General features: G+C 69.8%; 49 protein-coding genes (2 of these 49 only partly in view). 24 read left to right on the top strand and 25 right to left on the bottom strand.

Annotated features, from left to right (window positions below):
• Window positions 1-1,119 carry the 5' portion of a sialate O-acetylesterase gene (locus VIL76_RS17010; protein WP_332046226.1) on the bottom strand. Its footprint begins 66 nt before the window's first position, so only the first 1,119 of its 1,185 coding nucleotides appear in the window; it begins with the start codon at window positions 1,117-1,119; its stop codon lies beyond the left edge, outside the window.
• Here VIL76_RS17010 and tldD point away from each other — a divergent pair.
• From tldD to VIL76_RS16995, 3 genes are all read left to right on the top strand, one after another.
• Entirely contained in the window at window positions 1,108-2,538 is a 1,431-nt protein-coding gene (tldD, locus tag VIL76_RS17005) for a metalloprotease TldD (RefSeq protein ID WP_332046225.1), read from the top strand. The genes VIL76_RS17010 and tldD overlap by 12 nt on opposite strands.
• A gap of 146 nt (window positions 2,539-2,684) precedes the next feature.
• A complete protein-coding gene (locus VIL76_RS17000) occupies window positions 2,685-4,706 on the top strand; it encodes a TonB-dependent receptor plug domain-containing protein (protein WP_332046224.1) in 2,022 nt (673 codons plus the stop codon).
• A complete protein-coding gene (locus tag VIL76_RS16995) occupies window positions 4,706-6,709 on the top strand; it encodes a TonB-dependent receptor plug domain-containing protein (protein ID WP_332046223.1) in 2,004 nt (667 codons plus the stop codon). Before VIL76_RS17000 ends, VIL76_RS16995 begins: the two co-directional genes overlap by 1 nt.
• Before the next feature lie 48 nt (window positions 6,710-6,757).
• Here VIL76_RS16995 and VIL76_RS16990 read toward each other — a convergent pair whose 3' ends face one another.
• Complete coding sequence (locus tag VIL76_RS16990) at window positions 6,758-8,605, bottom strand: peptide MFS transporter (protein ID WP_332046222.1); 1,848 nt, start codon at window positions 8,603-8,605, stop codon at window positions 6,758-6,760.
• A gap of 199 nt (window positions 8,606-8,804) precedes the next feature.
• On the opposite strand from VIL76_RS16990, the gene VIL76_RS16985 reads away from it, so the two are divergent.
• Entirely contained in the window at window positions 8,805-9,332 is a 528-nt protein-coding gene (locus tag VIL76_RS16985; protein WP_332046221.1) for a DUF427 domain-containing protein, read from the top strand.
• A 6-nt stretch (window positions 9,333-9,338) separates the two neighbouring features.
• Here the strand turns inward: VIL76_RS16985 and VIL76_RS16980 are convergent, their stop codons facing one another.
• Both VIL76_RS16980 and VIL76_RS16975 read right to left on the bottom strand, forming a co-directional pair.
• Window positions 9,339-10,694 (bottom strand): glutamate--cysteine ligase, encoded by a 1,356-nt coding sequence (locus VIL76_RS16980; RefSeq protein WP_332046220.1) that lies wholly within the window; start codon window positions 10,692-10,694, stop codon window positions 9,339-9,341.
• A gap of 103 nt (window positions 10,695-10,797) precedes the next feature.
• Window positions 10,798-11,520: a 16S rRNA (uracil(1498)-N(3))-methyltransferase gene (locus VIL76_RS16975; RefSeq protein ID WP_332046219.1), complete on the bottom strand. Its 723-nt coding sequence runs from the start codon at window positions 11,518-11,520 to the stop codon at window positions 10,798-10,800.
• Window positions 11,521-11,602: 82 nt separating this feature from the next.
• On the opposite strand from VIL76_RS16975, the gene VIL76_RS16970 reads away from it, so the two are divergent.
• Window positions 11,603-12,805, top strand: a complete 1,203-nt coding sequence (locus VIL76_RS16970; RefSeq protein ID WP_332046218.1) for a winged helix-turn-helix domain-containing protein — start codon at window positions 11,603-11,605, stop codon at window positions 12,803-12,805.
• On the opposite strand, the gene VIL76_RS16965 is transcribed toward VIL76_RS16970, so the two are convergent.
• The gene (locus VIL76_RS16965; RefSeq protein ID WP_332046217.1) at window positions 12,802-14,589 is read right to left on the bottom strand and encodes an ABC transporter ATP-binding protein; all 1,788 of its coding nucleotides are present in this window, start codon (window positions 14,587-14,589) and stop codon (window positions 12,802-12,804) included. The two genes, VIL76_RS16970 and VIL76_RS16965, sit on opposite strands and share 4 nt — an antisense overlap.
• A gap of 368 nt (window positions 14,590-14,957) precedes the next feature.
• A complete protein-coding gene (locus VIL76_RS16960) occupies window positions 14,958-16,976 on the bottom strand; it encodes a M13 family metallopeptidase (protein WP_332046216.1) in 2,019 nt (672 codons plus the stop codon).
• A gap of 110 nt (window positions 16,977-17,086) precedes the next feature.
• On the opposite strand from VIL76_RS16960, the gene ubiA reads away from it, so the two are divergent.
• The 4 genes from ubiA to VIL76_RS16940 all read left to right on the top strand — a co-directional run bounded on the left by ubiA (window position 17,087) and on the right by VIL76_RS16940 (window position 20,453).
• Entirely contained in the window at window positions 17,087-18,022 is a 936-nt protein-coding gene (gene ubiA, locus VIL76_RS16955) for a 4-hydroxybenzoate octaprenyltransferase (RefSeq protein WP_332046215.1), read from the top strand.
• 308 nt (window positions 18,023-18,330) lie between these two features.
• The gene (locus tag VIL76_RS16950; RefSeq protein ID WP_332046214.1) at window positions 18,331-19,272 is read left to right on the top strand and encodes a fatty acid desaturase family protein; all 942 of its coding nucleotides are present in this window, start codon (window positions 18,331-18,333) and stop codon (window positions 19,270-19,272) included.
• 127 nt (window positions 19,273-19,399) lie between these two features.
• Window positions 19,400-20,065 (top strand): methyltransferase, encoded by a 666-nt coding sequence (locus VIL76_RS16945; RefSeq protein ID WP_332046213.1) that lies wholly within the window; start codon window positions 19,400-19,402, stop codon window positions 20,063-20,065.
• Window positions 20,066-20,111: 46 nt separating this feature from the next.
• A complete protein-coding gene (locus VIL76_RS16940) occupies window positions 20,112-20,453 on the top strand; it encodes a VOC family protein (protein ID WP_332046212.1) in 342 nt (113 codons plus the stop codon).
• A gap of 155 nt (window positions 20,454-20,608) precedes the next feature.
• Here the strand turns inward: VIL76_RS16940 and VIL76_RS16935 are convergent, their stop codons facing one another.
• The 3 genes from VIL76_RS16935 to VIL76_RS16925 all read right to left on the bottom strand — a co-directional run bounded on the left by VIL76_RS16935 (window position 20,609) and on the right by VIL76_RS16925 (window position 24,448).
• Window positions 20,609-22,135, bottom strand: coding sequence for a UbiD family decarboxylase (locus VIL76_RS16935; RefSeq protein ID WP_332046211.1), 1,527 nt, complete (start codon window positions 22,133-22,135; stop codon window positions 20,609-20,611).
• Between the two features lie 189 nt (window positions 22,136-22,324).
• Window positions 22,325-22,669, bottom strand: a complete 345-nt coding sequence (locus VIL76_RS16930) for an MmcQ/YjbR family DNA-binding protein (RefSeq protein ID WP_332046210.1) — start codon at window positions 22,667-22,669, stop codon at window positions 22,325-22,327.
• Between the two features lie 12 nt (window positions 22,670-22,681).
• Window positions 22,682-24,448, bottom strand: coding sequence for a gamma-glutamyltransferase family protein (locus VIL76_RS16925; protein ID WP_332046209.1), 1,767 nt, complete (start codon window positions 24,446-24,448; stop codon window positions 22,682-22,684).
• Between the two features lie 64 nt (window positions 24,449-24,512).
• Here VIL76_RS16925 and VIL76_RS16920 point away from each other — a divergent pair, with 64 nt between their 5' ends.
• Genes VIL76_RS16920 through VIL76_RS16905 form a run of 4 tightly spaced genes read left to right on the top strand, consistent with a single transcriptional unit; the run spans window position 24,513 to window position 27,343 of the window.
• A complete protein-coding gene (locus VIL76_RS16920) occupies window positions 24,513-24,914 on the top strand; it encodes an MAPEG family protein (protein WP_332046208.1) in 402 nt (133 codons plus the stop codon).
• Window positions 24,915-24,951: 37 nt separating this feature from the next.
• Complete coding sequence (locus VIL76_RS16915; protein WP_332046207.1) at window positions 24,952-26,283, top strand: TldD/PmbA family protein; 1,332 nt, start codon at window positions 24,952-24,954, stop codon at window positions 26,281-26,283.
• Window positions 26,280-27,074: a 3'(2'),5'-bisphosphate nucleotidase CysQ gene (locus tag VIL76_RS16910; protein ID WP_332046206.1), complete on the top strand. Its 795-nt coding sequence runs from the start codon at window positions 26,280-26,282 to the stop codon at window positions 27,072-27,074. Before VIL76_RS16915 ends, VIL76_RS16910 begins: the two co-directional genes overlap by 4 nt.
• A gap of 20 nt (window positions 27,075-27,094) precedes the next feature.
• Window positions 27,095-27,343 carry a DUF4170 domain-containing protein gene (locus VIL76_RS16905; protein WP_332046205.1) on the top strand — a complete coding sequence of 83 codons (249 nt, stop codon included), beginning with the start codon at window positions 27,095-27,097 and terminating at the stop codon, window positions 27,341-27,343.
• Window positions 27,344-27,350: 7 nt separating this feature from the next.
• On the opposite strand, the gene VIL76_RS16900 is transcribed toward VIL76_RS16905, so the two are convergent.
• Together VIL76_RS16900 and VIL76_RS16895 are read right to left on the bottom strand one after the other, a co-directional pair.
• The gene (locus tag VIL76_RS16900; protein WP_332046204.1) at window positions 27,351-27,581 is read right to left on the bottom strand and encodes a hypothetical protein; all 231 of its coding nucleotides are present in this window, start codon (window positions 27,579-27,581) and stop codon (window positions 27,351-27,353) included.
• 55 nt (window positions 27,582-27,636) lie between these two features.
• Entirely contained in the window at window positions 27,637-28,320 is a 684-nt protein-coding gene (locus VIL76_RS16895; RefSeq protein ID WP_332046203.1) for a fused DSP-PTPase phosphatase/NAD kinase-like protein, read from the bottom strand.
• A gap of 95 nt (window positions 28,321-28,415) precedes the next feature.
• Between VIL76_RS16895 and VIL76_RS16890 the strand changes: the two genes are divergently transcribed.
• Genes VIL76_RS16890 through lpxK form a run of 5 tightly spaced genes read left to right on the top strand, consistent with a single transcriptional unit; the run spans window position 28,416 to window position 34,175 of the window.
• Window positions 28,416-30,188: an ABC transporter ATP-binding protein gene (locus VIL76_RS16890; RefSeq protein WP_332046202.1), complete on the top strand. Its 1,773-nt coding sequence runs from the start codon at window positions 28,416-28,418 to the stop codon at window positions 30,186-30,188.
• Entirely contained in the window at window positions 30,185-30,892 is a 708-nt protein-coding gene (locus tag VIL76_RS16885) for a lysophospholipid acyltransferase family protein (protein WP_332046201.1), read from the top strand. Before VIL76_RS16890 ends, VIL76_RS16885 begins: the two co-directional genes overlap by 4 nt.
• 33 nt (window positions 30,893-30,925) lie before the next feature.
• Window positions 30,926-31,867: a cation diffusion facilitator family transporter gene (locus tag VIL76_RS16880; protein ID WP_332046200.1), complete on the top strand. Its 942-nt coding sequence runs from the start codon at window positions 30,926-30,928 to the stop codon at window positions 31,865-31,867.
• Window positions 31,864-33,117: a 3-deoxy-D-manno-octulosonic acid transferase gene (locus VIL76_RS16875; protein ID WP_332046199.1), complete on the top strand. Its 1,254-nt coding sequence runs from the start codon at window positions 31,864-31,866 to the stop codon at window positions 33,115-33,117. The genes VIL76_RS16880 and VIL76_RS16875 overlap by 4 nt, the downstream gene beginning before the upstream one ends.
• Window positions 33,114-34,175, top strand: coding sequence for a tetraacyldisaccharide 4'-kinase (lpxK, locus tag VIL76_RS16870; protein WP_332046198.1), 1,062 nt, complete (start codon window positions 33,114-33,116; stop codon window positions 34,173-34,175). Before VIL76_RS16875 ends, lpxK begins: the two co-directional genes overlap by 4 nt.
• On the opposite strand, the gene VIL76_RS16865 is transcribed toward lpxK, so the two are convergent.
• Both VIL76_RS16865 and purD read right to left on the bottom strand, forming a co-directional pair.
• Window positions 34,117-35,202, bottom strand: a complete 1,086-nt coding sequence (locus VIL76_RS16865) for a phosphotransferase family protein (protein ID WP_332046197.1) — start codon at window positions 35,200-35,202, stop codon at window positions 34,117-34,119. The two genes, lpxK and VIL76_RS16865, sit on opposite strands and share 59 nt — an antisense overlap.
• Window positions 35,203-35,241: 39 nt before the next feature.
• Window positions 35,242-36,513, bottom strand: coding sequence for a phosphoribosylamine--glycine ligase (purD, locus tag VIL76_RS16860; RefSeq protein WP_332046196.1), 1,272 nt, complete (start codon window positions 36,511-36,513; stop codon window positions 35,242-35,244).
• Window positions 36,514-36,622: 109 nt separating this feature from the next.
• Between purD and VIL76_RS16855 the strand changes: the two genes are divergently transcribed.
• From VIL76_RS16855 to VIL76_RS16840, 4 genes are all read left to right on the top strand, one after another.
• Window positions 36,623-37,327 carry a sensor histidine kinase gene (locus tag VIL76_RS16855; protein ID WP_332046195.1) on the top strand — a complete coding sequence of 235 codons (705 nt, stop codon included), beginning with the start codon at window positions 36,623-36,625 and terminating at the stop codon, window positions 37,325-37,327.
• A 1-nt stretch (window position 37,328) separates the two neighbouring features.
• Window positions 37,329-37,793, top strand: a complete 465-nt coding sequence (locus VIL76_RS16850; RefSeq protein ID WP_332046194.1) for a response regulator — start codon at window positions 37,329-37,331, stop codon at window positions 37,791-37,793.
• Between the two features lie 2 nt (window positions 37,794-37,795).
• Entirely contained in the window at window positions 37,796-38,059 is a 264-nt protein-coding gene (locus tag VIL76_RS16845) for a SemiSWEET transporter (protein ID WP_332046193.1), read from the top strand.
• Between the two features lie 88 nt (window positions 38,060-38,147).
• Window positions 38,148-40,463: a tetratricopeptide repeat protein gene (locus tag VIL76_RS16840; protein ID WP_332046192.1), complete on the top strand. Its 2,316-nt coding sequence runs from the start codon at window positions 38,148-38,150 to the stop codon at window positions 40,461-40,463.
• On the opposite strand, the gene VIL76_RS16835 is transcribed toward VIL76_RS16840, so the two are convergent.
• From VIL76_RS16835 to rfbF, 7 genes are read right to left on the bottom strand one after another with little or no spacing between them, the layout of a single operon-like run.
• A complete protein-coding gene (locus VIL76_RS16835) occupies window positions 40,460-41,110 on the bottom strand; it encodes a hypothetical protein (RefSeq protein WP_332046191.1) in 651 nt (216 codons plus the stop codon). The genes VIL76_RS16840 and VIL76_RS16835 overlap by 4 nt on opposite strands.
• Window positions 41,107-41,916, bottom strand: a complete 810-nt coding sequence (locus VIL76_RS16830) for an NAD(P)-dependent oxidoreductase (RefSeq protein ID WP_332046190.1) — start codon at window positions 41,914-41,916, stop codon at window positions 41,107-41,109. Before VIL76_RS16830 ends, VIL76_RS16835 begins: the two co-directional genes overlap by 4 nt.
• A gap of 4 nt (window positions 41,917-41,920) precedes the next feature.
• Complete coding sequence (locus VIL76_RS16825) at window positions 41,921-42,985, bottom strand: FkbM family methyltransferase (RefSeq protein ID WP_332046189.1); 1,065 nt, start codon at window positions 42,983-42,985, stop codon at window positions 41,921-41,923.
• A gap of 54 nt (window positions 42,986-43,039) precedes the next feature.
• Window positions 43,040-43,570 (bottom strand): dTDP-4-dehydrorhamnose 3,5-epimerase, encoded by a 531-nt coding sequence (gene rfbC / locus VIL76_RS16820; RefSeq protein WP_332046188.1) that lies wholly within the window; start codon window positions 43,568-43,570, stop codon window positions 43,040-43,042.
• On the bottom strand, window positions 43,570-44,808 hold the full coding sequence (locus VIL76_RS16815) for a class I SAM-dependent methyltransferase (RefSeq protein ID WP_332046187.1): 1,239 nt from the start codon (window positions 44,806-44,808) through the stop codon (window positions 43,570-43,572). Before VIL76_RS16815 ends, rfbC begins: the two co-directional genes overlap by 1 nt.
• Window positions 44,805-45,866, bottom strand: a complete 1,062-nt coding sequence (gene rfbG, locus VIL76_RS16810) for a CDP-glucose 4,6-dehydratase (RefSeq protein WP_332046186.1) — start codon at window positions 45,864-45,866, stop codon at window positions 44,805-44,807. Before rfbG ends, VIL76_RS16815 begins: the two co-directional genes overlap by 4 nt.
• Entirely contained in the window at window positions 45,854-46,621 is a 768-nt protein-coding gene (gene rfbF / locus VIL76_RS16805; protein ID WP_332046185.1) for a glucose-1-phosphate cytidylyltransferase, read from the bottom strand. The genes rfbG and rfbF overlap by 13 nt, the downstream gene beginning before the upstream one ends.
• 150 nt (window positions 46,622-46,771) lie before the next feature.
• Between rfbF and VIL76_RS16800 the strand changes: the two genes are divergently transcribed.
• Together VIL76_RS16800 and VIL76_RS16795 are read left to right on the top strand one after the other, a co-directional pair.
• Window positions 46,772-48,427 (top strand): hypothetical protein, encoded by a 1,656-nt coding sequence (locus tag VIL76_RS16800; protein WP_332046184.1) that lies wholly within the window; start codon window positions 46,772-46,774, stop codon window positions 48,425-48,427.
• Window positions 48,427-49,164, top strand: a complete 738-nt coding sequence (locus VIL76_RS16795; protein ID WP_332046183.1) for a sulfotransferase domain-containing protein — start codon at window positions 48,427-48,429, stop codon at window positions 49,162-49,164. The genes VIL76_RS16800 and VIL76_RS16795 overlap by 1 nt, the downstream gene beginning before the upstream one ends.
• Here the strand turns inward: VIL76_RS16795 and VIL76_RS16790 are convergent.
• The 5 genes from VIL76_RS16790 to VIL76_RS16770 all read right to left on the bottom strand — a co-directional run.
• Window positions 49,161-50,063 (bottom strand): TylF/MycF/NovP-related O-methyltransferase, encoded by a 903-nt coding sequence (locus VIL76_RS16790; RefSeq protein WP_332046182.1) that lies wholly within the window; start codon window positions 50,061-50,063, stop codon window positions 49,161-49,163. The two genes, VIL76_RS16795 and VIL76_RS16790, sit on opposite strands and share 4 nt — an antisense overlap.
• Window positions 50,064-50,274: 211 nt before the next feature.
• Entirely contained in the window at window positions 50,275-51,933 is a 1,659-nt protein-coding gene (locus VIL76_RS16785; protein WP_332046181.1) for a glycosyltransferase family 4 protein, read from the bottom strand.
• Window positions 51,934-52,031: 98 nt separating this feature from the next.
• Window positions 52,032-53,705, bottom strand: coding sequence for a calcium-binding protein (locus VIL76_RS16780; protein ID WP_332046180.1), 1,674 nt, complete (start codon window positions 53,703-53,705; stop codon window positions 52,032-52,034).
• Between the two features lie 213 nt (window positions 53,706-53,918).
• Window positions 53,919-55,292: an HlyD family type I secretion periplasmic adaptor subunit gene (locus tag VIL76_RS16775; RefSeq protein ID WP_332046179.1), complete on the bottom strand. Its 1,374-nt coding sequence runs from the start codon at window positions 55,290-55,292 to the stop codon at window positions 53,919-53,921.
• A protein-coding gene (locus tag VIL76_RS16770) for a type I secretion system permease/ATPase (RefSeq protein WP_332046178.1) crosses the window boundary here: on the bottom strand, window positions 55,289-56,279 show its 3' portion. The gene runs 737 nt beyond the window's last position; only the last 991 of its 1,728 coding nucleotides appear in the window; the start codon falls outside the window, past its right edge; it ends in the stop codon at window positions 55,289-55,291. The genes VIL76_RS16775 and VIL76_RS16770 overlap by 4 nt, the downstream gene beginning before the upstream one ends.

The following is a 56,279-nucleotide window of genomic DNA, read 5'->3' as shown; positions in this document are numbered from 1 at the left end:
GCCGACTTTAAGCGAAGGCGCGCACGCGCTCTTGCGAGCGCCGCCCGGCCCTTCAGCGCGCGTGCATACGCGCATCCCCCCAGCTTGCCAAGCGGTTGCGGCCGCAGGGGCCCAGCTTCCCTGCGGATGAGGTGAAAACCCCGGAAAACGAAGGCTCTCCGCCACCTTCAGCGGGGCCGTTCCGGCGACTCGCGTTCGAAGATTCGGCGCCCTGCTACCGGCCGCCGGTGCGCCCGCGCCGGGCCAGCCGGAACCAGCGGCCCTCGCCCCGCGCCGCGAGCGTTCGGCAACGAACAGGCGCCCGAACGCCTGGCCCATCTCCAGATGCGCCGCGGCGCTGTAGTGCAGGCTGTCCGCCTGCAGCAGGAAGTGGGTCGTCTCGACCGAAGCCGCGTGCGGGTCGGCGGCGTCGGCCAGAGCCTGGGCGCGACTCACCGCCTGGGCGTGCGCCAGGGGCTCGCCCACGCGCGCGAAGAAGATCGGTCCTTCGGGATCGGCCATCCAGCGGGTGCGGATCGCGGCGAACCAGTCCGTCACGTTGCGGCCGTAGGCGTCGGCCCAGGCGGCCTGGGTGGCGTCCTGCTCGCCCTGGACGATGAACACGGCGTCGACGGCGCCCACCCCGGCGGCGGCCCGGGCCGCGGCGACTTCGGCCGCGGTGGCGTCGAACATCTCGCCCGTGGAGCTGGGCGACCAGTCGATCCGCTGCGGGTCGGCGGCGAGGCCCGTGGAGCCCTTGGCGGACTTGACGATGTAGAGCGGCTCCTTCGGGTTCGCCTGGCGGAAGGCGCGGGCGAAGGCCACCTCGGCGGCCCAGGCGGCCGGCGTATTGGCCGTTCCGGTGTTCACTCCCGGCTGCATGACCTCGAACGCCTGCGCCCGCGAACTCCATATGAGGGTCAGGGGATCTGGCTTGCCGTACTCGCCGGGCAGGGTGGAGCCGTCCATGCCGAAGCCGAGCGCATTGGACTGGCCGGCGAAGATCACGAAGGCGGCGAGCTTGCCTTCGAAGCTGTAGCTGCGGACGCGCGACCACGCGCCCCGCGCGAGCCGTGCGAGGCCGTCTGCGGGGTGACGCGCCGGGCGCGCCTCCCTATGTTCGCTGGCATGAACGCCCACGCCCCCGCCCCCTCGATCCTCGACGCCCACGGAGTTGATCCGATTCGTGCACGCGAGGTTCTCGCCGACGCCTTAACGGGCGCCGACGACGGCGAGCTATTCGTGGAGCGCAGCGAAAGCGAGTCCTTCCTCTTCGACGATGGCCGCCTGAAGTCCGCCGCCTATGACGCCACCGAGGGGTTCGGCTTGCGGGTAGTTGCTGGAGAAACAGCCGGTTACGCCCACGCCAGCGAGATCTCGGATGCGGCGATCCGCCGCGCCGCCGATTCAGCGGCCCTGGCCAAGCGCGGCTACTCCGGCGAAGCGGCCGAGGGCCCCCGGCCCACCAACGCCAGGCTCTACGGCGAGGACGATCCGCTCGCCTCGCCCGCCTTCGCCGACAAGGTGAAGCTGCTGCAGGAGATCGACGCCTGGGCCCGCGCCCGCGACCCGCGCATCGTGCAGGTGATGGCCTCCCTGGCCGGCGAGCGCCGCACGGTGGAGATCCTGCGGGCCGACGGCCGGCTGATCCGCGACGTGCGTCCCCTGTGCCGCATCAATGTCCAGGTCACCGTCGAGAAGGATGGCCGCCGCGAGAACGGCTACACCGGCTCCGGCGGCCGCGCCGGCTTCGAAACCTGGATCACCCAAGAGAACTGGCAGTCCGCCGTCGACGAGGCCCTGCGCCAGGCCCTGGTCAACCTCGAGGCCGTCCCCTGCCCCGCCGGCGAGATGGACGTGGTCTTAGGCCCCGGCTGGAATGGCGTCCTGCTGCACGAGGCGGTGGGCCACGGGCTGGAAGGCGACTTCAACCGCAAGGGCACCTCGGCCTTCTCGGGCCGGGTCGGGGAGCGGGTGGCCGCGCCGGGCGTCACGGTCTTCGACGACGGCACCATCGCCGGCCGCCGCGGCTCGCTCACCGTCGACGACGAGGGCACGCCCACCGAGCGCACCATCCTGATCGAGGACGGCATCCTGGTGGGCTACATGCACGACCGGATGAGCGCCCGGCTGATGGGCCTGGCCCCCACCGGCAATGCGCGCCGCCAGTCCTACGCCCACATGCCCATGCCGCGGATGACCAACACCGCGATGATGGGCGGCGACTCCAACCGTGAGGAGATGATCGCCTCGACCAAGCGCGGCCTCTACTGCGCCAACTTCGGCGGCGGCCAAGTGGACATCACCAACGGCAAGTTCGTGTTCCAGTGCACCGAGGCCTACCTGATCGAGGACGGCAGGGTGACCACGCCGGTGAAGGGCGCGACCCTGATCGGCGACGGGCCCTCGGCGCTCACGCGGGTGACCATGATCGGCGACGACTTCGGCTTCGATCCCGGCATCGGCGTCTGCGGCAAGTCCGGCCAGAGCGTGCCGGTCGGCGTCGGCCAGCCATCGCTGAAGATCACCGGGCTCACCGTCGGCGGCACGAACCTCTAGTTGACGTTTGTAAAATAGTAGGGGCAAACTCCTCCAGCGCCGGGTGATCGCCGGAAAACATTTCGGCGATTTAATCCACCTTACGGGCAATTAATTGGCCTGAAACCCGAGGCGCAGTTCACCTGCGGCGGCTTGGGAGAGAGTTCATGCTCATAGTCCACCTCCTGGCGCAGGCCGCTGCCGCGGCTGCGCCGGAAGCCGCCGCTGCGCCGACGCAGGGGGTGATCAGTTACCCGCCGTCCTATTTCGCGGCCCAGCAGCCGTCGAACGCGTCGGACATGGTGGCCCGGCTGCCCGGCTTCTCGCTGGACACCGGCGACTCGGTCCGCGGCTTCGAAGGCGCGGCCGGCAACGTCCTGATCGACGGCCAACGGCCCTCCTCCAAGACCGACAACCTCGAAGAGATCCTGCGCCGCATCCCCGCGGGCCAGGTGGAACGGATCGACGTGATCCGCGGCGGCGCTCCCGGCATCGACATGCAGGGCAAGACGGTGCTCGCGAACGTCATCCGCAAGAAAAGCGGGGGCACACGCCTGCTCACCGCGATGTCGCAGAACCACACCAACGACGGCCGCACCATGCAGGCCTTCCGCCTGGAAGCGAACGGCGACCTGCCCGGCGGCCGAAAGTGGGAAATCGGCACCTTCGCAGGCAAGGGCCTCGACGACGGCGTCGGCGAGGGCGCCGGCGTGGTGATCTATCCCGACGGCACGCCGCCCGACCTGTCGCGCATCCGCGGCGAAGCCGACGGGGTGAACTTCATCGGCACCGGCGTCTATGAGACCCCGCTGTTCGGCGGCCGGGCGCGCATCAACGGCCGCCTCGCCACCGACAAGTTCAAGCTGGAAGAGGACAACGAGATCTACTCGCCCACGCCAGGCCTGGAGACCACCGACGACCTCTACCTCACCGACGATACCGAGATCGGCGGCAACTACACCCGCCCGATCACCGACAGGACGACGCTGGAGCTGGTCGGGCTGCGCCAGAGCCGCGACCGCACCATCACCTCCACCTTCGTGGACGTGGACGCCAACGCCTTCGTGTTCGATCTGGAGCGCCAGTCCAGCGAGACGATCGGTCGGGCGGTGGTGAAGTACAGGTTCGACGAGCGCCTCTCATTCGAGGCGGGCGGCGAGACCGCGCTCAACAAGCTCGACAGCCATACGGCCTTCCTCGAGAACGCCGTCGCCCAGGACCTCCCCGCCGCCAACGTGCAGGTGGAGGAGTTGCGTAACGAGGCCTTCCTGAAGAGCGCCTGGCGCCCCTCGGACGCCTGGACCGTCGACGCCGGCGTGCGCTTCGAGCGCTCGACCATCTCGTCCGAGGGCGACGTGGTCCTGGAGAAGACCCTGCAGTTCGTGAAGCCGCGCGTCGCGGTGACCTGGGCGCCTCGGCCCGATACCCAGGTGCGCCTGCGCATCGAGCGCGAGGTGGGCCAGCTCAACTTCGACGACTTCGTCGCCTCGTCCAACTTCCAGGCCGGCACCGGCGTGGTCGCCGGCAACCCGGACATCGACCCGCAGCAGGCTTGGGTGGCCGAGGCCGAGTTCGAACAGCGCTTCTGGGCCCGCGGCGTGGTGGTGCTCACCCTTCGCCATTCCGAGCTCTCCGACGTCATCGACCGCGGCCCGGTCTTCACCGACGACGGCGTGTTCGACACCCCCACCAACATCGGCGAGGGCCGCAAGGACCATGTCGGCATCAACCTGACCCTGCCGCTCGACCGGCTGGGCTGGAAGGGCGCCCAGTTGAAGGGCGACGTGGCCAAGATCTGGAGCGAGGTCACCGACCCCACCACCGGCGAGAAGCGCGAGATCTCCGGCCAGCGTCCGCTCGACTGGAACGCCAGCTTCGTCCACGACATCCCGCGCTGGAACCTGAGCTGGGGCGTGGATTCCTTCGGCGCCTGGCGGCAGACCTACTACCGCTTCAACCTGATCGAGACGGTCAAGCTGAAGACCTATGTGAAGCCGTTCATCGAGTGGCGGCCGGCGCCTGACGTGAACATCCGCTTCGAGATCGGCAACGCCACGGCCCGCGGGCTTCGCCGCACCGTGCAGGTCTATCCCGGCCCCCGCAGCGAGGGCGGCCAGCCGATCATCATCGACCGCGACTACCAGCCGGGCCGCACCTTCTACTTCCGCGTCCGCAAGACCTTCGGCTGATGCTGCAGCTCCTGCTCCTCCTCCAGGCCGCCGCTCCCGAAACGGCGGCCCAGCAGGGCGTGATCAGCTATCCGCCGTCGTACTTCGCAGCCCAGCAGCCGAACAGCGCCATGGACATGCTGAGCCGGATCCCCGGGTTCAGCTTCGACGCAGGCTCCAGCGTCCGCGGGTTCGAAGGCGCAGCCGGCAACGTGCTGATCGACGGCCAGCGGCCCTCTTCCAAGAGCGACGACCTGGGCAGCATCATCCAGCGCATCCCCGCGAGCCAGGTCGAGCGCATAGACGTGATCCGCGGCGGCGCGCCCGGCATCGACATGCAGGGCAAGACCGTGCTGGCCAACATCATCCGGAAGAAGGGCGGCGGGCGGCGCGGCATGGTCCAGGCGTCGGACCTCCACCTCTGGGACGGACGCGACCTGATCGGCCTGCGCGCCGACGCTTCCGGCGGCGAGGGCCGGCGCAAATGGGAACTCTCGCTGCGGCACGGCACCGGCCTGGACGACGGGGCCGGCAAGGGACACGGCGCGCGGATCTACAGCGACGGGACGCCGACCCTGCTGACCGACATCGACCAGGAGGGCGACGGGCGCCAGTACGTCGCCTCCGGCTCGATCGAGACGCCGCTGCTCTGGGGCGACCTGCGCCTCAACGCGCGCGCCCTGGACGACCAGTTCAAGTTCGAGGACACTACCCGCTACCGCGCGCCTGCCACCGGAATGGAGCAGAGCGTCTTCCACCAGGACCTCGTCGAGACGGAGGTCGGCGGCCGCTACAGCCGCACCTTCGGCGGCGACACCGACCTGGAGCTGGTCGCCCTGCGCACCGACCGCAACCGGATCACCGCCTCGACCTTCGACGATGGGACGTTCAGCGACTTCACCCTGGACCGCGACACCAGCGAGACCATCGGGCGAGGCGTGCTGAAGCACCGCTTCAGCCAGACCCTGTCGGTCGAGGCCGGCGGCGAGACGGCGCTCAACACGCTGGCCAGCGCCACCGCACTTCGCGTGGACGGAGAGGCGATCGACCTGCCCGCCGGCAACGTCCACGTGGAGGAGGACCGCAAGGAGGTCTTCGCGAAGGGGACCTGGCGGGCCACCTCCCAGCTCACCTTCGACGGCGGCGTCCGCTACGAGAGCTCGACCATCACCTCGTCCGGCGACGTGCAGCTCGAGAAAACCCTGCGCTTTCTCAAACCGCGGATGGCGGTCACCTGGGCGCCGTCCGAGACCCGGCAGGTGCGCCTGCGCATCGAGCGCCAGGTGGGCCAGCTCAACTTCGGGGACTTCGTCGCCAGCGGAAACCTGAACAACGCGGCGGGCGTCACGGCCGGCAACCCCGACCTCAACCCCGAACAGGAGTGGGTCTACGAGGCGGCCTTCGAGCAGCGCTTCTGGGGGTCAGGGGTCGTGGTGCTGACCCTGCGCCACTTCCAGATCACCGACGTCATCGACCGGGGACCGGTCTTCCTCGAGGACGGAACGGTCTTCGACACGCCCCAGAACATCGGCGATGGCAAGCGCACGGCCATCATCCTGGAGTACACCATCCCCTTCGAACGCCTGGGCCTGAAGGGCGCGCAGCTGAAGGGGGAGGTGCGCAAGCGCTGGACGGAGGTGGTGGACCCGACCACCGGGCAGACACGAGAGATCTCGGGGATCCACCCGCTCGATTGGCAGGCCAACTTCAGCCACGACATCCCGAGCTGGAAGATCACCTGGGGCGTCGACGTCTTCGGCGGCTTCCGCGAGACCTACTACCGCTTCGACTCCATCGAGAACTTCAAGCTGCACACCTACGTGCAGGCCTATGTGGAGTGGAAGCCCTCGCCTCAGTGGAACGTCAGGGCCGAGCTGCGCAACCTGACCACTCGCGACCTGCGCGACACCTTCTACATCTACCCGGGCGCCGGCCGGACGGGCGCGCCGGACATCGACGACCGGCTGAACTTCGACACCCCCGGCGGCGTCAGCATCCGCATCCGCCGCAACTTCGGCGCATAGAAAAAGGCCGGGGACCCGCCCCGGCCTTTTCCGTCTCCTGCCTTGGGCTCAGGCCTTCTTGTCGGCCCGCACGGCGGCCGGGCTCACCGCCTGGCGCTCGCCGTCGAGCACCGGGGCGATCGGCTCCGGCTGCTCGTGGTTGTCTGGATCGTTCACGCCATGCGCCCAGCGCTTCACGAAGAAGCTGAGCGCAATGAACACCACGCCCAGGCCCATGCCCCACAGCCCCAGCATGTTGAACACCTCCAGCGAGGTGCGCAGCGCGAGCGCCGGGTCGGTGACCTGGCCGCCCACCGTGTGCGTGCCGGCCAGGCTGGCGATCCAGCCGCCGACGTACTGGGCGATGGAGGACGACAGGAACCAGACGGCCATCATGAAGGACACCACCGAGGCCACCGACAGCTTGGTGATCTCGGAGAGGCCGACGGGCGACAGGAACAGCTCGCCCGTGGTGTGGAACAGGTAGAGCAGGCCCAGCAGGATCAGCGGCATGCGGTACTGGTCGTCAGCCATGCCGGCGCCCCACACCACCACCATGAAGCCCAGCCCCACCTGGACCAGGCCCAGGCCGAACTTCAGCGTCGGGTTGGGGTCGCGCCCCTTCTGCGCCAGCCACGCCCACATGGCCGCGAAGATCGGCGCGAAGATGAGGATGAAGCCGGCGTTGAACGACTGGGTCTGGGCCGCCGTGATGCCCATCAGATCGACGTTGCGGGCCGCGAACAGGTTCAGCGAGGTGCCGGCCTGCTCGAACAAGGTGAAGAACACCACGGCGCCGAAGATCAGCACCATGGCCAGCATCATCCGCTCGCGCTCGATCTTGTTGCACTTGGCCACCAGGAACCAGCCGATGAAGCCGAGCGACAAGACGATGGAGGCCATCAGGCCGATGCCCACCAGGTCGTTGCGCTGCACCAGGAACATGATCGGCAGGACCCCGAGCACGCCCAGGACGTAGATCAGCCACTCGCGGTTCAGGGGGCCTACGACCTTCTGCTTCAGCGCCTCGGGGTTGGGCGGCTCGCCCTTGCCCTGCAGGTGCTTCTTCCCGAGCACGAAGACCACGAAGCCGGCGAGCATGCCGACGCCGGCCAGGCCGAAGCCGGCCCACCAGCCCACCGTCTGGCCAAGCAGGCCGCAGAGCACCGAGGCCCAGAAAGCTCCGAGGTTGATGCCGTAGTAGTAGAGGGTGAAGCCGGAATCCCGGCGTGGATCCCCCTGCTGGTAGAGCTGGCCGACGATCGTGGAGATGTTCGGCTTGAGGAAGCCGACCCCCATGATGATCAGCGCCACCGCCAGGAAGAAGGCGCCCTGGCCCAGCGGGTCGGCCTGGGTCTGCAGGGTGTAGGAGCCTTCCGGCAGCACCGAGGGCAGCGGACCGCCGGGGGCCAGGCCCTTGATCTCCAGGCCGCCGCCGTTGGCCGCCGGGCCGAACTCGTACGCCTGGCCGCCGACCATCAGGCGCACCTCGCGGGCCTCCATGCGGCCTTCCGCGGCCACCGGATAGCTCTGGCCGGCGTAGACCAGCTGTTGCCGCGACCCCGTGCCCTCGACCGCCATGGTCAGGTGCCCGGCGACCAGCAGCAGGGCCCCGAAGGCCACCGCCTTGCGGGTGCCCAGCCAGCGGTCCGCCAAAAGGCCGCCCACCAGCGGCAGCAGGTAAACGAGGGAGGTGTAGGACCCGTACTGCAGGTTCGCCGTCTCGTCGGAGAACAGGAGATGCTGGGTCAGGTAGAAGATCAGGATGCCGCGCATCCCGTAGTAGGAGAACCGCTCCCACATCTCGGCAAAGAACAGGATGATCAGGCCGCGCGGGTGGTTGCGCAGCAGCTGCAGCAGCACCGGGATCCCCGTCACCAGGGTGATCACGATGCCGATCAGGACGACGATGTTCATGCGGGGCGGTTCCGTTTTCCCTGACGACCAGGAAGCCCCGAGAATGGTTTCCTCCGGGCCCGTGCGATTTGCGGGGAGAAAATCACTAGCGGAGCCTCAGCACAAGCAAGCCTCTCCCCAAGCGATCAACGGCGGGGGCGCCGCGCGATGGACCCGCCCGCGGCGCTCCGGCGTTGAGTCCGCAGGAGGACCCGACGCCATGCTGACCCCCGGCCCCGATCACCCCATCTCCGTCGAGCCCGCGAAGCGGCGCTGGCGGGCCATGTTCAACGGCCACGTGATCGCCGACACCGCCGACGCCCTGGTGCTGCAGGAGGCGAACTATCCGCCGGTGGTCTACTTCCCGCGCGACGACGTGGCGATGGAGTACATGGGCCGGACCGACCGGATCACCCACTGCCCCTACAAGGGCGACGCCGCCTACTACACCCTGCGGATGAACTCCGAGATCGCCGAGAACGCGGCGTGGTCCTACGAGGAGCCGGCGGACGCCGTCGGCCGGATCAACTCGCGCATCGCCTTCTACACCGACCAGGTGGAGGTCTACGAGGTCGACGACGCGGCTGTGAACCCCCACCACGTGGCCGAGGTCCGCGACGACGGCCACGAGGCCGAGGTCGGCGAGATCGTCCAGCACACCGATTCCGGCGGCGGCACGTCCCAGCGCGACCACTGGAAGCCGAACGTCGAGACCCCCGGCCAGGAAGACCGCGGCGGTTTGAACTAGCCAGCGCTAGTACGCGAACGCCTCGAAGACCTTGCTGGCGTCGCCAGCCCACGGTCCGTTGTAGAGCTCCAGCAGCCGCTCGGCGGGGGTGACCCCGCTGGCGGCGATCTCGAAGAGCTCGGTCAGGTAGCCGCTCTCGTCCACCAGCCCGCCGGAGAGCCGGTTGCGGCGCTTCAGGCCCTCGGCGGCGATCTGCAGCACATCCCTTGCGACGTCCTGCACCGTGCGCCCGGCGACCGTGGCCTTCAGGCCTACGCGGGTGACGTCCCCGCGCAGCCGCTCGTGGTCGGCGATGTCCCAGTCCTTGCAGAGGTCCCAGGCGGCCGACAGCGCCGCGCTGTCGTAGAGCAGCCCCATCCACAGCGCGGGCAACGCGCACAGCCGGCTCCAGGGACCGGAGTCCGCCCCGCGCATCTCCAGGTACTGCTTGAGCCGCACTTCGGGGAAGATGGTGGTGGTGTGGTCCGCCCAGTCCTTGATGGTCGGGCGCACGCCGGGCAGCTCCGGCAGCTTGCCTTCCATGAAGTCACGGAACGAGCGGCCGGCCACGTCGATGTACTTGCCGTCGCGCTTCACGAAATACATCGGCACGTCGAGGGCGTAGCGGGCATAGGCCTCGAAGCCGAAGCCGTCGCGGAACACGAAGTCCAGCATCCCCGTCCGGTCGGCGTCGGTGTCGGTCCAGACGTGGGCCCGGCTGGAGACGTAGCCGGTGGGCTTGCCCTCCACGAAGGGGGAATAGGCGAACAGCGCGGTGGCGATCGGCTGCAGCGCCAGGCTGACCCGGAACTTCTCGACCATGTCGGCCTCCGAGCCGAAGTCGAGGTTCGCCTGCACCGTGCAGGTGCGGAACATCATGTCGAGGCCGAGCCCCCCGACCCTTGGCATGTACTGCCGCATGATCTTGTAGCGACCCTTGGGCATCAACGGGACCTGCTCGCGGGTCCAGGTCGGGGCGTGCCCCAGGCCGAGGAAGCCCAGCCCCAGCTCGTCGGCGACGACCTTCACCTCCTGCAGGTGGCCGCCGGTCTCCTCGCAGATGTCGTGGATGGTCTCCAGCGGGGCGCCGGAGAGCTCGAACTGGCCGCCGGGCTCCAGGCTGACGTTGGCCAGGCCGCGCTCCAGGGCGATCACGTTCTCGCCCTCGTAGACCGGCTTCCAGCCATACCGGGTCAGACCGTCCAGGAGCGCCTTGATACCGTTCGGTTCGTACGGGACGGTGTCATGGGAGCCCAGCCGAAAGACGAACTTCTCGTGCTCGGCGCCCACACGCCAGTCGGCCTTCGGCTTGGCGCCCGCCTCGAACCAGCGGACCAGGTCCTCGAACACGAGGGGGCGATCGTCGCACGCGGCGTCGGCCATCGGATTGCCCCTCCCGTCCCAACTCGAAGGTGTGCGCCAGGCGGGGTCCCGCCGTGCGACATCCTTACCGTTCGAAGGCAGATGGGTGCAAACCCCGAGCCGCTCAAGAGCGCCAGTCCCCAAGCGCCGCTTGCCACAGCGTGAGCGCGCTGATGGCCGCGGTGTCGGCCCGCAGGATCCGAGGACCGAGGCTGACCGCGATGGCGAACGGCAGGCCGCGCAACGCCTCGCGCTCCTTCGGCGAGAACCCGCCCTCCGGCCCGATCAGTATGGCCCAAGGTCCGACCGGCTGGCCGGTGAGCGCCTCCAGCACCGGCTTCGCGTCGCCCGCCTCGTCGCAGAACAGCAGCCGTCGGCCGGGCTCCCAGCCACCGATCAGCTTCTCGAGCCTCACCGGCTCCAGCACCTGCGGCACGTCCAGCCGGCCGGTCTGCTCGGCGGCCTCGACCGCGATAGCCTGTAGCCGGTCCACCCGGGTGTGGTCGGCGTTGGTCCGTTCGGTGATCGCCAGCCGCACCCGCCGCGCCCCCAGCTCGGCCGCCTTCTCCACGATGGTCTCCAGCGGCGCTCGCTTCACCAGAGCCACCACCAGGTCGAGGTCCGGCCCCGCCCCCTGCGGCCGCGCCGCGTCGATCACCTGCAGGGTCACCGCGCGCTTGGCCACCTTGGCCACCAGCGCCCGCCACTCCCCGTCGCGCCCATTGAAGACCCTGAGCTCGTCGCCGGCCTGCGCCCGCATCACAGCGCCCAGGTAGCGGCTCTGCCCCTCGTCGAGGACGAGCTCCGCGCCTGCGCCGAGCGCGGCGTTCACGAACAGCCGGATCATGCCGCCGCTTTAGCCGCGGAATCCGGACGGCGCATCCCGCGGGAACATTGTTCTTTCTTTGTTCGGCCGCTAGCCTCGACCCATGAAGGACCGACTCAGCGCCGGCGAGGCGCGCCGCATCGCGCTCGCTGCGCAGGGCTTCGCCTCCCCCCGGCCGGACCGCGCGGTGACCAAGCGTGACTTGGCCAAGCTCATCGAGCGCCTGGGCGTCGTCCAGATCGACAGCGTCAACGTCGTCTCCCGCACCCACTACATCCCGGCCTTCTCCCGCCTGGGCGCCTACGACCGCAGCCTGCTGGAGGAGATCGCCTGGGCGAAGAAGCGGCCGCTGTTCGAGTACTGGGCGCACGAGGCCAGCCTGTTGCCCCTCGCCAGCCAGCCGCTGTTCCGCTGGCGCATGCAGGACGCCCATGACGGAACCGGCGTGTGGAAGGGGGTCGCCCGCTTCCTGCGCGAGCGGCGCGACTTCGTCGACCGCGTGCTGGAGGAGATCAGGGACCGCGGACCGCTGGCCGCCTCGGACCTCGAGCTCGGCCACAAGGGCCAGGGCGGCTGGTGGGGCTGGAGCGAAGCCAAGCGCGCCGTCGAGTGCCTGTTCTGGACAGGCGAGCTCACCACCGCCACGCGGCGGGGGACTTTCGAGCGGGTCTACGGCCTGCCGGAGAAGGTTCTGCCCAGTGCGGTCGTGCAGGCGCCGACGCCTCGGCGCGAGGACGCCCAGCGCGAGCTGGTCCGCATCTCCGCCCGCGCCATGGGCGTGGCGGCGGCCAAGGACCTGCGCGACTACTTCCGCCTGCCGGTGGACGGCTTCAAGGACCGGCTCGCCGAGCTTGTGGAGGAAGGCGCCCTCCTCCCCGTCACCGTGAAGGGCTGGCGCGAGCCCGCCTACCTGGACCCCGCCGCCCGCAAGCCGCGCCGCGTGGACGCCCAGGCCCTGCTGTCGCCGTTCGACAACCTGATCTGGTTCCGCGAGCGCACCGAACGCATCTTCGGCGTCCGCTACCGCATCGAGATCTACACTCCCGCAGAGAAGCGCACCCACGGCTACTACGTCCTGCCGTTCCTCGAGGGCGACGCCATCACCGCCCGCGTCGACCTCAAGGCCGACCGCAAGGGCGGCGTCCTCCTGGTGCAGTCGAGCCACGCCGAACCCTGGGCCACCGACGAGACGCCGGTGCGCCTGGCCGCCGAGCTCAGGCTGATGGCGGAATGGCTCGGCCTTTCCGACGTCAGCGTGCAGACGCGCGGAGACCTCGCCCCCGCGCTCGCCGCCGCCGTCGGTTAAGCCCAACCCTCCGTCACCGCGTGCAGGCGGGCGTAGGCGCCGCCCTTCTTCACCAGCTCCGAATGCCGGCCCTCCTCGACGATGCGGCCATCCTCGAACACCAGGATGCGGTCGGCGCCGCGGATGGTCGACAGGCGGTGGGCGATGACGATGGTGGTGCGGCCCACCATCAGCTCCTCCATCGCCGCCTGCACGTCGCGCTCGGTCTCCACGTCCAGCGAGCTCGTCGCCTCGTCCAGCACCAGGATCGGCGCGTCGGCCAGGAACGCCCGGGCGATCGCCGTGCGCTGCCGCTCCCCGCCGGAGAGCTTCACGCCCCGCTCCCCCACCAGCGTCTGGTATCCCTTCGGCAGCCGCGAGATGAACTCGTGGGCCCGGGCCCGGCGGGCCGCCAGCTCGATCTCGTCCTCCGTCGCGTCCGGCCTGGCGTACTTGATGTTCTCCGCCAGGGTGCGGTGGAACAGCGCCGGGTCCTGCGGCACCACCGCGATGGCGCGCCGCAAGGACCCTTGGGTCACCGTCGCAATGTCCTGCCCGTCGATGACGATCCGCCCGCCCTGCACGTCATAGAGGCGCTGGATCAGCTTCACGAAGGTGGACTTGCCGGCCCCCGTCGGCCCCACCAGCGCCACCCGCTCGCCCGGCGCGATCCGCAGCGAGAAGTCGTCGTAGAGCGGCCGGTCGGCGGACTTGTAGGTGAAGGTCACCTTGTCGAAGACGATCTCGCCCAGGTCGGGCGTGAACGCCTTGGCGTCCGGCGCGTCCATCACCTGCGGGTCCATCCGGGCGTAGCGGGCCACGTCCTCCACGTCGTCCATGCCGCGCTGGGTCATGCGGATGTTCTCGCCGAGGTTCCGCAGGTAGCTGGACATGGTCATGAAGGCGGTGACGGCGAAGGCCACGTCGCCCGGCGTCGCCTGGCCCTTGGTCCACAGCCACACCAGCAGGCCCGTCAGCCCCGCCAGCAGCACCACCAGCATCAGGTTGTGCAGCAGCCACAGGTCCGTGAACCGGTTCCAGGTGACGTTGACCGACTTGCGCCAGAGGTCCGTCACCTCCCCGATCCGCGCCTCCTCGCGCGGCTCCGCGCCGAAGCTCTTCACCGTCGCGTTCGACGACACCGAGTCGGCGATCGCCCCGCCGATGCGGCTGTCCAGGGCCACCGACTTTATGTTGTGCGGCCGGGCGTACTTCTCGGTCAGCCAGATGTTCGACCAGACGAAGGCCGCCACCACCACGCCGGAGAACAGCCCCACGATCGGCCAGCGCACCGCCATGGTCACGCACATGCCCACCAGCACCAGGAAGGCCGGCCCCAGCCAGATCAGGGCCGCGTCCGAGACGGTGTCGTAGCCCCACATGGCGCGGGAAAGCCGGCGCACCGTCGCGCCCGCGAAGTTGTCGGCGTGCCAGTCGGCGGAGAAGGCCTGAACCTTCTTGAACGCCTCGTCGATCATCTCCTTCATGTTGCGGCTGGCGAGCGGGATCCAGAACCGCATGGCGGTGTTCCGGATCACCAGATAGCCAAAGTAGACGCCCACCAGCAGCGCCCAGGCGTCCCAGGCCGGACCGGGCGCCCCGCCGCTCGCCACCACCGCGTCCACTAGCGCCTTCACGGCCCAGGGCACGGCAAGGTCGAAGCCGATGGAGATCAGCGTCAGGCCGATCGTGGCCCACAGCAGCCAGCCGCGTCGGCCCCAGTAGCCGGCGATGAAGCCCAGCACCTGGCGGTTGTTCAGCACCCGCTGCTTGGCCTCGTCGGCGTCCTCGTAATGGTCGGTCATCGCAATAGCTCGAAGTCTGCCGCCGGGCCGGGGGTGGCAGGCTCCAACGAAGGAGCCGGCCGCACAGCTTCGGCAGCGTGGATGGGAATTGGGGGTGGCGTCTCGTTGGGAGGGCGGCTCGGCGGCGAGCGCGCGCGCAGCGGCGCTTCAGGCCTTGCGGTCCTGAAGCCTCGACTCCTGACGAACCGTCGGAGTTAGCGGTGCGGCGGCGGCGCTGCGGCGGGCCGAAGTCGGGGGAACGCAGTCGCAAATCGCATGCTGGACCTCCCTCACCGGTTGCCGAAGGCGCGGAACCTAGGCTGCGCGTCAGGCCGGGTCAATCGTCGGCGAACAGCGTTTCGCCACCCGTGGCCCGGCCGCCACACATCTCACCACACCCGCACGCGCTGCTCCGGCGGCAGGTACATCTTCTGCCCCGGCTTCACGTCGAACTCGCGGTACCAGGCGTCCATGTTGCGCACCTCGGCGGAGCGCCATTCGTTGGGCGAGTGGGGGTCGCTGATCAGCTGCTGGCGCAGCGCATTCTCCCGCTGCAGCGAGCGGTGCGTCTGGGCGAAGGACATGAAGAACCGCTGGTCGCCGGTCAGCCCGCCCAGCACCGGGGCGGGCTTGCCCTTCAGCGAGGCGTGGTAGGCGTCCAGCGACATCGCCAGCCCCGCCAGGTCGCCGATGTTCTCGCCCAGCGTCAGCCGCCCGTTGATGCGCAGGCCCGGCAGCGGCTCGTAGGCGTCGTACTGCGCGGCGAGCCCCGCGCCGGCCGCCCGGAACCGCTCCAGGTCGCTGGGCGCCCACCAGTTGTTGAGCGCGCCGGTCTCGTCGTACTTCGAGCCCTGGTCATCGAACTGGTGGCTGATCTCGTGGCCGATCACCCGGCCGACGGCGCCGTAGTTCACCGCCGGGTCGGCGTGCGGGTCGAAGTTCGGCGGCTGCAGGTAGCCGGCCGGGAACATCACCTTCACCAGCGTCGAGTTCGACTGGGCGTTGATGGTCTGCGGGTTCATCGACCATTCGCGCCGGTCCACCGGCCGGCCCAGCCGGTTGAGAATCCGACGCCGCGTGAAGGCCTGCGCCCGCAGCAGGTTCTCGAACGCCTCGCCGGGCTTCACCTCCAGGCTCGAGTAGTCGCGCGGCGGCGTCTGCCCGCCCACCTCGACGCGCAGGTTGGCGAGCTTCTTCAGCGCGCGCGCCTTGGTGGCCGGCGTCATCCAGGAGAGCCCGCGGATGCGCTGCGCCATGGCGAGCTTCAGGTTGCCGGTCATCTCGGTGACCATCGCCCGCGACGACGCCGGGAAGTACCGCGCCAGGTAGATCTCGCCCACCGCGTGGCCCAGCGCGCGGTCGGTCTGGATCACCGCCTGCTTCCAGCCCTCAGGCATCTGGGGCGTGCCCTGCAGGACGCCGCCGTTGAAGGCGAAGTCCTCCTGCCGGAAGGCCCGCGGCCCGGCCGGGGCGAAGTTGCGGATCGCGCGGAAGGCCAGGTAGTCGCGCCAGTCGGCGAGCGGTACGTCACGCGCCAGCGCCGCCGAGGTGGCGATGCTCGAGGGCTGGGCCACGATGTAGAGCGGCTGGCCGGCGATCCCGGCGGCCTCGATATAGGCGTCCCAGTCGAGCCCCGGCGCCTTCGCCGCGAAGTCCGCGCGGGTGAACGGGTTGTAGCGCTTCTCCGCCTGTCGGGTCTCCTCGCGGCTCCACCAACCCCGCGCGATCCTGTCCTCCAGGCCATAGACCCGCGCGGCGCGCGCCTCGACGTCGTCGAAGCCGGCCAGGGCGAACATCTTGGCGATATGCGCCCGGTAGGCGTTGCGCGCCGCCACGTTCGCCGGGGTGTCGACGATGTAGTAGTCGCGGTCGGGCAGGCTGAGCCCGCCCTGGCTCAGGGCCGGGACGTAGCGGGTCGGCTGCTTCACATCGACCATCACCGTGGCCGCGATCGGCGTCGGGTCGGGCCGCCCGGCGCCGTTCGGGTTCGGCAGGTCGCCCCACGAGAGCAGGGCCAGCGCGCGGGCCAGCGCCGCCGGCGTGGTGACGGCCGCGACCCGCGCCAGTTCCGGCTTCAGGGGCTCGATGCCGCGCCCCTCCAGCGCCGCCTCGTCGATCCAGGCCTGGTAGTAGTCGGCTATTTTGCGGCCGTTCGCCGTCCCCAGCGTCCCGGCGCTCTGGATCACGTCGCGCGTCCGCTGCTCGTTGCGCTCGCGCAGCGGCCCGCCGTAGCTCGCGCGGTCCGGCGGGATGGTGTTGGCCTTCAGCCAGCCGTTGTTCACGTAGCGGTAGAAGTCGTCGCCCGGCGCGATGCTTCGGTCCACCGCCGACAGGTCGAGGCCGAACTCGCCATACTCCGGTTTGCCCGCCGGCGTCGCCGCCCAGCCGCTGCGTCCGGCCGCAGCCATCGTCCCCGCCCGCCAGCGCGCCCAGCGCCAGCGCCCGCCTGGTCATGCCCATTACGCAACTTCCCCCTGTTCGCAGCCTCAGTTCTGCACCTAAAGAGGGCCGTCCGCCAATGGCCCAGACCGCCCCCCTCCCCGACGCCGCGCCCACGAACTGGGTCGACCGCTTCGCCCCCGCCGGCCTGCGGCCGTGGCTGAAGCTGGGCCGCTTCGACCGGCCCACCGGCATCTGGCTGCTGATGCTGCCCGGATGGCAGGGGATCGCCCTTGCCGCCGCCGAGCGGGGGGCGCGCCCCGACTGGCGCCTGCTCCTGGCCTTCTTCGCCGGCGCCGCCCTGATGCGCGCCGCCGGCTGCGCCTACAACGACATCGTCGACCGCCACATCGACGCCAAGGTCGCCCGCACCGCCGGCCGCCCCATCCCCTCAGGCCAGATCAGCGTCAAGCAGGCGTGGGGGTTCATCGCCGGCTGCTGCCTGGTAGCCCTGGCGATCCTTCTCAGCTTCCCGCCGCTCGCCATTGGCCTCGGCGTGGGCTCGCTCGCCCTGGTGGCCGCCTACCCGTTCATGAAGCGCATCACCTGGTGGCCGCAGGCCTGGCTCGGGCTGACCTTCAACTGGGGCGCCCTGCTGGGCTACGCCGCGGCGACCGGCAACCTCAGCCTCGCCGCCCTGTTCCTCTACGCCCACGGCGTCTTCTGGACCCTCGGCTACGACACCATCTACGCGGTCCAGGACCTGGAGGACGACGCCTTGGCCGGCGTGAAGTCCTCCGCCCGCCGCCTCGGCTCGAAGGTGAAGCCGGCCGTGCTCGGCTTCTACGCCGTCGCCGTCGCCCTCGCGCTGGCCGCCGGCTTCATCGCAGAGCTCGGCTGGGGCTTCTACGCCATCGCCGCGCTCTATGCCCTCCGCCTCGCCGAGCAGGGCCTCAAGGTCCGCACCGACCGCCCGCAGCTCGCGCTGCGCCTGTTCAAGGCCAACACCTGGGCCGGACTGGTGCTGTTCGCCGCCATCGTCGCGGGGAGCTACGTGTTCCGCCCACACCTCTAGCGGGAGGCGTAACACGCCCTCCCCACCTTAAACCTCATGGTGGATGCGAGCCTGCGGTCTCAGGCGTGTCAAGGACGCGCCTCCGGCGCGCCGCGCCGCGGCCGGCCTGCGGCCGGTCCTTGAGACGCCGGATCCCGAGAGCAAACTGGCTGCCATGAGATTTAAGCCAAGATCCGTCACTCAAAGCCCTCCCCCTCGATGGGGAGGGATGGGTGGGGGTGCGCGCACGCCGGCGACGATCGACCGCCAGTGGGCTCCGCCCGCCCCTGACCCAGCGTCCGCCCCCTTCGTGCTATACTCCCCCCGAAATGCCCGCCGCCGCCCGCGTAGACCCGAAGACCTTCTTCACCCCACAGGAGTGGGCCCCCCTCGCGCGCCGCTCGTCCTGGATCGGCCTGGCGCTGGTCGCCCACGCCTGGATCGTCATCGGCCTGGCCATGGCCATGGCGGTCGTCTGGCCGCTGACCATCCCGCTGGCCATCGCCATCATCGGCGCCCGCCAGCTCGGCCTCGCTATCGTGATGCACGACGCCGCCCACGGCGCCCTGCACCCGAACCTCAAGGTCAACGACTGGGTGGGCAACCACCTGACCACCGGCGACCTGGCCGCCTACCGCCCCTACCACCTGGGCCACCACAAGTTCGCCCAGCAGGCGGAGGATCCCGACCTCGTCCTCTCCGCCCCGTTCCCGATCACCCGCACCTCACTCAAGCGCAAGATCGCCCGCGACCTGACCGGGCGCACCTACTACAAGCTCAAGTGGTCCGGCCTCGTGCAGCGCCTGCGCGAGCGCAAGCCCGGCGAGCCGCTCCTGCCCATCCTGAAGGACGCCGTGGTCCGCCGCCGCCGCTTCCTCACCGGCATGGTGGTGACGATCGCGCTGACCGCCCCTTTCGGCCTGTGGTGGGTCTGGCCCGTCCTGTGGCTGGTCCCGCAGGCCACCTGGCTGCCGATGATCACCCGCCTGCGCAACATCGCCGAGCACGCCAACGTGGGTAAGGACGAGCCGGACCCGCTGCGCCACGCCCGCACCACCCACGCCAACTGGCTGGAGCGCGCCTTCCTGGCTCCCTACTGGGTGAACTACCACTGCGAGCACCACATGTTCATGCATGTGCCCTGCTACCGCCTCCCCCGCGCCCACCGCATGCTGAAGGCCAAGGGCGTCACGGAGCGGATGCTCACCGCGCCCAGCTACGTCGACGTGCTCAAGATGGCTTCGTCGAAGCCGGAGAAGCTAGCGGCCTAGACACCGCTCATCCCCGCGAAGGCGGGGACCCAAGCCGAGTCCGTCGAAGCGGCGCGGTGTTGCAACATCTCGCAGGCCCCATGGGTCCCCGCCTTCGCGGGGATGTGCGGATGTGAGAGTAAGCCCCATGATCGCCCAGGACCCCGCCGCCCGACGGGCCTTCATCCTTCAGAACACCCGCCGGCAGCACCCGCCGCACACGCCCGAGCTCGTCCTGCACCTGGCCGACGAGATCACGCCCATCTGGAAGATGACCGAGGAGGCGCTCTCCGAGATCGGCCTGCCGCCGCCCTTCTGGGCCTTCGCCTGGGCCGGCGGCCAGGCGCTCGCCCGCTACGTCCTCGACAACCCCAACATCGTGGCCGGCAAGCGCGTCATCGACTTCGCCTCCGGCTCGGGCATCGTCGGCATCGCGGCGCTGAAGGCCGGCGCGAAGGACGTGCTGTGCGCCGACGTCGATCCCTTCTGCGGCGTCGCCCTGGAGCTCAACGCCGAGGCCAACGGCGTCGTGGCCCAGTTCACCGCCGTGGACCTCCTCGACATCGGCCCGCCCGCCTGGGCGCAGGTCATCCTCGCCGGCGACATCTGCTACGAGAAGCCGCTGGCCGAGCGCGTCATGGCCTGGCTCGCCCACGCCCGCGCGGCCGGCGCCACGGTCCTCATCGGCGATCCCGGCCGCAGCTACTTCCCCCGCTCGGGCCTCGAAAAGCTCGCCGAATACCAGGTCCCCACCACCCGGGAGCTGGAGGACCAGGAGGTCAAGAAGACCGCCGTGTGGACCTTGCCGCCGTGAGCATCAGGCTCTAGAACATTCCAAGAACATCACTCGAGGACCCGCCATGCGCGAAGACGGCAAGATCGACTATGTGGAGTTCCCCGCCGGCGACCTCGGTCCGCTGAAGCAGTTCTACAGCGACGCCTTCGGCTGGGCCTTCACCGACTACGGCCCGACGTACGCGGCGGTGAACGAAGGGCTCGACGGCGGCTTCGACGGCGACGCCGCGAGCCACTCGAAGGCGCCGCTGGTCATTCTCTACGCCCACGACCTGGAAGCCATGGAAGACAAGGTCCGCGCCGCCGGCGGCCAGGTCATCAAGCCGATCTACAGCTTCCCCGGCGGTCGCCGCTTCCACTTCACCGACCCCTCCGGCAACGAGCTGGCGGTGTGGAGCGAGGGCTAGGCGCCGCACTTTCCCTCCCCTGCAGGGAGGGGCAGGCCGCGCAGCGGCCAGGGTGAGGAAGTGTGGGCCGGAACTCCGAGTCAGCACCTGATCGCGGCGCCCTCACCCGGCTCGCCTGCAGCGAGCTGTCCCTCCCCTGCAGGGGAGGGAAACGCTCACTCCACCTCGCCGCCGTCCCCGGGCAGCCCGAGCCGCCCCCACTTCTCCGTCACCGCCTCGATCACGGCGCGGTCCATGGCGATCTTGCGGCCCCATTCGCGGTGGGTCTCCGGCGGCCACTTGTCGGTGGCGTCCAGCCCGATCTTTGAGCCCAGCCCGCTCTCGGGGCTCGCGAAGTCCAGGTAGTCGATGGGAGTGTTCTCGATGACGGTGATGTCGCGGGCCGGGTCCATCCGCGTGGACAGCGCCCACATCACGTCCTTCCAGTTGCGCGCGTTGATGTCGTCGTCCACGACGATCACCCACTTGGTGTACATGAACTGCCGAAGGTAGCTCCAGACGCCCATCATCACGCGCTTGGCGTGGCCGGCGTAGGCCTTCTTCATCGACACCACGGCGATGCGGTAGCTGCACCCTTCCGGCGGCAGCCAGAAGTCGACGATCTCCGGGAATTGCTGGCGCAGCAGCGGGATGAAGACCTCGTTCAGCGCCTCGCCCAGCACGGACGGCTCGTCCGGCGGCCGGCCGGTGAAGGTGGTCAGGTAGATCGGGTCGCGCCGCATGGTGATAGCGCTCACCTGGAATACCGGGAAGCGCTCCACCGAGTTGTAGTAGCCGGTGTGGTCGCCGTAGGGCCCCTCGTCGGCGTATTCGTCGAGATGCACATGCCCCTCGATGACGATCTCGGCGTGCGCCGGCACCAGCAGGGGCACGGTCTTGGCGGGCACGAGGTCGACCTTCGCGCCGCGCAGCAGGCCGGCGAACTGGTATTCCGACAGTGTGTCCGGCACCGGCGTCACCGCCGCCAAGATAGTGCCGGGATCTGCGCCGATCACCGCGCAGGCCGGCAGCGGCTCGCGCTTGCCCTCCGCCTTCCAGCGCCGGTGGTGCTGCGCTCCGCCGCGGTGCGCCAGCCAGCGCATGATGGTGCGGTCCGGCCCCAGCACCTGCATGCGGTAGATGCCGAGGTTGTAGTCGTCCTCGCGGCTCGTCCCCGGTCCCTTGGTCACCACTAGCGGCCAGGTGATCAGCGGCGCCGGCTCGCCCGGCCAGCAGGTCTGGATCGGCAGCTTCGTGAGGTCGATGTCGGCGCCCTTCAGCACCACCTCCTGCACCGGCGCGGTCTTGCGGACCTGCGGGCGCATGGACATCACCGTCTGGGCCAGCGGGAGCATGTCCCAAGCGTCCTTCAGCCCGCGCGGCGGCTCGGGCGCCCGCAGGAACGCCAGCAGCTCGCCGACCTCGCGCAGGTCACCTGCCGTCGTCCGCTCCCGGCCCTCCAGGGTCACGCCCATGGCCACGCGCTTGACCGTGCCGAACAGGTTGACCAGCGCCGGCATCGAGGAGGGCTGCCCGTCCGCCCGGATCGGCTTTTCGAACAACACCGCCGGCCCGCCCGTGTGGAGCAGCCTGCGCTGGATCTCGGTCATCTCCAGCACCGTGGAGACGGGCTCGGCCACGCGCACCAGCTCGCCGGCGCGCTCCAGCTTCGCCATGAACTCGCGCAGCGACCGATAAGCCATGGCCGCGGTTTACCTGCGGCGCCCGCGCGGGTCTAGGAATTCCGATTGTGAATTCCTTAGGACCCCCGAAGCCCTCGATGGTACTCTAGTGGGCGATCTTTCTCATTGTCTTTCAGAGACTTACCTGACTTCGAGAGTTGTCGCGCTTAGTCGTGCAAATAGGCCTGCCGGCGCGTGTAACACGCCGCGTCAGGCCTCCGCCTTGTCCCATTCCCTGACCATCTTCCTCGGCGCGATCTTCCGCCACCGCCGCTCCAGGAAGTTCTTCAGCGAACCCGGATGCAGGTCCTCGATGCGCGCGAGCACGCACGGATAGTCCTTGTAGTGCGCCGTGAAGTGGAAGGTCCCGGGCTCGGCCTCCATCAGCATCTCGCGCTCGTCGAAGCCGACGTCCATCAGCACCAGGCTCTGGTCCTCGCGCCTCAGCCGGGTGAAGAACTTCTTGTTCACCAGGTACGAGGGCCGGCCGTAGCTCATCCCCTTCTCCACCCCGGGGAAGGACATCACCACGGCTTCCACCTCGTCGGGGCTCATCGGCCGTGCTCCTCAGTACGCCAGCGCCACGCCGTCCTTGCGCATCTCGGTCGCCGCCGCATAGCGGCCCGGCCACCGCTCGACGGCCTGATAGCCGCCGAACCCCCCGTCCGACTCGCCCAGCTTCCAGCCCAGGGCCGCCAGCTCGCGCTTGGTCTTCTCCGGCACCCCGGTCTCGACGCGCAGCAGCCCCAGCGGGTCGAGCTGCTCGCCCGTGGGCTCCATGCCGCCCTCGTGGTGCCAACGGGGCGAATCCCCGGCCTCCTGCAGCGCCAGCCCATGGTCGACCATGTTGGAGATGATCTGCGCCTGGCCCTGCGGCTGCATGTCCCCGCCCATCACCCCGAACGCCAGCCACGGCTCGCCGCCGCGCGTCGCGAAGCCCGGGATGATGGTCTGGAACGGCCGCTTGCCCGGCGCAAAGACGTTGGGATGCCCATCCGTCAGCGCGAAGAGCTCGCCGCGGTTCTGGAACATGAAGCCCAGCCCGTCCGGCGACAGGCCCGAGCCCATGCCGCGGTAGTTCGACTGGATGATCGAGACCATCATCCCGTCCTTATCGGCCGTGGTGAAATAGGTGGTGTCGCCCCGGCTCGGGGCCTGGCCGGGCTGGACGTTCGGGTTGATGCGGTCCGGCCGGATCAGCCGCGCCCGCTGCGCGGCATAGTCCTTCGAGATCAGCCAGTCCGGCATCTTGTAGAAGGCGGGGTCTGCGTACTGCCGCGCCCGGTCCTCGTAGGCCAGCCGCTTGGCCTCCACGGCGTGGTGGATCGAGTCCGCCGACTGGAAGCCCATCTGCTTCACATCGAAGTTGGCCAGGATCGCCAGCAGCTGCAGCGTCGCCACCCCCTGGCTGTTCGGCGGCAGGCCCCACACGTCGACCCCGCGGTAGTCGACGCTCAGCGGCTGCACCCACTCCGTCTTGTGCGCCGCGAGGTCAGCGCGGGTCATCCAGCCGCCGATCCGGCGGAAGTAGGCCTCGATCCGCGCGGCGATGTCGCCCTCGTAGAACGCCCGCCCGCCGCCCTGGGCGATCTGCCGGTAGGTCGACGCGAGCGCCGGGTTCCGGAACACCTCCCCCTCACGCGGCGTCTGCCGGCCGGGCGCCCAGACCTTCAGGAAGTTCTCGTGCTCCTCGATCCCCGACACGTCGCGCGGCCGGGTGAAGCTGCGGAAGGAGCGCTCGAGGTAGAAGGCCACGTTCTGGGTGACCGGATGGCCCTCCTCGGCGTGGCGGATCGCCGGCTCGAACAGCCTGGCCCACGGCAATTTCCCGTACCGCTGGTGCAGCGTCCACCAGGCGTCCACCGCCCCCGGCACGCTCACCGAGATCGCGCCGAAGGACGGGATCAGCCGGTTCTTCGCCCGCCCGCGCACGGTCTCCAGCGACAGCCCCCGCGGGCTGCGCCCGGACCCGTTCAGGCCCATCACCTTCCGCTGCTTCGGGTCCCACAGCATGACGAAGCAGTCGCCGCCGATCCCGCAGGCGATCGGCTCCACCAGCCCGAGCACGGCGTTGGCGGCCACCGCCGCGTCCACCGCCGTCCCGCCGACCCTGAGCACGTCGATGGCCGCCACCGTGGCCAGCGGGTGCGCCGTCGCCGCCGCGCCGTGCAGCCCCCAGGCGGCGCTGCGCGAGGCGAAGGTCGCCCCGTCGATCCGGTCGCCCGACCCGACGTCCGGCCGATTGCGGTTGGGATTGGCCGAGCGGGTGTCGGCGAAGGCCGCGCCAGCGGCGGCTGCGGCCGGCAGGGCGGCCAGGAAGGTACGGCGTCGCATGGCCGGAACATAGCGGCAGACGCGGGTCTTGCCACCGCCTGCGAACGGGCGACAACTGCACCGCATGGAGATCACCCCGTCCGCGCACGCCGCCGCCCTCTGGGTGGGCCTGCACCTGATCCTCCTGCTGGTGCTCTCGGTGCTCGTCGTGCGCCAGCGCCAGCAGCACCACGTGGTGATCGGCGACGGCGGCGTCCCGGCGCTGACCCAGGCCATCCGCGCCTTCGGCAACGCCACCGAGTACGTGCCCACCGGGCTCATCGGCCTGACCGTGCTGGCGCTGGCCGGCGCGTCCCCGCTGCTGGTCCACGTGCTGGGGGGCGCCCTCTTCGTGGGCCGCGCGGCCCATGCCGTCGGGCTGTCACGCAGCGGCGAGTCCTCGCTCCCGCGCACCGTCGGCGTGGTGCTGACCTGGGTGGCCTACATCGCCACCGCCGTCGCGCTGATCTTCTACGCCATCCCCTAAGCTTGTCGGGCCGGTCCCGGTCGGCCATATGCCGGGCATGGATGAAAACCTGCTGCAAGAGGTCGTCGACGCCGCGCTGAAGGCCGGCGCCGATGCGGCCGAGGCCGTGAGCGCCGAGCGCCGCGCGCTTTCCATCTCGGTTCGCCTGGGCGAGCTGGAGGAGGTTGAGCGCGAAGAGGCCCGCGACCTGGGCCTGCGGGTGTTCGTCGGACGCCGCCAGGCCTCGGTCTCCGGCTCCGACATCTCGGCCGACGCTCGCGCCAAGCTGGTCGAGCGCGTCGTAGCGATGGCGAAGCTCGCGCCGGAGGACCCCTACGCCGGCCTCGCCGACCCGAACCTCCTGGCCCGTGGCGCCCTGCCTGAGCTCGACCTGTTCGACCCCAGCGAGCCGTCCGCCGAAGCCTTGGAGGAGAAAGCCCGCACCGCCGAGGCCGCCGCCCGCGCGGTGCCCCGGGTGACCAACTCCGACGGCGCCTCGGCGTCGTGGTCCGCCTCCCACTGGATCATGGTGACGAGCGCCGGCTTCTCCGGCGTCCACCGCGCCTCGGGGTTCTCGCTTGGCGCCTCGGCGATCGCTGGCGACGAGCAGGGCATGGAGAATGGCTACGAGGGCCGCTCCGTGCGCTGGCAGTCCGACCTGCCCGATCCGGACTTCATCGGCTCGGAAGCCGGCCGTCGCGCCGCCCAGCGCCTGGGCGCCCGCAAGATCGCCTCGACGACCGCCCCGGTGATCTTCGAGAACCGCTTGGCCGCCTCCCTGCTGGGCCCGCTGGTCGGCGCCATCTCCGGCCCGTCCATCGCCCGCGGCACCTCCTTCCTGAAGGACAAGCTCGGCCAGCAGGTCTTCGCCAGGGGCGTCACCGTCACCGACGACCCGCACCGTCCCCGCGGCCTCGGCTCCTCCCCCTTCGACGACGAGGGCGTGGCGAACCGCACCCGCAACATCATCGACGACGGGGTGCTGACCACCTGGCTGCTGAACTCGTCATCGGCGCGCCAGCTCGGGCTGACCACCACCGGCCACGCGTCGCGCGGACTCGCCGGCCCACCTGGGGTCTCGACCACCAACCTGACCCTGCGCCCGGGTGATCGCGACCAGGCTGGCCTGATGAGGGACGCCGGGTCGGGCCTGCTGGTCACCTCGATGTTCGGGCCCTCGCTGAACGGCAACACCGGCGACTGGTCGGTGGGCTGCTCCGGCTTCTGGTTCGAGGGCGGCGAGCTCGCCTATCCGGTCACCGAGATCACGGTCGCCGGCAACCTGATCGACATCTACGGCCGCGTGGTCCCAGGCTCCGACCTGGAGATCCGCGGCTCGTCCAACGCACCTTCCCTGCTGGTCGACGCCCTGGCCATCGCAGGCCTATGACCACGGCCGCCGAGGATCTGGCGCTCATCGCCGAGGCGGCCCGCGAGGCGGGCGAGCTGGCGGCCGAGCTCAGGCTCAAGGGGCTGCAGATCGACTACAAGGCGGGCAATTCGCCGGTCACGAACGCAGACCTGGCCGCCGACGCCCTGCTGAAGTACCGGCTGGGACAGGCGCGACCGGAGTACGGCTGGCTGTCGGAAGAGACCGCCGACGATCCCCTGCGGCTGGGCCGCCAGCGGCTGTTCGTGGTCGATCCGATCGACGGCACCCGGGCCTTCCTGAACGACCGTCCATGGTGGGCCGTCTCCATCGCCGTGGTGGAGGGGGAGCGGCCGATCGCCGGCGTCGTCTTCGCCCCGCAGCTGCACGAGACCTATACCGCCGCGGCCGGAGCGGGCGCCGAGCTGAACGGGACCGCGATCGCGGTGAGCGGCGCCTCCGCCCTGGAGAACTGCGGCATGGCGGGGGACCCGCGGCTATTCGAGCATCCAGCCTGGCCGATCCCGTGGCCGGCCATGCGGGTGGAGCAGCGCAACTCCACCGCCTACCGCATGTGCCTGGTCGCCTCCGGCGTGTTCGACGCCGCGGTCGCGCCGGTGCCGAAGCACGACTGGGACCTCGCCGCCGCCGACCTGATCGCCAGCGAGGCCGGCGCTTTCGTGGGCGACCATACCGGCCGGCCGTTCCGCTACAACGGCTCCAAGCCTGTGCAGGCCAGCCTGATCTGCGCCGCCCCCGCGCTGGCCCCATTGATCCTGGACCGCGTCCGGCATATCGCGGAGCCCAAATGACCCTCCACGAAGGTCCCTAGATGTCCGACAAGCAGCTTCTTCACCTCGTCATCGGCGGCGAGCTGAAGGACCTCAACGGCCCGCCCGAGTTCCGCGACCTGAAGAAGGTTGACCTGGTCGGCGCCTTCCCCAGCTACCAGGAAGCCCTGCAGGCCTGGCGCGCCAAGGCGCAGGAGACGGTGGACAATGCGCTGATGCGCTACTTCATCATCCACGCCCACCGGCTGCTGGACCCCGAGAGCGACCACGAGGACGACCACCAGCACTAGGGTCGGATCAGACGCGCTCGAGCTGCTCCAGCAGGGCGCCGTCGCGCCAGACCTCGACGCGCTCGGCGCTGCGGTGCTCGGCGAGCAGGGCCTCGGCCCGATGCCGCACAATCCCGAGCTCGCGGGTGGCGACGAGGTCGACGACCGAGGCCACGCCGTCGGCGCGCACGCACAGCAGCGTGTAGAACTCTTCGCCGGGATCGGCTGGGGGCGCGGCGGCGAGGGCGGCGTCGGTCATGGAGGCTGCATCGCACGGTTCCGGTTAAGTGTCTGTCGGATAAGACACTTAATGGCTATTCACGCCGCAGCAGGCGCTCCGTGATCAGGCTGCCCAGCATCTGGGCGCGGAACCTGGCCTTCATGCCGGCAGGGTCGTACATCGGACTCTGCACCCACTGGGTGAACGACATCCCGGCCGGCTCCCCCTCCTCCAGGTAGCGCTCGAAGGTGTAGTCCAGCACCCCGGTCTTGCCCTGCCGGACGTGCAGGTAGCGCAGGTGCAGCTGGTCCATCGCCTCGCGGATGGTCTTGCCCTTGCGGAAGTGCATGTAGAGCACGCTCATGATGCCGGCCCGGTCCGCGCCGGACTTGCAGTGCATAAGCGCCGGATAGGCGATCGTCTCGAAGAGCCGCTTGGCGCCCAGCACCCGGTCGCGGCTCGGCACCTCTCGCGAGGTGATGGTGAAGTCCACCATCTCCAGCCCCAGACGCTCGCAGGCGTCCTTCTCGAGCGCATGGAAGCTGGCGTCGAAGCCGCCGCGCAGGTTGATCACGGTCCTGATGCCGCGGTCCTTCCAGGCCTTCAGCTGGTGCGGCCAGGGCTGGTTGGTGCGCACCAGCTCCTCGGAGATCCAGTGGGCGTTCGAAAAGCCGAGCCGCAGGTAGGCGTGGTCGTTCCACAGGTAGTCCGCATAGGCGCGCGCGCGGCCCAGCGGGCTCTTCAGGTCGAACGGCGACGTGGCGGACTCAGCGGTCATCGGCGCTTACCTAGGCGCAACAGGCGGCAATCGGAAGCGCCTCAAGTGGTCGCGGCCTCCTTGACCTTCGCCGCGCATCGGCCGACTTCAACGCCATGAGCGACCCCGCCCAGCCCGAGCTTTCCGGCCGCGAGCTGATCGGCCGGGTGGCGCGCGTCTACATGGCGCCGCGCTGGAAGGGGTGGGTGACCGCGCTCCTCGCTGCGATCGTCGTGGCGATCCTCTCCGCCGAGCTGATCCGGATCCTCGAGCCCGCGGTCAACGACCTGCTGGTCAACCACAAGCCGGGTCAGCTCGTGGCCCTGCCCCTCACCATCGCGGTCTATGCCATCGGTCGGGCGGTTGCGCAGATCGTGCAGGCCTCGCTGGTGAACCGCATCGGCAACGGTGTGGTCGGCGACGTCCAGGTGCAGCTGTTCGGCAAGCTGGTCCGCGCCGACCTCGCCCGCCTGCGCAGCCAGCATTCCGGCGCCTACGTCTCCTCGGTGCTCTACGACGCCGGCCTGATCCGCGAGGCGGCGACGGCGGGGGTCATCAACTACACCCAGCACTTCCTGACGGTGATCGGCGCGATCACGGTGATGGTGGCCAATGACCTCCTGCTGTCGCTGGTCCTCGTCGCGGCCTTGCCGGGCGCAGCCTGGATCATGCGGCGGTTCTCCAAGCGCACCACCAAGGCGGCCAAGGGCGCCATGGCGGAGACCTCGGCCCTCTCCACCGCGATCATGGAGAGCCTGGACGGGGTGCGGGTGGTGAAGATCGAGAACCGGGAAGCCTATGAGGAGGCCCGCGTCGCCGAGGTCGTCCGCCGCCGGCAGACGCACCTCGTGAAGGGCGCCAACGCCCGGGCCAGGGCCGCGCCGTCGACCGAGCTCCTGATGACCCTGATCACCGCGGCGGTCATCGCCTATGCCGGCTGGCGCTCGCAGCAGGGCGGCATGACGGTCGGCGCCTTCGTGGCCTTCATCGGCGCCTTGGGCCTGGCCTCTCAGTCGCTGCGCCAGCTCGCCAACCTGCAGACGGTGTTCGCCGAGGGCATGTCGGCCGCCCGGCGTCTGTTCGCCGCCCTGGACGTGGAGCCGGAAGTGCGCGACCGGCCGGGCGCCAAGCCGCTGACCCGCAGCGAGGGGACCATCACCTTCGAGGACGTGAGCTTCGCCTATCGCGAGGGCCCGCCGACGCTCGCCGGCGTTGGCTTCGAGGTCCGGCGCGGCGAGACCGTGGCGCTGGTCGGGCCCTCGGGGGGCGGCAAGACCACCATCCTGAACCTGATCCCGCGCTTCTACGATCCCACCCAGGGCCGCGTGCTGATCGACGGGCAGGATGTGCGGGACGTGACGCTCGCCTCCCTCCGCGACCAGGTGGCGCTGGTGACCCAGGAGCCCTTCCTCTTCGACGACACCATCCGCGCCAACATCGCCTACGCCCGGCCGAGCGCCTCGGCGCAGGAGATCGAGCAGGCCGCCCGGGCTGCTGCCGCCCAGGAGTTCATCGCCGAGCTGCCGCAGGGCTACGACACCGCCGTCGGCGAGGCCGGCGCGCGGCTCTCCGGCGGCCAGCGTCAGCGGATCGCCATCGCCCGGGCCTTCCTGAAGGACGCGCCCATCCTGCTGCTCGACGAAGCCACCAGCGCGCTGGACACCGAGAGCGAGGCGCAGGTGCAGGCGGCGCTGAAGCGCCTGATGGCGGGACGCACCACCATCCTGATCGCCCACAGGCTCTCCACCGTGCGCGGCGCCGACCGCATCTATGTGATCGACAAGGGCCGGATCGTGGAGACCGGCGACCACGCCAGCCTGATGAAGAAGCGAGGCCTCTACGCTCGCCTGGCCAAGAGCCAGGACCTGGAGGCGGAGACCGCCGCTTGAAGAAGCTCCTGAGGAGCGGTCCGGTCCAGGCCACCCTGGGCTTCCTGCTCGGCGTCTACATCCGGCTGATGCTGCGCACGGTGCGCTGGCGGCACGAGAACCTGGCCTGCTTCGACGCCGTCCTGGCTGGCGAGAGCGGCGCGATCGGGCTGATGTGGCACGGCCGCATCCCGCTTTCGCTCTCGGTGGCTCCGCAGTGGTGGCGCAAGCAGACGAAGGTGCTCGTCTCTCCCTCGGCGGACGGAGAGTTCATCGCCCGCGCCCTGGCCATGAACAACCTGGGCTCCATCCGAGCCTCTTCCGCAAAGAAGGGTGACTCCGCCAAGGCGCGGCAGGCGGTGGCGGCGGTCCGCGAGGCGGTCGCGTGGGTCTCCGAAGGCAATGGCCTGGTCATCACGCCCGATGGTCCGCGCGGCCCCAACGAGCGGGTCGCTCCAGGCGCCCTGCAGATCGCGCGTCGATCGGGCCAGCCGGTGTTCCTGATGGGCATCGCCGCCACGCCCGCCGCCCAGTGGGAGGGCAGCTGGGACAAGGCGATGTTCGCCGCGCCGTTCGGCCGGGGCGCCGTGGTCTGGGAAGGCCCCCTCTACGTCGCCGCCGACGCGGACGACGCCACGATCGCGCGCCTGATCGAGGAGTGGTCCGCCCGCCTGTCGGCCGCCACGCGCCGGGCCGAGGCCCTGGTGGGGCGGCCTGCGCATTGATCCCGCCCCGCCGCGGTGAGACATAGGCCGGCGATGGCCCAGGACCACCACCATCAGCACGGCCACGACCACGGCCATCATCACCATCATCACCATGCCCCAGCCGACATGGGCCGCGCCTTCGCGATCGGCGTGGCGCTGAACACAGCCTTCTCCGTCGCCGAAGCCGGCGCGGGTCTGTGGTCGGGCTCGCTCGCCCTGCTGGCCGACGCGGGGCACAACCTCTCCGACGTACTCTCTCTGATCCTGGCCTGGGGCGCGGCAGTGCTGGCCAAGCGCGCCCCCACCGGGCGGCGGACCTACGGCCTGCGGAAGGCGACGATCCTGGCCTCGCTGGCCAACGCCGTGCTGCTGCTGGTGGCCGTGGGGGTCATCGCCTCGGAAGCCGTGCGGCGCTTCTCCGCGCCGGCGGAACTGGAGACGGGGGTGGTGATGCTCGTCGCCGGCATCGGCGTGGCCATCAACACCGCGACTGCCCTGCTCTTCCTGCGCGGCAGCCAGTCGGACCTCAACGTCCGCGGCGCCTTCCTGCACATGGCCAGCGACGCTGCCATCTCGCTGGCGGTGGTAGTGGGCGCAGCGGTGATCGCCGCCACCGGGCTGCTGTGGCTGGACCCGGCGCTCAGCCTCGCCATCGGCGCGGTCATCGTGCTGGGCACCTGGAGCCTGCTGAGGGACTCTGTCGACCTCGCGCTCGACGCTGCGCCAAGGGGCGTGGACGTGACCGAGGTGCGGCGCTGGCTGGAAGCCCTGCCCGGGGTCGAGGAGGTCCACGACCTGCACATCTGGGCCATGAGCACCACCGAGACGGCGCTCACCGCCCATGTGATCCGCCCGGCCAATGTCGAGCCGGACCGCTTCCTGCATGATGCGTGCGACGGCCTCGCCCGGCGCTTCCACATCGGCCACGCCACCCTGCAGGTGGAGACCAGCGGCGCCCACGCCTGCCGCCTCGCGCCCGCCGAGGTGGTGTGAGCCTCGCGCTCATGGCCTACGCCGCCGCCACGGGGCTCCTGGAGCCCTTCGCGGGCGGCGTGCTGCGCGCCCGCGCCCGGCGGGGCAAGGAGGACGCCGCGCGGCTGGGCGAGCGGCTCGGCCGAGCGGGGCAGTCGCGGCCCGACGGCCCGCTGGTCTGGCTGCACGGGGTGAGCGTGGGCGAAAGCCTCTCGCTGCTGCCGCTCGTCGAGGCGCTGAGGGCGCGCCGGCCCGACCTCGGCCTTCTGGTCACCTCAGGAACCGTGACCTCGGCCGAGGTCCTGGCGCAGCGCCTCCCGCCCGGCGTGATCCACCAGTTCGCGCCGGTGGACGCGCCCGGCGCCGTACGCCGCTTCCTGGACCACTGGCGGCCACGCGCCGGGCTGCTGGTGGAGAGCGAGCTGTGGCCGAACCTGATCCGCACCGCCCGAGCGCGCGGTGTCCGCCTTGCCCTGCTATCCGCCCGCATGACGGACGAGAGCGCCGCCGGCTGGGGCCGTGCGCCGGGCGCCGCGCGCCAGTTGCTCTCCGCCTTCGACCTGGTGCTGCCGCAGGACGAGGCGACCGAGGCGAGGCTCCGCTGTCTGGGGGCGCAGGTCGGACCGCGGCTGAACCTGAAGCTGGTCGGCGCGCCACCTGCCGTCGACGCCGCCCAGCTCAAGGCGCTGCGCAAGGGGGTGGCCGGCCGCAAGACCGTGCTCGCCGTGAGCACCCACGCCGGCGAGGAGCCGATCGTGGCGCAGGCCGCCCGTGACGCCGGCGCCGACCTGCTGATCGTGGCCGTCCGCCATCCGGAACGCGGACCGCCAGTGGCCGCCGAGCTCGCGGCCGCGGGCTTCGCTGTCGCCCGTCGCGGCGCCGGCGAGCCGCTGACGGCGAAGACCACGGCCTATGTCGCCGACACCCTGGGCGAGCTTGGGCTTCTCCTGTCGGTCGCCGACATCGCCGTCATGGGCGGGAGCTTCCTGCCCGGCATCGGCGGCCACAACCCGCTGGAGCCGGCGCGGCTGGGCGTGCCGGTCGTGACCGGCAGGCACCACTTCAACGCCGCGGACGTCTACGGCGAGATGTTCGCGCGCGTGGCCGCCATCGAAGCTGAGGACGCAGCCGCCCTCACGCGCCACCTGAAGGGCCTGCTGACCTACCCGCAGATCGCTCGGCGGATCGGCGAGGCGGGCCTGGACTACGCCGCGTCGAAGGCGCAGGCGCTGGACGCCGCGCTGGAGCTGCTGGACCCTCTGCTGCCATGAAGCTCCAGACGCCCGAGTGGTGGTACAGCCGCGAACGCTCGCAGCCGGTGCTGCGCGCCCTGCTGACACCGCCGTCCTGGATCTGGTCCGCCGTCACCGCGCGGCGGATCGCCCGCGCCACGCCCGCCGATCCTGGCGTGCCGGTGGTGTGCGTCGGCAACATCACCATGGGCGGGGCCGGCAAGACGCCGATCGTGCGGGCGCTGGCGGAGCGGCTGGCGCAGGCGGGTCTCTCCGTGCACCTGCTCTCCCGTGGTTATGGGGGCCGTCTTCCGGGTCCCGTCCGGGTCAATCCGGAGGTCCACACCGCCGCCGACGTCGGCGACGAGCCGCTGATGCTGGCCCGTGACTACCCCGTCTGGGTCGCCCGCGACCGCCCCGCGGGCGCGCACGCCGCCGCGGGGGCCGGGGCCCAGGTGATCGTCATGGACGACGGCCACCAAAACCCCTCCGTAAAGAAGTCCGTCTCGCTGGTCGTGGTCGACGGCGAGACCCGCAACGAGGAATGGCCGTTCGGCGATGGCCGGGTGTTTCCGGCGGGGCCGATGCGCGAGCCGCTGGCGAAGGGCCTGGCGCGGGCCAGCGCGGCGGTGATCCTGCTGCCGGCCGACCTCCCCGTGGCCGAGCCGGGCCTGCGGCGCACGCTCTCCAGCGTGCCGGTCATGACGGCGCACCTGAGAGCCGCGGCGCCGCCGCCGGCCGGCCCGCAGGTGGGCTTCGCCGGGGTCGCCAAGCCGTGGAAGGTGGAGCGCGCGCTGAAGGCCGCCGGGTGCGAGCTGGCCGACTTCGCGCCGTTCCCGGACCATGCGCCGTATGACGAGGCTGTGCTGAAGCGCCTCGCCGACCGCGCCGCGCAGTTCGAGGCCGGGCTGGTCACCACCGAGAAGGACTGGGTGCGCCTGCCGCCTGATTGGCGCGCGCGCGTCGCCGCCTGGCCGGTGAAGGCGAGCTTCGACGACGCCGCCGCGCTGGACGAGCTGCTGGCGGGAATCCTCCCCGCTAGGCCGTCGCCCCCGCCTTCTGCGCGAAAGCCCAGCTCGCCTCGGCGAGGGAAATGACCCGCGGGCCCATGTTGGCGGCGTCCGGGTGGTTGGCCGTGCCGTCGCGCACCCGGCCCAGGATGCCCTGCACGATGCCGGCCAGCCGGAAGGTGTTGTAGCTGAAGTACCAGTTCAGGTCGGGCAGCCCGGGCCGGCCGGTGAGCTCGCAGTAGTAGTCCACCGCCTCTTCGACCGTCGGGATACCGTGCGCCTTCAGGTCCGGCAGCTGCGAGATCGTCCCATTCACCCAGTTCATCAGGAAGTAGGTGAAGTCGGCCAGCGGCTCGCCCAGGGTGGAGAGCTCCCAGTCCAGCACGGCGACGACCCGCGGCTCGGTGGCGTGCAGGATCATGTTGTCCAGGCGGTAGTCTCCGTGGACGATCGAGGTGCGCTCCTGCGGCGGCAGGGTCTTGGGCAGCCACTCGATCAGCCGCTCCATCTCCGGGATGTGGGTGGTCTCCGACGCCTTGTACTGCTTGGTCCAGCGGTCGACCTGGCGGCCCATGTAGTTGCCGGGTTTGCCGTAGTCCTCCAGCCCGATCTTGGCGTAGTCCGTGTTGTGCAGGGCGGCGAGCGTCCTGATCTGGGCCCGCCAGATCTCCCGGCGCTCGGCCGGCTCGTACTGCGGGAGCGTCTGGTCCCAGAGGATCCGGCCCTCCACGTTGTCCATGACGTAGAACCAGGTGCCGATGACGCTGTCGTCGGTGCACAGGCCGTAGGTCCTGGCCACCGGATAGCCAGTCGAACCCAGGGCGGTGATCACCCGGTACTCGCGGTCGACGGCGTGAGCCGAGGGCAGCAGCTTGCCCGGCGGCTTGCGGCGCAGGACGTACTTCTTCGACGGCGTCACCAGTTGGTACGTCGGGTTAGACTGGCCGCCCTTGAACTGGCGCACCTCCAGCGGGCCCTGGTAGCCTTCGACGTTGGCCTGCAGCCAGCGCTCCAGCGACGCCTCGTCGAACCGGTGGGTGTCGGCCACCGCCTTGGTGCCGGTGTTCGCCTGCTCGCGGGCCTGTTCCGCGGCAAGGTCTGTCGTGACGGCCATGGCGCTCCCCCCTCTTACGCTTGTTTGAAATCACTCTACCTAGCGGGCCAGGGCGCGCCAACCGATGTCGCGCCGGCAGAAGCCATCGGGGAAGTCGATGGCGTCCACCGCGGCATAGGCCTTGTCCAGCGCCGCCTGCAGCGTGGGGCCGCGCGCGCAGACGTTGAGCACCCGCCCGCCCGCGGCTCGCAATGTCCCGTCGTTGTCCCGCCTTGTTCCGGCGTGAAAGGTCACGACATCGTCGCCGAAACGCACTTCGGCGCCCCGGATCTCGCCTCCCGGCCTGGGCGCGCCTGGATAACCCTGGGCCGCCAGCACCACGCAGACCGCCGCCTCGTCCCGCCACTGCGGCTGCGGCATGTCCTTCAGCGTGCCGTTCGCGCACGCCACCAGGTAGGGCACGAGGTCGCTTTCGAGCCGCAGCATGAGCACCTGGCATTCCGGGTCGCCGAAGCGGGCGTTGAACTCCACCAGCTCGGGCCCGTGCCTCGTGGCCATCAGCTCGACGAACAGCACGCCCTTGTAGGGCGCGCCCTCCGCAGCGATGCCGGCAAAGGCCGGCTCCACCAGGTGGGTGCGCACCTGCTCCACCAACTCCGGCGTGAAGACCGGGGCCGGCGAATAGGTCCCCATGCCGCCGGTGTTCGGGCCCTGCTCGCCATCGAAGGCGCGCTTGTGGTCCTGGGCCCAGCCGAACAGCATGGAGGTCTCGCCGTCGCACAGGGCGAACAGCGAGCCGATCTCCCCTTCGAGGAACTCCTCGATGACCACACGTGCGCCGGCAGCGCCGAAGCGGCCGCCCAGCGCGTCCTCGATGGCGGCCTCGGCCTCGCCCCGGGTGGTGGCGACCGTCACGCCCTTGCCGGCGGCCAGGCCGTCGGCCTTGACCACGAAGGGCGCCTCGAAGCGGTCGAGCGCCGCCTTGGCCTGATCCAGCGTCTCGCAGACGACGTAGGCCGCGGTCGGCAGGCCGTAGCGGTCGCAGAACGCCTTGGTGAAGGCCTTGGAGGACTCCAGCTGGCCGGCCTGGGCGGTCGGGCCGAAGCAGGCGATCCCGGCGGCCTGCACCGCATCGGCCAGGCCGGCGGCGACCGACGATTCGGGCCCGATGACCACCAGGTCGGCCGCGATCTCGCGGGCCAGGGCGACCAGCCCGTCGACTTCGGTCGCCCCGACGTCGCGCGTCTCGCACAGCGCCGCCATCCCCGGGTTGCCCGGCGCGGCGACCAGGCGGCTCACCAGCGGCGAGGCCGCGATCTTCCAGGCCAGCGCATGCTCGCGGCCGCCCGAGCCCACCAGGAGGATGTTCATGGCCCCGCGCTTTGGCGCGCGGCCGGGCTTCGGTCAAGGCGGGGGCTTCGCGAGCGGGCGGAACCAACCTTTGCCGTTGCCGTTGGACTCACCCGGGGTGGGGGAAGCCGTGGACGGCGGCATAAACGATATGGAAGACGTGGGCAGGCAAACGGCGGAGACTCTCCGCACCTTCAAGGACGCAGATTACGCCAAGCAACTCGAGCAGGCGCTGGCGCAGAAAACCGCGCTGCTGCACGAGATCGACCACCGGGTTAAGAACAACCTGCAGCTCATCGCCTCGCTGCTGCAGCTGCAGAGTCGCCGTATCCCCGACGAAGCGACGCGCCAGACGGTGCGCGGCATCCTGGAGCGCGTGAACGCCATCGGCGCGGTACACCGCCGGCTGTTCCAGGGCGGCGACGTTCAGCGCTTCGCCGTGGCCGAGTTCGTACGCGACCTGGCCGGCGACCTCGCCGCCGCGGCGCGGCGCGACGACATCCAGCTGAAGCTCGACCTCGAGCCCGTCGCCGTCCCTGCCTCCTCGGCCGCGCCAATGGCCCTGGTGGTCAACGAGCTGATCTCCAATTCCTTGAAGCACGCCTTTCCCGCGGAGCGTCCAGGGGAGGTGGCCATCTGCATCCGCAATGTGGGCGAGCGCTTCGAGATCATCGTCGCCGACAACGGCGTCGGCATGCCCGCTGAGGCCCCAAGGGGCTTCGGCACGACCATCGTCCAGCTGCTCTGCCAGCAGCTGAAGGCGCAATTCACCCAATCGGACAACCAGCCCGGAGTTAGGTCCGTGGTGTCCGTGCCGCTCGAGAAGCTTGCCTGAGATGGCTCCGCGTGACCCACCCGACGTGCTGATTGTGGAGGACGAGCTGCTGGTCGCGGCAGACCTGCAGTGCATCATCCAGGACATCGGCCTGCACGAGGTGGGCCTCGCCACCACCCGCGACGAAGCGATCAGCCTGGCCCGCCGCTACACCCCCGACCTCGCGCTGGTCGACGTACATTTGCAGGACGGTCCCACCGGCGTGGACGCCGCCCGGCTGATCGCGGAGGACTGCGGGGGCGTAGTCCTCTTCATGACCGCCAACGTGCGCCGCCTGCCGCCCGACTTCGCCGGCGCCTGCGGCGTGATCGGCAAGCCCTACTCCGAGGAGGGCGTCCGCCTGGCGCTCAGGTACCTATGGGTTTGCCTCACGGCTGGCTACGCGCCGGGTCCGCCGCCGGTGGGCCTCACGCTGTCGCCCGAATACCAGGCCCGCTGGGCCGCCGACCTGCCGATGAGCGCCTGAGCATGGGTCTCCCCGAGTTTGTCGGCTTCGCCGCCGCCGTGTGCTCGATGGCGAGCTTCGTGCCCCAGATCGTCAAGATCTGGCGCGAGCGCGACGCCTCGTCGGTGGCGCTGCGGATGTACGTGATCACCGTCACCGGCTTCACGCTGTGGACGATCTACGGCTTCCTGATCGAGAGCTTGCCGGTCATCGGCGCCAACATCGTTTGCCTGATCCTGTCCGGGATCATCCTGACGCTGAAGTGGCGCTTCGGCCGCGGGACCTGACCGCCCTGCGGCGCCCCCGGCTCTAGCCAGCGGCCGGCTTGCCGCTTAAGGCTCCTGCACGAGCGGAAGAGGCTGAAGAAGGTCGGGAATGGACCAGCGTTTGGTGGCGACGGACGCGGCTTTGAAGGCCGGCCGGCGGGATGAGGCCATCGAGCTCCTGAAGGGCCTGCTCAGCGAGCAACCCGACCAGACCCTGCAGGTGTACCGCGTGCTGCTGCACCAGCTCTATCACGCCAAGCGGTACGAAGAGGGCGCGGAGTGGTGCCAGCGCGCCGTCGAGCGCTTCCCGCGGGAGTACGAGATCACGAACCTCTGGGGCGTGATGCTGCGCCAGCTCAAGCGGTACCCGGAGGCCCTAGAGGTCCTCGACCGCGCCATTAAGCTCAACCCCGCCCAGATGGCCGGGCACCAGAACCGCGGCAATGTCCTGCTGGACATGGGCGACAACCCGCGCGCCGAACAGGCCTTCTCGCAGATGGCGCGGCGCGACCCGCGCAACGCTGAGCACCACCGCCAGCTCGGCCGCGCCCTGGCCCGGCAGGGCAAGCGGGACCAGGCTCTGGTGCGCTTCCGCCAGGCGATCGCGCTGAAGAAGGACTACGTGGACGCCTGGCTCGACATGGCCGGGATCTACAACGAGCTGCACCAGGCCAAGCAGGCCGAGGCCACCCTGGACAAGGCGGTCGCGGCCAATCCCGACAGCCAGAAGCTGCTGGAGGCCAAGGCCCTGGTGATGCGCCGCGCCGGTCAGTTCCGGCGCGCGGAGGCCTACCTCCAGGAGATCGCGGGGCGCTTCCCCGACGCGGGCTGGGTGCACTTCCAGCTGGGCAATGTGGTCTCCGAATACGACCGCGAGCGCGGCAACGTCTTCCTGCGCCGCGCGGTCGAGCTGGAGCCCGACAACCTCGACTACCTGGTCTCGCTCATCCAGAGCATCGAGCGCACCCGCTCCGGCGACGAGGGCGCCAACATCGAGGAGGCCTACCAGCTCTCGAAGCGCGCGGTGGCGCTGGGCCAGGAGTTCACGCCGGGCCACACCAAGGTGCTGCTGGAGGTGCTCACCCGGGTCTGCGCCTACGACGAGCTGGAGCCGCTCGGCGACTTCAAGACGCTCGGCCGCGGCTGGGCAGAGACCGACCGGCACACGGCCCTGCTGAAGCAACTCGCCCGCGTGCGCTCCATGGACGACCGCCTGGAGCTGGTGGAGCAGCACCGCATCTGGGGCCGGATCGTCGAAGACCGGGCCAAGGCCCACCCGATCAAGAAGCCCCCGCGGCGCGCGCCGGGGGGCAAGATCCGTCTGGGACTGATGTCGGCCGACCTGCGGCAGCACCCGGTGGCCTACTTCGCCCTGCCGCTCTTCGACCACGTCGATCGCGAGCGCTTCGAGGTCTACTGCTACTCCTTCTACCAGGGGGACGACGAAGACCCGATGCAGCGGTTCATCACCGGCCAGGTGGACGCCTTCCGCTGGTGGAAGGACATCTCCAGCCACGACGCCGCCCAGGCCATCGCCAACGACCAGCTGGACATCCTGATCGAGCTCGGCGGCTCCACTCACATGAACAAGCCGGAGGTCCTGGCCTACCGGCCGGCGCCCAGGCAGGCGAGCTGGCTGGGCTATCCGCACTCGCTGGGGCTCTCGACCGTGGACTACTTCGTCTGCGATCCCTACTCCGCGCCCAAGCGGGCCGACCTCCTCGTGGAGGAGCCACTGATGATGCCGCACACCTGGCTCGCGCTGGGCCGCGCGGTGTTCTCCGAGCGCCATCCGATCAACGAAGGCGTGCCCGAGCAGCGCAACGGCTTCATCACCTTCGGGACGGCCAACAACCCGCACAAGTACAGCCGCGAGGTGCTGCAGACCTGGGCGCGGGTGGTGGCCAGCGTGCCGAACTCCCGCTTCGCCTTCATCCGGCCGGAGGGCGGCACGCCCAGCTTCCGCAAGAACGTCATCGCCGAGTTCGCCGCCGGGGGCGTGAGCGAGGACCGGATCGTGTTCCACACCATCCGCGGCAAGCACATGCCGTTCTACAACGAGGTCGACATCACCCTCGACCCGTTCCCGCTCACCGGCGGCACCACCACCACGGAGTCGCTGTGGATGGGCGTGCCCCTGGTCAGCATGGTGGGCGAGGCGTTCCACGAGCGGCTGAGCTACTCGATCCTGTCCAATGCGGGCCTCGGCGACCTGTGCGCCATCGATCTCGAACAGTATGTGGCGACCGCCCAGAAGCTCGCCGCCGACCAGCAGCGCCGGCTGCAGCTTCGTCACGGGCTGCGCGACCAGATCCGCAACAGCCCGCTCGGCCAGACCGAGCAGTGGGCGCGCGACTTCTACGACATGGTGGCGCGCGCGGTGGAGGCGAAGCCGGCCCAGGAAGCCAAGGCGGCGGGCCGCTAGAGCCTGAAGTATTCCTTCAGGAGGTCGTCGGGCCGGGGGCTGAACGCCAGGCCGTCGCCAGAGCGGAAGGCCATCTGGCCCTTGGGCACGTGCTTGTTCACGACGCTGGTCCCCTGGCTCACCACCACGTCGTCCTCGACGACGGAGCGGCCGATCACCGCCGTGTTGGGGTAGAGCACTACCCGCTCGCCGATCACCGGGATCTGGTCCTTGTGCCGGCCCACGGTCGAGTTTTGGTAGAGCACCAGGTAGTTCCCGTACGTCGCCTTGGCGAGCACGATACCGACGCTGTGGCCGATGTAGAACACCTCCGGCATGGCGATCTCGTAGAAGAGATCGATGCCGTTGAATGCCTTGTTCATCAGGAACAGCCGCGTCGCGGCGGCGGTGTCCCCCGACCGCTTCCAGATCGTGTTGCTGAGGTAATACAAGTAGATGCAGTGCTGGGACGACTGCAGCACGTTGAACTGGTCGGGGCGCCACGGCGCACACGCATTGATGCACCGGTGCAGCCGCTCCAGCGCCTCGTCCAGGTGTGCGTCCACCGCGGAGCGGAAGGCGCCCTCCCGCCCGTCGGGCACGACGTTCATGCACTGGGCGACGGTATAGTCGATCAGGCTCTCGCGGGTGTGGTCGACGAGCTTCAAGCCTTCAGGCCCTTCAGGTAGCGGCGCACGACATCCTTGACGCCTTCGGGGGCCACGCCAAGCGCCCGCAGCTTGGCGACGTCGGCGTTCGGCGGGTGGAGCGGCCGGCCCTCGCCCTTGAAGGCCACGTGCCAGCCCTCCTCCTCGAACACCCGGGCGATCTCGCCGTTGGTGACCAGCTCGCCGCTGGCCACGTTGACGATGCCCGCAGGCTCGCCCTGCGCCAGCGCGATCAGCGCGGTCACCACGTCGTCGAGATGGATGTAGTCGCGGGCCACGTGCGGACTCGATTCCAGCGTCAGCTCGCGGTTCGCCTGCGCCATGATCAGCCAAGCCGACAGGAAACCCGGGGCCTCGTCGGCCCAGTGGTAGACGTTGGAGAGCCGCGCCACGGCGCCGCGGCCGCCGGTCCGCGCGATGGTCAGGTTCTCGCCTAACGCCTTGGAGAGGTCGTACACCCGCCTAGGGTCGGTCGGGTCGAGGACCAGCGGTTGCGCCTCGCTGACGGTCGCAGCCCGCATCCCGTCGTAGAGCCGCGTGGACGAGGTGTAGACCAGCCGCGAGAAGCTCGCCCGGCGGATCAGCTCGCTGACCAGCGAGGCGTGCGCCTCCACGGTGTCGAAGGGGCGCGTGTCGTAGTCCGCCGTCAGGCCGGCGCAGTAGAACACCACCCCCAGGTCGCGGCGGAACAGGCCCGCGTCTCCGCGCGGCGGGGCGAAGACCTCCCAGCCGGCGTTCTCCAGCCGCGCCTTCAGCCGGCGTCCCACGAAGCCGGCCGCGCCGACGATGGTGGCGAAGCCGGCCAAGGGTCTACAGCCCGCCCACCGGGTGGTGCAGCTTGGGATCCTTGTGGCGCAGGTACTTCGGACTGACGTCGCGGACGATGCGGTAGCCGTCGCTCTCGAACACCTTCGGGTCCTTCACCGCCACCATGTTGAAGCCGTGCGGCGGCCCCTCCAGGTGGATGGCGTCGGCCGGGATGAGCTCGATCGGGTGCTTTGCGAGGTCGTAGTTGGAGTTGAAGTCACGCAGCGCAAAGACGGTATAGCCGCGGTCGGTGAGGAACTTCACGATCTCGGTGTTCGGCATGCCATTCGACCAGTCGACGTAATGCCGGTGCACCTCGAAGAGGATGCTCGGCGCCTGGCCGGGCGGCTGGTTCAGGAAGGGCTCGGCGCCCTTCAGCGCGCCCAGCTCCGCTCCCTCGATGTCCAGCACGATCAGGTCCAGCCGCTCGACGCCGTTGGCGCCCAGGTAGTCGGCGATGGTGACCGTCTTGAAGCTGTCCTCGGCCCCTGCCTCGGCAGTCTCTGCGCTCGCGAAGCTGTCGTAGCCGACGAGCTTCAGGTTGGTGGAGCTGTCGTGCCACAGACCCTCCGGCCGCGGCAGAATGTTGGGGAGGCCGTTGATCTCGGCGTTGCGGGCCAGCATGGCGCGCTGCTGGCTGTTGGGCTCGAAGGCGTGCACCACGCCGCCGCCCGCCGCGATCTCTCGGGCGATCAGCACGGCGTGGTCGCCAAAGTAGGCGCCGCCGATCACCACCTGCTGCGCGCCCTTCGCGAGATTCACCAGGATCCGGCTGGTCATTGGCTCCCAGGCGTGATCAGGGCTCTCGGGCTGCGACATGACGAAGTCCCGGGCGATCTTGGAGCGGTACAGGAACTCGAAGGTGACTCCGGTCGAGAGCGTCTTCCGCACCACCTGGTCGTCGTCGTAGAGGGCGTCCACCAGCGGGCCGGTCAGCTCCTCGCGCACGTCCACGCCGGGCGCCTCGATGGCGCCCTCGAAGGCCAGCAGCTGGCGGATGAAGGCGGCCCGCCAGTCGTCCCTCTCCGAGATGCGGGAGAGCGCATCCAGCGCCTTGTCGTCAGCCATGAAAGCGTCACCTGTCGTCGTTGAGCGCCGATCTCCTAGCAGATCGCGCGGTGGTTAGTCTGGGTAGTCGGGATAGCTCGCGTCGCGGGCCGAGATGACCTTCGGCGGCGCCGGCCACTCGATGCCGAACGCCGGATCGTCCCAGCGCACGCCCGCTTCGTGGCCGGGCTCGAACGCCGGGCTGATCTGGTAGAGCACGTCGGTGTCGGCCTCCAAGGTGAGGAAGCCGTGGGCGACGCCCTCCGGGATCAGCAGCGCGCGGGCGTTCTCCGCGGAAAGCTCGGTCGCGGTCCAGCGGCTGTGGGTCGGGCTGTCCGCGCGTAGGTCCACCGCCACGTCGAAGATGCGCCCGCGGATTGCGCGGACGAGCTTCACCTCGGCGTGCGGGGCCGGCTGGTAGTGCAGGCCGCGCAGGGTGCCGGCGTGGGTGTTTCGCGACAGGCTGGTCTGTGCCGGCGTGAACGGGCAGCCCGCGGCAGCGAACTCGTCGGGACAGTGCAGTCGCGCAAAGGCTCCACGCTCGTCGGTGTGCGGCTCGATATCCACCACCATCACGCCGGCGATCTCGGTGCGGGAGAACCGCATCAGGGGACCACCTGCGTCTCCGGCGTCGCCACGACGAACCGGCCACCCCAGCCGTCGATGTACGACAACTGTCCCATGATCTCGTCCTTCAGGTTCCAGGGCAGGATGACCACGTAGTCGGGCTTGATCGACTTCACGGAGTCCGGCGCGAGGACCGGCACGTGGCTGCCGGGCAGGAAGCGGTCCTGCTTCGCCGGATTGGCGTCGAAGACCGCGACGATATCCCGAGCCGTGACGCCGCAGTAGTTTAGGAAGGTGTTGCCCTTGGCGGCGGCGCCATAGGCGGCCACCCGCTTGCCCTCGACCGCGGCGTCCTCAAGGAACTTGCGGAAGCTGGCGCGGACGGCTTCGACGCGGGGCGTGAAGCCTTGGTAGCTCTCGATCCGCGAGAGGGCCGCGGCCGCTTCGCGCTCGCGCAGGGCGCGCAGCGCGTCGGTCTCCTCGTGACCGGACCCGGCCTGGCAGACGAACAGCCGCAGCGACCCGCCGTGGGTGGGGAGCAGCTCCACGTCGAAGGGCCGCAGCCCGTTGGCGGCGAGCACCTGCTCCACCGCCACCAGCGACAGGTACGAGAAGTGCTCGTGGTAGATGGTGTCGAACTGCACCTTCTCGATGAGGTTCAGCAGGTGCGGGAACTCGAAGGTCAGCACGCCCTCGTCCTTCAGCACGTGCCGGAACCCGGCCACGAAGTCCCCGATCCGCGGCACGTGGGCCAGCACATTGTTGGCCGCCACCAGGTCGGCGCGAACGCCGCGGGCGGCGAGCTTCACCGCCGTCTCCTCGTTGAAGAACATCACCTCAGTGTCGACGCCACGGGCCCGCGCAGCCTCGGCGGTGTTGGCGGTGGGCTCGATGCCCAGGACGGGGATGTCCTTGGCCACGAAGTGCTGCAGCAGGTACCCGTCGTTACTCGCGACCTCCACCACCAGGGACTCGGGGCCGAGGTTCAGCCGCTCGGTCATCGCCTCGGCGTAGCGGCGGGCGTGCTCCACCCAACTGGCCGAATAGGAGGAGAAATAGGCGTAGGCGTCGTCGAAGATGGCGTCGGCCGGCACCACGTCGTCCACCTGCACCAGGAAGCACTTCGCGCAGACCCGCGCATGCAGCGGATATGCCTGCTCGGCGCCGGCCTCGAGCTGCTCTCGGGTCAGGTAGTTGTTGGCCAGCGGCTGGTCACCCAGGTCCACGAAAGTGTGGGTGAGCGGGGCGCTGCAGAAACGGCAGGCGGGAGCGGTCATAGGCGGGCTTCGTAGCCTTCGATCTGCTCCCGGCACAAGGCGAGCGCGTCTTCGCCGTTCGCCTGGCGGCGGTACCAGTCCATGGTCAGCGCCACGGCCTGCCGTGCGTCCAGCCGACTCTCGAAGCCGAGCGCCTGCCGCGCCAGGGTGGCGTCGATGGCCAGCGACTTGGCCTCCAGCGAGTACGGATCGGGCTCGTGCCGCCAGGGCTGCGCGCCCAGCGCCTCCACGCCCAGGGTGGCCAGCTCGCCCACCGTGACCTCCGGCCCGCCCGGACGCGGACCGAAATTCAGCGCTCGCGGCGCGTCCGGCCGCGTCGCCAGGGCCTGGGCGTGGACGAGGTAGCCGGCCACGCAGTCCAGCACGTGCTGCCAGGGCCGGGTGGCCTCGGGATGGCGCAGCACCACCTGCTCTTGCCCGCGCGCGGCACGGACGATGTCGGCCACCAGCCGGTCGCGGGAGAAGTCGCCGCCGCCGATGACGTTGCCGCCGCGGGCGGTCGCCACCGGCACACCGGCCTTGTCGAAGTAGCTCCTCGCAAAGCTGGCGGTGACGATCTCCGTCGCCGCCTTGGAGGCCGAATAGGGATCCTTGCCGCCCAGCGCGTCGGCTTCCGTGAAGGCCCGACCGGCCTCCGCGTTGGCGTAAACCTTGTCGGAGGTGATCACCAGGACGACCTTCAACGCCGGGTGGTCGCGCAGCGCCTGCAGCAGGTGGGCGGTGCCCATCACGTTCGAGGCGAATGTCGCGACGGGGTCGGCGATGGCCGTGCGCACGATGGGCTGGGCGGCCATGTGCAGGACGAGGTCGAATGCCTCTCGGGAAAGCGCCGCTTCGACCGCAGTCTGGTCGCGCAGGTCGGCGATCCGGGAGTCCACGATATGTCCCACGCCGGCGAGCTCGAAAAGGCTCGGATCCTGGTCCGGCTCGAGCGCAAGCCCGGTGACCTTGGCCCCCAAGCGCGCCAGCCAGATCGCGGCCCAGGCGCCCTTGAAGCCGGTGTGGCCGGTAAGCAGGACCCGCTTGCCGGCCCAGAAGCCGGGATCTACCTGCGCCACGGCGCCTCGCCCGAGGCCCACAGCTCCTCGAGGATGATCTTCTCGCGCACCGTGTCCATCGGGGCCCAGAAGCCCTCGTGGCGGAAGGCCATCAGCTGGCCGTCGTGGGCCAGGCCGCCCAGCGGCTCCTTCTCCCAGATGGTCTCGTCGCCGGCGATCCGGTCTATCACCTTCGGCTGCAGCACGAAGAAGCCGCCGTTGATGAGCCCATTGTCGCCCGACGGCTTCTCGATGAACCGCTGCACCTGGCCTTCCACGATCTCCAGCGCCCCAAAGCGGCCCGGCGGCAGCACGGCGGTTACGGTCGCCTCGCGGCCATGGCCCTTGTGGAACTCCGCCAGCGCCCGGATGTCGAGGTCCGCCACCCCATCGCCGTAGGTCATGAAGAACGGCTGGTCGGCGTCGAGGTACTTCGCCACGCGCCTGAGGCGCCCCCCCGTCATGGTCTCCTCGCCCGTCTCCACCAGGGTGACGCGCCAGGGCTCGTGGTTCTTGGCGTGGTACTCGATCTCGCCGCGCTCGAGATCGACGGTGATGTCGGCGTTGTGGAGCACGTAGTTCGCGAAGTACTCCTTGATCAGGTAGCCCTTGTATCCAAGGCACACGACGAAGTCGTTGAAGCCGTAGTGCGAATACAGTTGCATGATGTGCCAGAGGATCGGGCGGCCGCCGATCTCGATCATCGGCTTCGGCTTCAGCGTGCTTTCTTCGGAGATGCGGGTGCCGCGTCCGCCTGCCAGGATGACCGTCTTCATTCTGTCTCCAGCCGCCCCCGGCCCGTCTCGCTCGCCCCTCTTAGCGCGAAGGGGGCGGGGGATGAAGCCGCCTGGCGAGCCGCGGACGGATTGACGCCAAGGGGCGGTGCTCCACAAATCCCGGCGATGTCCGATTTGCGGTCGAAAGTGATGCCGGGAGTCCGCGCGGCGCTCAGCGCCGGGCGCCGCCAGGCCGCGCGCCAGGCGCTGGCGCATGCGCTGCGGACCGATCCGCGGGCCGCCTGGGCGCATGTGGCCCTGGCCAACATTGCCTGGGCCGACGATCGGGAGAGCGCGATCCTGCACCTGCGCCGGGCGCTGGAGCTGGACCCGCAGCACGTCGACGCCACAGTGGCGCTGGCCCAGGGGCTTTCGCACCGCGCGTTGCTGGAAGGTCCACACCTGCAGGAGGCGGTCGAGCTGATCCTGGGCGTGCTGCCCCGGCTGCCGCCTAGCGCCAGGACCTTGGCCGCCGGCATCCTCTGGCGGGGCGCGCAGTACGAGCAGGCAGAGGCGCTGGGCGGGCTCAGCGAACTGGGGCGCTATGCCGCCGAGCACGACCAGCCGGCCAACCTGCTGCTGCAGATGGCCAAGGTGCAGACGGACGAGGACCGCCTGGAGGTGCTCCATCAGCACCGGCTCTGGGCAGGATCTCTCGAACGGCGGGCGGCCGATCGGCCGATCGTACGGCCCCGCAGTCGCGCCCCCGGGTCCAAGCACAGGCTCGGCTTCCTCTCCCCCGACCTGCGCCACCACGTCGTGGCCTTCTTCGCCCAGCCGCTCTTCCAGCACCTGGACGAACGGTTCGAGCTGTTCTGCTACGCGCCGTTCCCCAGGGCCCCGGACTATGTGCAGGAGCGCATCGCCAGCCGGGTGACGGCCTTCCGGCAGCTGCCGCCGGACGACCGCGCAGCGGCGGAGGTGGTCGCCGCCGACGAGCTGGACATCCTCCTGGACCTCAGCGGTCCTCTGGGGAGCCGGCCCGGCATCCTGGCCTACAAGCCCGCCCCGCGGCAGGCGAGCTGGCTGGGCTACCCGCACTCTCTGGGCCTGGCGGCCATGGACTACTTCGTGGCCGATCCCTACCTGGTCCCGCCGCGGAAGGACCTGCTCGTAGAAGAGCCGCTGCTGATGCCGGAAAGCTGGATCTGCATGACCCCGGCGGCCTTCCACCCCGAACCGCGGGTCGAGCAGACCACGCCCGTCGAGCGGACCGGCCACGTCACCTTCGGGACGGCCAACGACGCCTACAAGTACAACCCTCGCCTGCTGCGCACCTGGGCCCGCGTGCTCGCCGCGGTTCCGGGCTCCAGGTTCATGATCGTGCGTCCCGAGGCCGGGGCCCCCGGCTTCCGCGACAGCGTGGCCCGGCATTTCGCAGCGGAGGGCGTGGCGGTCGACCGGCTGGACTTCCACGCCGTCAGCGGGCGGGCGAAGGTGCGTGAGCTCTACGGCCAGATGGACATCGCGCTGGACACCTTCCCCCTGACCGGCGGCACCACGACGTGCGAGGCGCTCTGGATGGGGGTGCCGACCGTGAGCCTGGTCGGCGAGGCGGTGTTCGAACGGTTGAGCGGATCGATCCTCAGCAATGCGGGGCTGCCGGAGCTCGCGGCCGCGACGGTGGAGGACTATGTGCGTATCGCCGTCGAGCTGGCCGGCTCGCCCGCCCGTATCGCGGAGCTGCGCAACACGGCGCGCGAGCGGATACTGGCCCGGCCGCTCGGCCAGCCTGAGCGCTTCGCCCGCGACTTCTACGACCTGATGGCCTCCGCGATCGCAGCCCGTCCAGAGAAGGACCGGTGATGGCCGCGGCGCCGCTCGTGAGCTTCCTGATCGCCGGCGTGCAGAAGGGCGGCACGACGGCGCTCCACGCCTACCTCGGCCAGCAGGGCGGCGTGGCCCTCGCCGAGCCCAAGGAAGTGCATTTCTTCGACGACGAGACCCAGGACTGGGCGCATCCGGACTACGCGGCCTACCACGCCCACTTCCCCGCTGAGGCCGAGGGACCCCGGGGCGAAGCGACGCCGATCTACGCCTACTGGCCCGGCAGCCTGGAGCGGATCGCCCGCTACAATGCGGCCATGCGCATCGTGCTGCTGCTGCGTGACCCCGTGGAACGGGCCTGGTCGCACTGGCGCATGGAGTATGCCCGCGGGGCGGAGACCGACCCGTTCTCCTGGTGCATCCGCGAGGGACGGCGGCGGCTGTTCGACGCCGAGCCCTGGGGCCATCACCGCGAATTCTCTTATGTGGAGCGCGGATTCTACGCCGAGCAGGTGGAGCGGCTGTTCGCGCTGTTTGCGAAGGAGCAGGTGCTGATCCTGACGTCGGAGGCGCTGCGCGATGCTCCCGGCCCCGAGCTGGCGAAGGTGCGGGCGTTCATCGGGGCCGCTGAGGCCCCCGCGCCTGAGCCGCAGTCGATCCACGTCGGTAGGGACGTCGGCGCGGACTTGGCCCCGGAGGACGCCCACTACCTGCGGACGCTCTACGCCCGTGACCTCGCCCGGCTGCGCGAGCTCACCGGGGTCGGTTTCGACTAGTCCTTGATGAACAGCCCCTGCCCGGTCGGTAGGGACAGGATGTGCAGGCCGCGCGCGGCGAACCAGGCCCTCTCGGCGTCCCGCTGGGCGCGCGAGCTGAGCCACCCGTAGTCGTCGAAGAGGATCACGCCGCCGGACGTCACCCGGTCGAAGAGCACGTCAAGGGCCTGCACCTCGGCGGTCGAGTTGTTGAGGTCCACGTGCAGGAAGGCGATGCGCTCTGGGCTGGTGTCGGCGAGCACCTCCGGGACGCGGCCCTGCACGACCGTTACATTCGGCATCTGGGCGAACCGGTCGCGCACCTCCTCGAAGGAGTAGCTCTCGGAATAGACGGCCTTGTTCTTCTCAGCCCAGCCCTCGTCCAGCTGGTCTTCCGGGATGCCGTCGAAGGTGTCGTATAGGAACCAGCGCTTGGGCCAGTCCGCGAAGCCGACGTACTCGGCGCAGAACAGGGTGGTGTGGCCCTTGAAGACCCCCAACTCGACGAAGTCGCCCGCCACCCCTTGCGTCTTCTGCACGGCCCAGAGCGCCGTCTGCAGGTTCCAGTGCCAGTTGGGGACCGGCAACAGGTCGGCGTGGCGGTCCGCGAGTTCTATGAAGCGCGCGTCCTCGAAGAACGGCAGGGTCTTCTCCCAGGTGGCCAGGCACTCGCCCACGAAGACACCGCTGAGGCCAGCCTCGAGCGTGTGCAGCGTCGAAAGCATGGCGGGGGTGCGGGCCTTGGGCGCCTGCGCCAGCCCGAGTCTCACCCGGATTCGTACTTGGTCCGCCGCCGTCGCGGCGCGCAGCAGCGACCGATAGGCCTGGGCGGCCAAGTCGTAGTGCTCGGCCTGCGCCAGGCCGTCAGCAATGGCCAGGGCCTGCTGGGTCGACAGTTGCTGGAAGTTGATGTTGTGCAAACTGCTCGTTCCTTCTCGCGTCGCCCCGCCCCCACCCGCCGCCGCGTCGATCCGCGCAACTTATCCCGCGATCGGCTCAGGGATTCGCTTTCGCCCGGCGAAGCTTTGGGTTAGATTGAGGTGTCAGCCTAGCTCTCCATGGCTGTGTCGCTTTGGCCGGACGGCGGATCGCAAGGTCCACCGTCCGGCCGTTGCTTTTCTGGGCTCCCGTTCAGCCCTGCGGGGTGAGCCGGATCACCCCGTAGCGGGCAAGCCAGAGCAGGCCCCGCTCCACATGCGGCCGCCGGTGCGCCGGGAAGATCTCCACAACCTGCTCGACGGTGGCGCCGGGGCGCTCGCCCAGCCAGGTGTGGACCTGCTGGCACTCCTCCAGGGTCGGGCGGTTGAACATGCTGTATATGGCCATCGGGCTGTTCAGCAGGTCGCGCGCCTCCTCCCAGGTCAGGCCCGGCGAGACTTGGACCTTGAACTGCCGCGACAGGTGGTGGGTCGGGTAGCTCTGGAAGAGGGTGTAGGGATCCGGCCGATAGGGGTTGAAGCGGATGGGCGCCTCCGCCTGCTTCGAAAGCCGCCGCGCGTTCTGCTCGGCCCAGAGCGCCTGATACTGCGGGACGATCGCCGCCCAGTCGAACACGCTACGGGCGCGGGCCTGGGCCTGGGCCCCCATGTGCAGGCGCAGGTCCTCGTTCTCGACCAGGGCGAGGATGAACTCCTCGGCGGCGACATAGTCGATGGCGGTGAACTGGGCCGTGGCGCCGATGTAGTTGTCGTAGTTGATCCACTGGTTGTCGAACCAGTAGGCGAGGTCGGCGCCGTTGCCCGGCCCGGGCGCGATGGTCGGCACCCGGAACCCGTCCACCTTGTGGCGCACCGTGTCCTTGTAGCCGTCCCAGTCGGTCACCACGCAGGGCAGGCCCGCGGCCATGGCCTCTACGGGCGTCAGGCCGAAGGTCTCCTGAATGTTGTCCGAGAAGCTGATGAAGAAGTCGGCCACCGACCAGATCGAGAAGCGCACGTCCGGCGGGCGCCCGTCGACGTTGCGGTAGTGCACGGAGGGGCACAGGAGACGCGACTGCGTGTGGTAGTTCTCCTCCACCTCCAGGCTACCCGCCCAGCCGGAGTTCACCCAGTAGATCGGCTTCGACGAGGCCTTGGCGGCGCGCTCGAGGGCCAGCGCCATCAGCGCCGGGTTCATCTTGCCGCGGACGTCGAACCGGCCGACGAATAGAGCCACCACGGCGTCCTCGGGGATGTCCAGCCGCTCGCGCCACGCCTTGCGGTGCTCCGACGAGGTGGCGAAGTCGTCCACGTTGACCCCCAGCGGGATTGTCACGCGCATCGGCTCGGGCCGGCGCTTGGGGCCGAACTCCTCGGCGAGGTAGGCGCGCATGCCGTCGAGTTGGGTCTCGATCGAGTGGCGCACCGCCTCCGAGGTGCAGATCAGGGCGTCGAAGTCCTCCACCGGGGCGATCAGGGTCTCGGCGATGGCCTGCATGATCCGGGCGGTGGCAGTGGTATGGGTGATGCCGCAGACGCCGTAGAGGCGCGGGCCCAGCGGCCGGCGGTGGAAGGCCTCGGTGTTGAGGCCGGGCCCCGGGAGGTTCAGCACGCCGGCCTCGGCGAGGCCGCGGCGGTTGGTCTGGGCAATCCAGTTGATCGGCCGGGACGGCGCCTCGATGCGCTGCACGAGGGCGTCGAGCTCCGGCTGGCCTCGGCCGCCGGCGTTCCAGAAGTGGAAGCGGTCCACCTCGGCGTGGCGCACGAAACCGCGCAGGAAGCTTTCGCCGGCGGAGAGCCGGCCGAGGAGGTGGGGGCCCGAGGTGTCGTAACCGCCCGGATGGAGAAAGAGCGCCGCGTTGTTCGAAATCATGGGTCAGGGCTGTAGCCGCACCGCGCCGCTGACGGAAGGCGCAAAGAAAAAGGGCCGCCCCGAAGGGCGGCCCCCAGTCCTACATCCGAAGCCGAAGCTTAGATGATGTTCGAGCCGTCGTCGGCCAGGTCGGCCAGCGTGCGGCCGACCAGCACCACCGCCGTGTCGTTGGCGTCAAGCGAACCGGCGTTCGTGCCGTTGTCGGCGAAGACCACCACGTCGCTGCCCACTTGGATGGCCACGTAGGTGACGGTGCCATTGAACTCGTTCTCGGCGATGGTCGCCGCGTCCGAGAAGTCAGTGGCGCCGACTTCTTCTTCGTAGTTCGCCGAGGTGCCGGCGCCCAGGCCTTGGAAGTCGAGCACGTCATTGGTGCCGGACCAGTCGAAGATGCGGTCCTGGTTGCCCTGGGTGTTGGCCGACTCGTTCGAGGCGAAGAAGAACGTGTCGTTCCCCGTGCCGCCGAACAGGTTGTCGGTGCCCGCACCGCCGTTGACGAGGTCGTTGCCCGCGCCGCCGTTGACGGTGTCACCGCCAGCGCCGCCGAGGACCGTGTCGTCGCCGTCGCCGCCGATCACCTGATCCGTGCCCGCCGCCGACGTGATGCTGTCGTTGCCGACGCCACCGTCGAGGGTGTTCCGGCCACCAGTGCTTTGGTCAGTGATGGTGTCGTTGCCGTCGCCGGCGAAGACGTTGTCGTTATCCGTCGTGGCAGTCCCCGACAGGTTGATGGTGTCGTTGCCCGCGCCGCCGGTGACCGTGTTGCGGCCGCCCGTGTCGAGGATGCTGTCGTCACCGTCTTCACCCAGCAGGGTGTCGTTGGCCGTGCCCGAGTTGATCGAGTCGTTGCCCAGGTTGCCGTCGATGTAGGTGACGACGTTGCCCGACGAGACGATCGAGTCGTTGCCTTGGCCGCCCGACAGCTGTTGCGAGCCGCCGGTGCCGAGGGTGGCCGACGACGTGATCGTGTCGTTCCCCGCGTTGCCGTTGATCGTCGTCAGAGACGTCAGGGCGCCCGAGAGGTTGATCGTGTCGTTGTGGGCGCCGCCGGTGATGGTGCCGCCGACCACGCCGGTGGCGTTGATCGAGTCGTTGCCATCTTCGCCGAGGAGCGTGTCGCGACCGCCGGTGGCCACAACGGTGTCGTCACCGAGGTTGCCGTTCAGGAAGTCGTTGCCAGCGCCGCCGACAACCGAGTCGTTGCCTTGGCCGCCCAGCAGGGTGTTGGCGTCCGTAGCAGCCGCGCCGGTGGCGAGGATGGTGTCGTTGCCGATGTTGCCCTGGGCGTAGTTGGTGCCAGCCGCGACGTCGAGGCTGTCGTTGCCTTGGCCGCCGTAGATGGTGTCGTTGCCGGCCGCGCCGTTTTCGGAGTCGTTGCCGCCGTTGCCTTGCAGCACGTCGTCGCCAGCGCCCGAGTTCATCGAGTCGTCGCCGAGCCCGCCGAACATGCCGTCGTTACCGGTCGTGAAGGTCACGCTGTCAGCGTTGGTCGAGCCGATCAGCAGGTCCGAACCATCGGTGAACTGCCAGTCTTGCTCGCCCAGCACGCCCGTGCCGAAGTTCACCGTCTTACCGGTCACGTTGTTCACGACCGTCGCGGTGACGGTGGTCGAACCCGTGGTGGTGGCCGACGGCGGGACGACGGTGGTGTTGTAGAGCACCGTCATCTCGTTCGCGGACGTGTTCGCGTCGAGCACGAAGACGGTGTCAGTGGACTGCTCGTAAGTCGCCCCCTGCGCGTCCGTCATCGATTCAAAAATGTAAGTCGCCATTAGTCTCTCCAGTCTGTGTCACACGGACCCCCGGCTCGCCTGACCCCCATCCCCGATGGAGCAGTCCCAGCGGTCCATTATCCCAAGCGCCGCAACACGGGGCTGCGGCGAAGGTTAAACGAGGCCGACGGAAGACCTATCGGAACACGGTCAAATGCGCAACAGCAAAAAGCCCTGCCTGAGGGCGTGTAACGGGCAGCCGTTGCCGCAAGGTTACTCCTCGTTGAAGGCGTCCTCGATCGTGTCCGTGATCGGAGAAATCAGGTAGCCCATCACCGTCCGTTCGCCCGTGACGATCTGCACCTCGGCCGGCATGCCGGGGGTCAGCTTGGTGCCGGGCTTCAGCAGCTTGAGGTCCTTCGGCGCGATGCTCAGGTCGACCCGGTAGAACGAGATGCCGGTCTGGTCGTTGGTCAGCACGTCGGCTGACACCACGGCGACCTTGGCCGGCAGGGGATCGTTCCAGCGCTGGTTTAGGCCCACGAGGCGGACGCGGGCGTCCATGCCGACCTTCACCTTCTCGATGTCCTGCGGCTTGACCGTGGCCGTGACCACCATGTTCTGACCGGCGGGCACCACGTCCATCAGGGTCTCGCCGGCGCCCGTCACGCCGCCAACCGTGAACTGCTTCAGGTTGAACACGTAGCCGTCGACGGGTGAGCGGACGACCTTGGACTCGAGGCTCTGGCGGGCGGCGGTCAGGCGGGGGCCCACGTCGGCGAGCTGCACCTGCGCCTGGCGCATGCCCTCGGCCGCCTCGCTCTGCCGGTTGCTGCGCAGGGTGGCCATGTTCATGCGGGTCTCGCCCATCTGCTGGCGAAGGCGGTTGATCTCGGCCATGAGCGAGCCGCGGCGACCCGCCAGCTCGGCCATGCTGCGCTGGTATCGCAGGATCAGGGTCTTGGGCGCATAGCCCTGGGCATTGAGCTTCTCGTAACCCGCGAGCTCCTCGGCGGTGTACTTGCGCTGCTCCTCGACCGAATCGACCTGAGCCTGGTTGCCGGCGATCTGGTTCTGCGACTGCTCGATGCGCTGCGACAGCACGCCGAGTTGGTCCTGGTAGGTCTGCAGGCGGGCGTTGAACAGGAACTCCTGCTGGCTGATCAGCCCGGCCACTCGCGGGTCGCCCGAGCGGGCGGTGAGCTCGGCCGGAAAACTGATGGTCGGCCGGCCGGTCGCCTCGGCGGTGAAGCGGGCGTTCTGGGCCAGCAGCTGGTCGTACTGGCCCTGCAGCACGTCCACCGCGGCGCGGGCCTCCACGTCGTTGAAGATCAGCAGCGGCTGGCCGGCCCGGACGTACTGGCCTTCCTTGACCAGGATCTGGCGGATGGTGCCGAGCTCGCGGGCCCGCAGCACCTTGCGGTTCGATTCCACCCGAAGCTCGCCCGGGGCGGAGATGGCGGTCGGCAGGCTGGCGAACGCCGCCCAGACCCCCAGGCCCACCACCAGGAACCCGATCACCAGCGCGCCGACGATCATCGGCCGCCGCATCCGCCGCTGCAGCGCGGGATCGACCGGCGCCTTGTCGTCGCCGCCGAAGGTGGGGGCGACGTAGGCCGAGCGGACGGGAGTGATGTCGAGCTTCATCGGCCGGCCTCGATGCTGCGCACTTCCGCGGGCTTCATCAGCCGCGCCATCACCTGGTCACGCGGGCCGAACAGCTCGACGCGGCCCTCGCGCAGCACCAGCATCTTGTCGGCCTGCCGGAAGATGCCCGGCTTGTGCGAGATGATGACCACGGTGGCGCCGTTGGCCTTCATGGCGTCGATCGCGCGCAGCAGGGCCTCCTCGCCCTCGACGTCGAGGCTGGCGTTGGGCTCGTCCAGGACGATGAAGGCCGGATCGCCCAGCATGGAGCGGGCCAGGCCCACCCGCTGGCGCTGGCCGGCGGACAGGATCACGCCGCCCTCGCCCACCTCGGTGTCGTAGCCCTTCGGCATGCGCAGCACCAACTCGTGCACCCCGGCCAGCTGGGCGGCGCGGACCACCTGCTCGTCGGTCACGTCGGCGCGGAAGCGGGCGATGTTGTCGCGCACCGTGCCGGAGAACAGCTCGGTGTCCTGCGGCAGGTAGCCGATGTGGCGGCCGAAGTCCGCCCGGTCCCAGGAGAACACGTCGGCGCCGTCGAGGCGCACCGCTCCGTTGACCGGCTTCCAGATGCCCACCAGCAGGCGGGCGAGCGTCGACTTGCCGGCGCCGGAGGGGCCGATCACCCCCATCACCTCGCCGGCTTCCACGGCGAAGTTGATGTTGGCCAGCACCAGCTTGTTGGCGCCCTGGGGCGCGAAATTCACGCCTTCCACCGTCAGGCGGCCGCGAGGCCGGGGCAGCGAGGTGGAGCTGGTCGGCGGCTCGGCGCGGGCGAGCAGCTTCTGCAGCCGGTCGTGGGCGCGGACCATGTTGTTGAGCGGCTCCCAGGCGCCGACGATCTTCTCGATCGGCTGCAGGGCGCGGCTCGCCAGGATCATGTTGGCGAACAGCATGCCGGGGTGGATCTTGCCCTTCAGGATCAGCCAGGCGCCGATGGCGATGGTGAGCACCTGGATGCCCATCCGGAACGCCTTAATGATGTCG

This window comes from Phenylobacterium sp., assembly GCF_036563285.1.
In the GTDB taxonomy this organism is placed as follows: domain Bacteria; phylum Pseudomonadota; class Alphaproteobacteria; order Caulobacterales; family Caulobacteraceae; genus Phenylobacterium.
The sequence above is the reverse complement of the archived record's forward strand: the minus strand, read 5'-3'. Positions and strand labels throughout refer to the sequence as shown.

Coding starts and splice junctions, on each gene's coding strand:
- VIL76_RS16935 (WP_332046211.1), bottom strand. CDS start 22,135: ATGGCTTATCGGTCGCTGCGCGAGTTCATGGCGAAGCTGGAGCGCGCC.
- VIL76_RS16960 (WP_332046216.1), bottom strand. CDS start 16,976: ATGGCTGCGGCCGGACGCAGCGGCTGGGCGGCGACGCCGGCGGGCAAA.
- VIL76_RS16895 (WP_332046203.1), bottom strand. CDS start 28,320: ATGACCGCTGAGTCCGCCACGTCGCCGTTCGACCTGAAGAGCCCGCTG.
- VIL76_RS16800 (WP_332046184.1), top strand. CDS start 46,772: ATGCCGGGAGTCCGCGCGGCGCTCAGCGCCGGGCGCCGCCAGGCCGCG.
- VIL76_RS16920 (WP_332046208.1), top strand. CDS start 24,513: ATGGAGATCACCCCGTCCGCGCACGCCGCCGCCCTCTGGGTGGGCCTG.
- VIL76_RS16850 (WP_332046194.1), top strand. CDS start 37,329: ATGGCTCCGCGTGACCCACCCGACGTGCTGATTGTGGAGGACGAGCTG.
- VIL76_RS16975 (WP_332046219.1), bottom strand. CDS start 11,520: ATGATCCGGCTGTTCGTGAACGCCGCGCTCGGCGCAGGCGCGGAGCTC.
- tldD (WP_332046225.1), top strand. CDS start 1,108: ATGAACGCCCACGCCCCCGCCCCCTCGATCCTCGACGCCCACGGAGTT.
- VIL76_RS16925 (WP_332046209.1), bottom strand. CDS start 24,448: ATGCGACGCCGTACCTTCCTGGCCGCCCTGCCGGCCGCAGCCGCCGCT.
- purD (WP_332046196.1), bottom strand. CDS start 36,513: ATGAACATCCTCCTGGTGGGCTCGGGCGGCCGCGAGCATGCGCTGGCC.
- VIL76_RS16845 (WP_332046193.1), top strand. CDS start 37,796: ATGGGTCTCCCCGAGTTTGTCGGCTTCGCCGCCGCCGTGTGCTCGATG.
- rfbF (WP_332046185.1), bottom strand. CDS start 46,621: ATGAAGACGGTCATCCTGGCAGGCGGACGCGGCACCCGCATCTCCGAA.
- ubiA (WP_332046215.1), top strand. CDS start 17,087: ATGGCCCAGACCGCCCCCCTCCCCGACGCCGCGCCCACGAACTGGGTC.
- VIL76_RS16840 (WP_332046192.1), top strand. CDS start 38,148: ATGGACCAGCGTTTGGTGGCGACGGACGCGGCTTTGAAGGCCGGCCGG.
- VIL76_RS16815 (WP_332046187.1), bottom strand. CDS start 44,808: ATGACCGCTCCCGCCTGCCGTTTCTGCAGCGCCCCGCTCACCCACACT.
- VIL76_RS16880 (WP_332046200.1), top strand. CDS start 30,926: ATGGCCCAGGACCACCACCATCAGCACGGCCACGACCACGGCCATCAT.
- VIL76_RS16775 (WP_332046179.1), bottom strand. CDS start 55,292: ATGAAGCTCGACATCACTCCCGTCCGCTCGGCCTACGTCGCCCCCACC.
- VIL76_RS16950 (WP_332046214.1), top strand. CDS start 18,331: ATGCCCGCCGCCGCCCGCGTAGACCCGAAGACCTTCTTCACCCCACAG.
- VIL76_RS16910 (WP_332046206.1), top strand. CDS start 26,280: ATGACCACGGCCGCCGAGGATCTGGCGCTCATCGCCGAGGCGGCCCGC.
- VIL76_RS16785 (WP_332046181.1), bottom strand. CDS start 51,933: ATGATTTCGAACAACGCGGCGCTCTTTCTCCATCCGGGCGGTTACGAC.
- VIL76_RS16980 (WP_332046220.1), bottom strand. CDS start 10,694: ATGGCCGACGCCGCGTGCGACGATCGCCCCCTCGTGTTCGAGGACCTG.
- VIL76_RS17000 (WP_332046224.1), top strand. CDS start 2,685: ATGCTCATAGTCCACCTCCTGGCGCAGGCCGCTGCCGCGGCTGCGCCG.
- VIL76_RS16930 (WP_332046210.1), bottom strand. CDS start 22,669: ATGAGCCCCGACGAGGTGGAAGCCGTGGTGATGTCCTTCCCCGGGGTG.
- VIL76_RS16940 (WP_332046212.1), top strand. CDS start 20,112: ATGCGCGAAGACGGCAAGATCGACTATGTGGAGTTCCCCGCCGGCGAC.
- VIL76_RS16915 (WP_332046207.1), top strand. CDS start 24,952: ATGGATGAAAACCTGCTGCAAGAGGTCGTCGACGCCGCGCTGAAGGCC.
- VIL76_RS16825 (WP_332046189.1), bottom strand. CDS start 42,985: ATGGCTGACGACAAGGCGCTGGATGCGCTCTCCCGCATCTCGGAGAGG.
- VIL76_RS16970 (WP_332046218.1), top strand. CDS start 11,603: ATGAAGGACCGACTCAGCGCCGGCGAGGCGCGCCGCATCGCGCTCGCT.
- VIL76_RS16890 (WP_332046202.1), top strand. CDS start 28,416: ATGAGCGACCCCGCCCAGCCCGAGCTTTCCGGCCGCGAGCTGATCGGC.
- VIL76_RS16905 (WP_332046205.1), top strand. CDS start 27,095: ATGTCCGACAAGCAGCTTCTTCACCTCGTCATCGGCGGCGAGCTGAAG.
- VIL76_RS16985 (WP_332046221.1), top strand. CDS start 8,805: ATGCTGACCCCCGGCCCCGATCACCCCATCTCCGTCGAGCCCGCGAAG.
- VIL76_RS16780 (WP_332046180.1), bottom strand. CDS start 53,705: ATGGCGACTTACATTTTTGAATCGATGACGGACGCGCAGGGGGCGACT.
- VIL76_RS16865 (WP_332046197.1), bottom strand. CDS start 35,202: ATGGCCGTCACGACAGACCTTGCCGCGGAACAGGCCCGCGAGCAGGCG.
- VIL76_RS16900 (WP_332046204.1), bottom strand. CDS start 27,581: ATGACCGACGCCGCCCTCGCCGCCGCGCCCCCAGCCGATCCCGGCGAA.
- VIL76_RS16990 (WP_332046222.1), bottom strand. CDS start 8,605: ATGAACATCGTCGTCCTGATCGGCATCGTGATCACCCTGGTGACGGGG.
- VIL76_RS16995 (WP_332046223.1), top strand. CDS start 4,706: ATGCTGCAGCTCCTGCTCCTCCTCCAGGCCGCCGCTCCCGAAACGGCG.
- lpxK (WP_332046198.1), top strand. CDS start 33,114: ATGAAGCTCCAGACGCCCGAGTGGTGGTACAGCCGCGAACGCTCGCAG.
- VIL76_RS16965 (WP_332046217.1), bottom strand. CDS start 14,589: ATGACCGACCATTACGAGGACGCCGACGAGGCCAAGCAGCGGGTGCTG.
- VIL76_RS16795 (WP_332046183.1), top strand. CDS start 48,427: ATGGCCGCGGCGCCGCTCGTGAGCTTCCTGATCGCCGGCGTGCAGAAG.
- VIL76_RS16945 (WP_332046213.1), top strand. CDS start 19,400: ATGATCGCCCAGGACCCCGCCGCCCGACGGGCCTTCATCCTTCAGAAC.
- rfbC (WP_332046188.1), bottom strand. CDS start 43,570: ATGCGGTTCTCCCGCACCGAGATCGCCGGCGTGATGGTGGTGGATATC.